At 65.0% G+C, this 57671-nt stretch carries 43 protein-coding genes; 11 read left to right on the forward strand and 32 right to left on the reverse strand.

Annotated features, from left to right (window positions below; translation table 11 throughout):
- Nucleotides 1-105: 105 nt before the first annotated feature.
- Together JWN03_RS40570 and JWN03_RS40575 are read left to right on the forward strand one after the other, a co-directional pair.
- Nucleotides 106-276 (forward strand): hypothetical protein, encoded by a 171-nt coding sequence (locus JWN03_RS40570; protein WP_297627155.1) that lies wholly within the window; start codon nucleotides 106-108, stop codon nucleotides 274-276.
- Nucleotides 277-280: 4 nt separating this feature from the next.
- The gene (locus JWN03_RS40575; protein ID WP_297627157.1) at nucleotides 281-1762 is read left to right on the forward strand and encodes an alpha,alpha-trehalose-phosphate synthase (UDP-forming); all 1482 of its coding nucleotides are present in this window, start codon (nucleotides 281-283) and stop codon (nucleotides 1760-1762) included.
- A gap of 533 nt (nucleotides 1763-2295) precedes the next feature.
- On the opposite strand, the gene JWN03_RS40580 is transcribed toward JWN03_RS40575, so the two are convergent.
- The 5 genes from JWN03_RS40580 to JWN03_RS40600 are packed head-to-tail and all read right to left on the reverse strand — an operon-like array spanning nucleotide 2296 to nucleotide 6438.
- Nucleotides 2296-3108, reverse strand: coding sequence for a class I SAM-dependent methyltransferase (locus JWN03_RS40580; protein ID WP_297627160.1), 813 nt, complete (start codon nucleotides 3106-3108; stop codon nucleotides 2296-2298).
- Nucleotides 3105-3575 carry a nitroreductase/quinone reductase family protein gene (locus JWN03_RS40585; RefSeq protein WP_297627162.1) on the reverse strand — a complete coding sequence of 157 codons (471 nt, stop codon included), beginning with the start codon at nucleotides 3573-3575 and terminating at the stop codon, nucleotides 3105-3107. The genes JWN03_RS40580 and JWN03_RS40585 overlap by 4 nt, the downstream gene beginning before the upstream one ends.
- A complete protein-coding gene (locus tag JWN03_RS40590; RefSeq protein ID WP_297627164.1) occupies nucleotides 3566-4303 on the reverse strand; it encodes an SDR family NAD(P)-dependent oxidoreductase in 738 nt (245 codons plus the stop codon). The genes JWN03_RS40585 and JWN03_RS40590 overlap by 10 nt, the downstream gene beginning before the upstream one ends.
- A 25-nt stretch (nucleotides 4304-4328) precedes the next feature.
- The gene (locus JWN03_RS40595; RefSeq protein WP_297627165.1) at nucleotides 4329-5273 is read right to left on the reverse strand and encodes a 3-oxoacyl-ACP synthase III family protein; all 945 of its coding nucleotides are present in this window, start codon (nucleotides 5271-5273) and stop codon (nucleotides 4329-4331) included.
- A 19-nt stretch (nucleotides 5274-5292) separates the two neighbouring features.
- Nucleotides 5293-6438 carry a cytochrome P450 gene (locus JWN03_RS40600; protein WP_297627167.1) on the reverse strand — a complete coding sequence of 382 codons (1146 nt, stop codon included), beginning with the start codon at nucleotides 6436-6438 and terminating at the stop codon, nucleotides 5293-5295.
- Nucleotides 6439-6817: 379 nt separating this feature from the next.
- Between JWN03_RS40600 and JWN03_RS40605 the strand changes: the two genes are divergently transcribed.
- Nucleotides 6818-8695: an AMP-binding protein gene (locus JWN03_RS40605; RefSeq protein WP_297627169.1), complete on the forward strand. Its 1878-nt coding sequence runs from the start codon at nucleotides 6818-6820 to the stop codon at nucleotides 8693-8695.
- Between the two features lie 105 nt (nucleotides 8696-8800).
- Here JWN03_RS40605 and JWN03_RS40610 read toward each other — a convergent pair whose 3' ends face one another.
- The 21 genes from JWN03_RS40610 to JWN03_RS40710 all read right to left on the reverse strand — a co-directional run bounded on the left by JWN03_RS40610 (nucleotide 8801) and on the right by JWN03_RS40710 (nucleotide 41281).
- Nucleotides 8801-9925, reverse strand: coding sequence for an acyl-CoA dehydrogenase family protein (locus JWN03_RS40610; protein ID WP_297627171.1), 1125 nt, complete (start codon nucleotides 9923-9925; stop codon nucleotides 8801-8803).
- A 26-nt stretch (nucleotides 9926-9951) separates the two neighbouring features.
- Nucleotides 9952-11142 carry an acyl-CoA dehydrogenase family protein gene (locus tag JWN03_RS40615; RefSeq protein WP_297627173.1) on the reverse strand — a complete coding sequence of 397 codons (1191 nt, stop codon included), beginning with the start codon at nucleotides 11140-11142 and terminating at the stop codon, nucleotides 9952-9954.
- Between the two features lie 51 nt (nucleotides 11143-11193).
- On the reverse strand, nucleotides 11194-12009 hold the full coding sequence (locus JWN03_RS40620; protein ID WP_297627175.1) for an acyl-CoA thioesterase domain-containing protein: 816 nt from the start codon (nucleotides 12007-12009) through the stop codon (nucleotides 11194-11196).
- A gap of 47 nt (nucleotides 12010-12056) precedes the next feature.
- A complete protein-coding gene (locus tag JWN03_RS40625; protein WP_297627178.1) occupies nucleotides 12057-13514 on the reverse strand; it encodes a polyketide synthase in 1458 nt (485 codons plus the stop codon).
- A 22-nt stretch (nucleotides 13515-13536) separates the two neighbouring features.
- Nucleotides 13537-19764: a type I polyketide synthase gene (locus JWN03_RS40630; RefSeq protein ID WP_297627181.1), complete on the reverse strand. Its 6228-nt coding sequence runs from the start codon at nucleotides 19762-19764 to the stop codon at nucleotides 13537-13539.
- A 49-nt stretch (nucleotides 19765-19813) separates the two neighbouring features.
- Entirely contained in the window at nucleotides 19814-26188 is a 6375-nt protein-coding gene (locus JWN03_RS40635; protein WP_297627184.1) for a type I polyketide synthase, read from the reverse strand.
- Nucleotides 26189-26221: 33 nt separating this feature from the next.
- Entirely contained in the window at nucleotides 26222-27451 is a 1230-nt protein-coding gene (ccrA, locus tag JWN03_RS40640) for a crotonyl-CoA carboxylase/reductase (protein WP_297627187.1), read from the reverse strand.
- A 1-nt stretch (nucleotide 27452) separates the two neighbouring features.
- Nucleotides 27453-27935 (reverse strand): nitroreductase/quinone reductase family protein, encoded by a 483-nt coding sequence (locus tag JWN03_RS40645; RefSeq protein WP_297627191.1) that lies wholly within the window; start codon nucleotides 27933-27935, stop codon nucleotides 27453-27455.
- On the reverse strand, nucleotides 27932-28852 hold the full coding sequence (locus JWN03_RS40650; protein ID WP_297627194.1) for an acyltransferase domain-containing protein: 921 nt from the start codon (nucleotides 28850-28852) through the stop codon (nucleotides 27932-27934). Before JWN03_RS40650 ends, JWN03_RS40645 begins: the two co-directional genes overlap by 4 nt.
- A 785-nt stretch (nucleotides 28853-29637) precedes the next feature.
- Nucleotides 29638-30126, reverse strand: a complete 489-nt coding sequence (locus tag JWN03_RS40655) for a h domain protein (protein ID WP_297627197.1) — start codon at nucleotides 30124-30126, stop codon at nucleotides 29638-29640.
- Entirely contained in the window at nucleotides 30123-30989 is an 867-nt protein-coding gene (locus JWN03_RS40660; RefSeq protein WP_297627200.1) for a hypothetical protein, read from the reverse strand. The genes JWN03_RS40655 and JWN03_RS40660 overlap by 4 nt, the downstream gene beginning before the upstream one ends.
- Nucleotides 30986-32395: an MCE family protein gene (locus JWN03_RS40665; RefSeq protein ID WP_297627203.1), complete on the reverse strand. Its 1410-nt coding sequence runs from the start codon at nucleotides 32393-32395 to the stop codon at nucleotides 30986-30988. The genes JWN03_RS40660 and JWN03_RS40665 overlap by 4 nt, the downstream gene beginning before the upstream one ends.
- Nucleotides 32392-33633 (reverse strand): MCE family protein, encoded by a 1242-nt coding sequence (locus tag JWN03_RS40670; protein WP_297627205.1) that lies wholly within the window; start codon nucleotides 33631-33633, stop codon nucleotides 32392-32394. Before JWN03_RS40670 ends, JWN03_RS40665 begins: the two co-directional genes overlap by 4 nt.
- The gene (locus tag JWN03_RS40675; protein WP_297627208.1) at nucleotides 33630-34883 is read right to left on the reverse strand and encodes an MCE family protein; all 1254 of its coding nucleotides are present in this window, start codon (nucleotides 34881-34883) and stop codon (nucleotides 33630-33632) included. The genes JWN03_RS40670 and JWN03_RS40675 overlap by 4 nt, the downstream gene beginning before the upstream one ends.
- Nucleotides 34880-35941 (reverse strand): MCE family protein, encoded by a 1062-nt coding sequence (locus tag JWN03_RS40680; protein ID WP_297627211.1) that lies wholly within the window; start codon nucleotides 35939-35941, stop codon nucleotides 34880-34882. The genes JWN03_RS40675 and JWN03_RS40680 overlap by 4 nt, the downstream gene beginning before the upstream one ends.
- A complete protein-coding gene (locus JWN03_RS40685) occupies nucleotides 35938-36969 on the reverse strand; it encodes an MCE family protein (protein ID WP_297627214.1) in 1032 nt (343 codons plus the stop codon). Before JWN03_RS40685 ends, JWN03_RS40680 begins: the two co-directional genes overlap by 4 nt.
- The gene (locus JWN03_RS40690) at nucleotides 36966-38120 is read right to left on the reverse strand and encodes an MCE family protein (RefSeq protein WP_297627327.1); all 1155 of its coding nucleotides are present in this window, start codon (nucleotides 38118-38120) and stop codon (nucleotides 36966-36968) included. The genes JWN03_RS40685 and JWN03_RS40690 overlap by 4 nt, the downstream gene beginning before the upstream one ends.
- Nucleotides 38121-38221: 101 nt before the next feature.
- Nucleotides 38222-39073 carry an MlaE family ABC transporter permease gene (locus JWN03_RS40695; protein ID WP_297627216.1) on the reverse strand — a complete coding sequence of 284 codons (852 nt, stop codon included), beginning with the start codon at nucleotides 39071-39073 and terminating at the stop codon, nucleotides 38222-38224.
- A 4-nt stretch (nucleotides 39074-39077) separates the two neighbouring features.
- Nucleotides 39078-39842 carry an MlaE family ABC transporter permease gene (locus JWN03_RS40700; protein WP_297627219.1) on the reverse strand — a complete coding sequence of 255 codons (765 nt, stop codon included), beginning with the start codon at nucleotides 39840-39842 and terminating at the stop codon, nucleotides 39078-39080.
- A 302-nt stretch (nucleotides 39843-40144) separates the two neighbouring features.
- Nucleotides 40145-41047 carry a 3-oxoacyl-ACP reductase gene (locus tag JWN03_RS40705; RefSeq protein WP_297627222.1) on the reverse strand — a complete coding sequence of 301 codons (903 nt, stop codon included), beginning with the start codon at nucleotides 41045-41047 and terminating at the stop codon, nucleotides 40145-40147.
- A gap of 45 nt (nucleotides 41048-41092) precedes the next feature.
- The gene (locus JWN03_RS40710; protein WP_297627225.1) at nucleotides 41093-41281 is read right to left on the reverse strand and encodes a ferredoxin; all 189 of its coding nucleotides are present in this window, start codon (nucleotides 41279-41281) and stop codon (nucleotides 41093-41095) included.
- A gap of 274 nt (nucleotides 41282-41555) precedes the next feature.
- Here JWN03_RS40710 and JWN03_RS40715 point away from each other — a divergent pair, with 274 nt between their 5' ends.
- Both JWN03_RS40715 and JWN03_RS40720 read left to right on the forward strand, forming a co-directional pair.
- Nucleotides 41556-42743 (forward strand): acyl-CoA dehydrogenase family protein, encoded by a 1188-nt coding sequence (locus JWN03_RS40715; protein ID WP_297627227.1) that lies wholly within the window; start codon nucleotides 41556-41558, stop codon nucleotides 42741-42743.
- A 25-nt stretch (nucleotides 42744-42768) separates the two neighbouring features.
- Entirely contained in the window at nucleotides 42769-43890 is a 1122-nt protein-coding gene (locus JWN03_RS40720; protein WP_297627230.1) for an acyl-CoA dehydrogenase family protein, read from the forward strand.
- A 484-nt stretch (nucleotides 43891-44374) separates the two neighbouring features.
- Here the strand turns inward: JWN03_RS40720 and JWN03_RS40725 are convergent, their stop codons facing one another.
- Both JWN03_RS40725 and JWN03_RS40730 read right to left on the reverse strand, forming a co-directional pair.
- Entirely contained in the window at nucleotides 44375-45070 is a 696-nt protein-coding gene (locus JWN03_RS40725) for a maleylpyruvate isomerase family mycothiol-dependent enzyme (RefSeq protein ID WP_297627234.1), read from the reverse strand.
- 70 nt (nucleotides 45071-45140) lie between these two features.
- The gene (locus JWN03_RS40730) at nucleotides 45141-46337 is read right to left on the reverse strand and encodes a glycosyltransferase (protein WP_297627236.1); all 1197 of its coding nucleotides are present in this window, start codon (nucleotides 46335-46337) and stop codon (nucleotides 45141-45143) included.
- Between the two features lie 139 nt (nucleotides 46338-46476).
- Here JWN03_RS40730 and JWN03_RS40735 point away from each other — a divergent pair, with 139 nt between their 5' ends.
- Entirely contained in the window at nucleotides 46477-46896 is a 420-nt protein-coding gene (locus tag JWN03_RS40735) for a VOC family protein (RefSeq protein ID WP_297627239.1), read from the forward strand.
- Between the two features lie 184 nt (nucleotides 46897-47080).
- Here the strand turns inward: JWN03_RS40735 and JWN03_RS40740 are convergent, their stop codons facing one another.
- From JWN03_RS40740 to JWN03_RS40750, 3 genes are all read right to left on the reverse strand, one after another.
- Entirely contained in the window at nucleotides 47081-48076 is a 996-nt protein-coding gene (locus JWN03_RS40740; protein ID WP_297627242.1) for a sigma-70 family RNA polymerase sigma factor, read from the reverse strand.
- A 244-nt stretch (nucleotides 48077-48320) separates the two neighbouring features.
- Nucleotides 48321-49967, reverse strand: a complete 1647-nt coding sequence (locus JWN03_RS40745; protein WP_297627245.1) for an acyl-CoA synthetase — start codon at nucleotides 49965-49967, stop codon at nucleotides 48321-48323.
- Between the two features lie 174 nt (nucleotides 49968-50141).
- Nucleotides 50142-51179, reverse strand: a complete 1038-nt coding sequence (locus JWN03_RS40750; protein ID WP_297627248.1) for an LLM class F420-dependent oxidoreductase — start codon at nucleotides 51177-51179, stop codon at nucleotides 50142-50144.
- Between the two features lie 62 nt (nucleotides 51180-51241).
- Here JWN03_RS40750 and JWN03_RS40755 point away from each other — a divergent pair, with 62 nt between their 5' ends.
- The 4 genes from JWN03_RS40755 to JWN03_RS40770 are packed head-to-tail and all read left to right on the forward strand — an operon-like array spanning nucleotide 51242 to nucleotide 54872.
- Nucleotides 51242-52207 carry a Zn-ribbon domain-containing OB-fold protein gene (locus tag JWN03_RS40755; protein ID WP_297627251.1) on the forward strand — a complete coding sequence of 322 codons (966 nt, stop codon included), beginning with the start codon at nucleotides 51242-51244 and terminating at the stop codon, nucleotides 52205-52207.
- 12 nt (nucleotides 52208-52219) lie between these two features.
- Entirely contained in the window at nucleotides 52220-53302 is a 1083-nt protein-coding gene (locus JWN03_RS40760; RefSeq protein ID WP_297627253.1) for a thiolase domain-containing protein, read from the forward strand.
- Complete coding sequence (locus JWN03_RS40765; RefSeq protein ID WP_297627257.1) at nucleotides 53299-54465, forward strand: thiolase domain-containing protein; 1167 nt, start codon at nucleotides 53299-53301, stop codon at nucleotides 54463-54465. The genes JWN03_RS40760 and JWN03_RS40765 overlap by 4 nt, the downstream gene beginning before the upstream one ends.
- Nucleotides 54462-54872 carry a nuclear transport factor 2 family protein gene (locus JWN03_RS40770; protein ID WP_297627260.1) on the forward strand — a complete coding sequence of 137 codons (411 nt, stop codon included), beginning with the start codon at nucleotides 54462-54464 and terminating at the stop codon, nucleotides 54870-54872. The genes JWN03_RS40765 and JWN03_RS40770 overlap by 4 nt, the downstream gene beginning before the upstream one ends.
- Nucleotides 54873-55070: 198 nt before the next feature.
- On the opposite strand, the gene JWN03_RS40775 is transcribed toward JWN03_RS40770, so the two are convergent.
- Complete coding sequence (locus JWN03_RS40775) at nucleotides 55071-56279, reverse strand: cytochrome P450 (protein ID WP_297627329.1); 1209 nt, start codon at nucleotides 56277-56279, stop codon at nucleotides 55071-55073.
- A 224-nt stretch (nucleotides 56280-56503) separates the two neighbouring features.
- Here JWN03_RS40775 and JWN03_RS40780 point away from each other — a divergent pair, with 224 nt between their 5' ends.
- Nucleotides 56504-57670, forward strand: coding sequence for a steroid 3-ketoacyl-CoA thiolase (locus JWN03_RS40780; RefSeq protein ID WP_297627263.1), 1167 nt, complete (start codon nucleotides 56504-56506; stop codon nucleotides 57668-57670).
- Nucleotide 57671 lies beyond the last annotated feature (1 nt).

A 57671-nucleotide genomic window follows, 5' to 3' on the forward strand; every position in this document is an offset into this window, starting at 1 on the left:
ATTGCGTTTCGAGCTCGCTGTCCACCGAGGGACCAGTTCCTGTGAAGCATCCAGATAGGATGGGTTCCTCGTAAGCTGAGCAGACATCCCCGAGAGGACATGATGATGGCCGCGAACAGCAGCGCCAAAGACATCGCGGACGACGATCTGGAACCACTCGCCGACGAAACCGCACGCCAGGCCCAGCGCGTAGTGGCCGCATACGCCACCGACGCAGACGAATGCCGCATGCTCCTGTCGATGCTCGGCATCGCTCCCGCCACGCGAGGCGAATGAGCCTGTGAACCCGGATAGCGCCGGTTCAGGTTTCGTCGTCGTCGCCAACCGGCTTCCGGTCGACCTCGAGAAACTTCCCGACGGCACCACACGCTGGAAACGCAGTCCCGGCGGCCTGGTAACCGCTCTGGAACCGGTGCTGCGCAATAACAAGGGCGCCTGGGTGGGCTGGGCGGGCGTCCCCGATGTCGAGATGGACCCGATCGTCGAAGACGGGCTGGAATTGCATCCGGTACCGCTCTCGGCCGATGAGGTCGCCGACTACTACGAGGGTTTCTCCAATGGCACCCTGTGGCCGCTGTATCACGATGTGATCGTGCGCCCGGTCTACGACCGCAAGTGGTGGCAGGCATACGTGCAGGTGAACCGCCGTTTCGCCGAACACACCGCGAAGGTCGCCGCCGAGGGCGCCACCGTCTGGGTACAGGACTACCAGCTGCAGCTGGTGCCGAAGATGCTGCGCATGCTGCGCCCGGATCTGACCATCGGCTTCTTCCTGCACATTCCGTTCCCGCCGGTCGAGCTGTTCATGCAAATGCCTTGGCGCACAGAGATCGTCGAAGGCCTGCTGGGCGCCGACCTGATCGGCTTCCACCTTCCCGGGGGCGCGCAGAACTTCCTCTACCTGGCGAGAAGGCTTGCCGGGCAACCGACTTCACGCGGCAGCGTGGGTGTGCGCTCGAAACTCGGTGTGGTGCAGGTAGGTTTCCGCACCGTGCGGGTGGGCGCGTTCCCCATTTCCATCACCTCCACCGAACTGGACGAGATGTCGCGCCGCCGCAGCGTCCGCGAGCGGGCCTCGAAAATCCGTGCGGAACTGGGCAATCCGAAGACCATCCTGCTGGGTGTGGACCGTCTGGACTACACCAAGGGCATCGATATCCGACTGGCCGCGCTCGAGGAACTGCTGTCCGAGGGCCGGATAGACCCCGCCGACACGGTGGTGGTGCAGCTGGCCACCCCGAGCCGCGAGCGGGTGGAGTCCTACATCCAGATGCGCGGCGATATCGAACGCCAGGTCGGCCGCATCAACGGCGAGTACGCCCGCGTCGGCTATCCGGTGGTGCACTACCTGCACCGGCCGATCCCCCGCGAGGAACTGCTCTCGTTCTTCGTGGCCGCCGACGTCATGCTGGTGACCCCGCTGCGCGACGGCATGAACCTGGTGGCCAAGGAGTACGTGGCCTGCCAGGGCGGCCTCAGCGGCGCGCTGGTGCTGAGCGAATTCACCGGTGCGGCAGCGGAATTGCGACAGGCATACCTGTGCAACCCGCACGACCTGGACAGCGTCAAGGACGCCATCATCTCCGCCATCGAAGACGACCGCGACACCCGCCGCCGCCGCATGCGCTCCCTGCGCAGGCAGGTCCTCACCCACGACGTCGACCGCTGGGCCCGCGCCTTCCTCGACGCCCTGGCCCAGGACCGGGTGGCCGGCAGCGCCCTGCTGTCCGACGACGATGTGGACCCGGATATAAACCACTGACCACCCCTAAACTGTGGCCCAGCCCTTCATCGTGAAGAGTTGGGCCACAGTCATTTTCAGCAGAAGCCGTTTCAGCCAGCCCAATCTCCCACGGACCCTGCACATGCCCTGGCCAGAACCCAGCGGCCGAGTGTCGTGCCGTGGTAGCCATGAGTCGAGCGAGGGCTATCGCCCGATGAGCCTCACGGGACTCACCTCAGGTGATCCGGACCTACCTGGTCCCGGTGGTCTGATCGCGGGAACCCTTGTGTGCCAGTATTGTTCGCTCGACGGGAAACAGATCGGTCGTATCGAATACAGCGACCGGGCGATCGTGGTGCGGCCGCACGACAACAACTCCGGGAACGCCTATCGCGGAACTGCTCGGCTCCACGCAAAGCGCTGGGACCGGGATCGTCGCACACTACGATGGCGCGTTCGCATCGTCCTACCCTTCGCCCATGAATTGAGCCGCGGACCCGTTCGGGGGCACGTCACCAAAACAACCCTGTGGCCCGACCTTTCACCGTGAAGAACTGGGCCACATTCGAGTCCTACTCGAATGCCAGTCGTGCGATGAGATGCCTGTGGTTCCTGATCAGCGGCAGCCTGCGTTGCGCTCCGAGTGCCAGGGGACCACACCAGCCGCGTCCTGGAATCATCGGAAGCTCCTGGTAGCCGGAGACTCCTGGAACTCGTTGCGGCAGTGCCCGAGCCTCCGCAACCGTCAGGCCGAAGGGCATATGGGGTATCACATAGTCCGAGTTGCGTGCCAGCATCGTGCCCTTGGCCGTGCGCTCGGTGACCGCCGGCGGCAAGATGTCGAAGACCACGCCGGCACCCGGAAACCTTTGTGCCATATCACCGATCAGCGCGTACACGTCGTCCGGTTGCAGGTACATGAACAGGCCCTCGGCGGTGACGAGCACGTCCTCGGTCCCGACGAGGTCGAACCAGGAACGGTCCAGTGCCGACATGGCGACCGTGCGGACCCGTGGTTCGGCCGGTAGCAGTTGCTCGCGGAGGGTGATCATCTCCGGCAGGTCCACCGATAACCAGTTCAGCTCCGGTACGCCGAGCCGCCAGTAGGTGGTCTGCAGACCTTCGCCGAGTGCCACCACGGTGCCGCCGGGCGAGTTCCTTTGGAAGCGCTGGATTTCCGCGTCGATGGTGTGGGCTCGCAGGGCCTGCGACTGGCTGGGACTGCCGAAGTTCTGGTAGTCGAAGTCGATCGACCGGCACAGCTGTTCGGCGAGCGTATCGCTGAATTCCGAATCGGTCCGCGCGGATTCGGCCGCCCGGCTCCACAGGGTCCACAGCGCGGTAACCGGAACACCTTCCAGTCCGTCAATATTCGTCTTGTTCACAGTTCACGCAGCCGTACCATAGGAATGCGGCGCTCTGTCCTGGATTGATAGTCGCGATAGAACTCACGGTCAGCAGTCAATGCCGCCCAAAGCTGTTGATACTCCGGGCCATCGACTATTTCCGGGCGTGCCCGATACTCTGCCGACCGCAGCTTCACCCGCACCTCGGCATTCACCCCGGCATCGGTGAGGTTCCAGTACCAGGCCGGATGCTGCGGCGCTCCCACGAAGGAGGCCACGACAATGCGATGTCCCGCCTCGTCGACCCAGAACGGCAGGGCCACCTTGTGCACCTTTCCGCTCTTTCGGCCGACGGTCTGCAGGAGCAGATGCTCCATCCCCGAGCTGACCCACACCTCCTCCGCATCGGTGTACTCCATGCCAATCACATGCTTGCGTCCGAGTGCAATGAGTTTCTGCTGCTCGGGCTCGGTGAACGGATTGTTACGTTGATCGGTCAGGCCCACATCAAACCTCCATTGACCTCGAGAATCGCCCCGTTGACGTAGGAAGCGTCATCGGAGGCGAGGAATACGGCCGCACGCGCAGCCTCGCTGACCTGCCCAGCCCGGCCCAGCGCGAACCGTTTGCGGTAGGCGGCCCAGACCCGGTCGTTCTCGGCCAGCCGCGCGCCCATACCCGCGTCGAGAATTCCCGGCGACAGGGCATTGACCCGAATCCGATACTGGCCCAGTTCGATAGCGCTGGTCTTGGTGAACATTTCGATGGCAGCCTTGGTTGCGCTGTACCCGGCCGCGCCGACCGCTATCCGGCTCGACATGGACGAGGACATATTGATGATCGCGCCACCCCGCTCCCGCATGTGCGGCACAGCCGCGCGGGTGCACAGAAAAGTGCCGGTCAGATTGGTGGTGACCATGGTGTTCCAGTCGTCCGGAGCGAGATGCTCGACCCGCCCGTCCCGGTTCACCCCGGCATTGGCGACCACTACATCCAGTCCGTGCAGTGATTCCACTGCCACCGCCATCAACTGCTCGACCGATTTCGGATCGCCGACATCGGCCGGATGGAACAGGCAGCGATCGGGATACTCCTCTTTCAGGAGCTGAAAATCCCCGGCCATGCGCGCCGAGCACATGACCGACGCACCTTCCGCCAGAAACTCTTTCGCGATTGCGAAGCCGAGCCCCCGGGTGCCACCGGTGACGACGGCGGTCTTTCCTTCGAGCCGCATTACGAGCCTTCCGAATTTGTTCCGGTCAATACCACGTCAGGACCGCCGCCGCGGCGCTCATTCCGCCGCCGACCCCGGCCAAGAGAATCCGCTCGCCGCGCTGGAGCGGGCGTTCGAGGTGCGAGCTGTGCAGAGTGATGGGAATGGATGCCGCACCGGTGTTCCCGTATCGGGGTGCCGTGAGCGGAACCCGCGTGGGGTCCATACCTAGTTCCCGGATACAGGTTTCGAGCAGCCGGGTATTCGCTTGGTGCAGGATGATCCGGTCCATATCGGCGAGCGCGAAGCCGGATTCGCCCAGTGCCTCGGCGATAAGCTTGGGAAGGGTCGTAAGCACGTAGTCACGAACCGCCCGGCCGTCCATCCGGAATAGCTGACCGCCTGCGGGAACCTCTACGAGAGAACGCAATCCGCCATCGGTGACGAGACGGCTCGCGTGCAGCCCGTACCCGTGCGGCACCGGGCCGACCAGCGTCGCGCCCGCACCATCGCCGAACAGGCTCACGGTCTTGCGGTCGGCACGATTCATGATCCGCGAATAGATATCGGCCCCGACGACGAGCGCCACGCCGTCGCGCTCATCACCGCGTTCGAGTAGTCCGGCGGCGACCACCAAAGCGAAGAGGTATCCGACGCAGACCGAGTTGAGATCGAAGGCCGGTATTCCGTTCAGGCCCAATTTGTGTTGCAATGCAGCGGCTGTCGCGGGCTGCGGCTGATCTCCGGTCGACGTGGCCACGATGATGCCGCCGATCCGCGGCCAATTCTCCCGGTCCGGCCCCAGCAGGTCGATGACGGCCGCGTAGGCGAGGTCGGAGGTCAACTCCGCGCTGTTCGCGTAGCGACGGGTGTTGATTCCCGTGCGCTCGCGCACCCAGTTCGTCGTGGTTCCCGTCCACTCCGCAATGCGGTCGTTGTCCACCACGTCCAGCGGCAGGTACGCGCCGGTCCGTACAATTCCCACGGCCATCAGGTGTGCCCCCGCCGCGTCATGCCGATTCCTTCTCCCACAGGTTGATCGGCAGTTCGGCCAACTGCCACACGGCGGACCCACTGTTCCACCGGATCTCCTCGGCGGCGACCGCGAGCCGCGCGTGCGGATACTCACGCAGCAGCGTCTCGACGCCCACTTCCAGTTCCATGCGGGCGATCTGGGAGCCCAGGCAGTAGCGGGTGCCGTAGCCGAAGGCCATATGCGGTTTCGCCATGCGCTCGCTGTCGATGCGCTCCGGGTCGGCGAAGACACTCGGGTCCAGATTGGCGGCGCCGATGGCGGGGACTACGAAGTCGCCGGGCTGCATATCCACCCCACCGACCCGCACCGCTTCGCGTACCCGCCACGGCAGTCCCTCACCACCGGCCAGGGAGATGGTGCGCAGCAATTCGTCGACGACTCCTGGAATTCGATCCGGATGCTCCCGCAGCATGTCCCACAGTCCAGGGCTGAGCAGTAGTCGCAGGACGATCTTGCTCAGCATGTGCGCCGAGGATTCGTATCCGCCCACGATAAGGGCGAAGACGACGGTCACCAGCTCCCACTTCTCCAGATCGTCGCCATGCTGCATCAGATCGGACACGAAATCCCCTGTGGGCGCGGCCTTCCGTTCAGCGATCAGTCGCAGGACGTACTTGCCCAGATCCTGCAGCGCGGCCTCGGCGCCACGCGCCCCGGCGTCCGACTCGGAAGCATCCGTGAGCAGCCCGCTCACCCAGTCCCCCACAGCGGGTTGATCGGCTTCGGAAATGCCGACCAGCTCACCGAGCACATTGAGCGAAAATGGTTTGGCGACAACGGATACGTAGTCACTCTCCGCCGATCGGTCGAGCTCGGCCAGTCGGCGGGCCATGATCGCCTGGGTGGCGGTGCGCAGCGTGGCCATCCGAGCACCGGTCAGTTCCCGGCCGATGACCCGGCGCAGTTTGGTGTGAATGCTGTCGTCCAGGCTGCCGATTCCACCCTGCAGGAGCAGTCCGGCGGTGAGTCGCGGCGCCGATTCCTTCGACATGCCGGTGCGGCTGAATGCCTTCTTCGAATAGACGGTTCGCACATCTTCGTACCCGGTGACCAGCCAGGCCGCATCGCCGTAAGGGTACTGCACCCGCGCGACGCCGCCGGATCCCCGAACCTCGTCCATGACCGGATCCAGACCCAAGGATCTCGTTGTCTCCGAGGGGTATTGGTGCATAGGACACTGCAACTTCTCCATCAAGCCCTCCCACTCACGGAGTGCGTGAATACGCCACTCCACCAATCCGTTTCATGACCGAAGCGCTTCATTGCGCAAAATCGTTGCGGCTCAACAGATTTCGCCGCTTCCGAACCCCACCACGCATACTCAATTCGAATTGACTGTAACGTGTTCTATATCGAGTTTCAGAGACTCTCAGCAGAAATCTGTTGTGACCAACGCCATATGGACCTCCTGTCGATATTTGACTAGAACTCGTTCTACTTATGCCGTCAGCGCGTATCACCGAATGCGATGTGCGCCGGCCGATCCACTGGGGAGTGCGATGGATCCCGTCTCTAGCCCGTTCGCCGTCATCGAAGGCCGGCCGATGTACCGGCTGCGGCGCTACTTCCCGGAGCATCCGGCGGACGGCCCCGCCGCCCTGCTGGTGCCACCGCTGATGATGACCGCGGAGGTCTTCGATCTCGATGTCGAGGACGGGGCGGTCGCAATGCTGCACCGGGCGGGAATCGATCCCTGGGTGCTCGACTTCGGTTCTCCTGCAACGGAAGAGAATGGCTGGGAGCGCACGCTGGACGATCACGTATTGGCCGTGTCCGCCGTCATCGACACCGTTGGCAAGAGCACCGGCCGCGAGGTGAATCTGGTCGGCTACTGCCAGGGCGGGATGTTCGGCTATCTGGCCGCGACCCACCGTAGTGGCGAAGGGGTTGCGAGCATTGTTGCGATCGGCAGCATGGTGGACTGGACAGCCGCCGGGCTCCCGTTCGGCCCGCGGGTCGCCAACCACCTCGCGGAGACTGTGCGCGAGGGCGCCCAGATCACCGACACCATTCTGAAGACCTGGTGGGATCTGGTCGATCCGGTAAATACGGTGCGCAATCGTGTGCGGACCCTGCGCAATCGATCCGCACCGGCACTCTCCCCCGCCGAGGTACGCCGCCGCCAGTTCATGGCAGGCGAGGGCCGCATCGGGTATCCGGGTCCGGCCGCATCGGATCTGTTGCGGCAGTTCGCAATAGGGAACCGTCTCCTGAACGGTGGCTTTGTCGTCGGAGACCGGGTACACAGCATGGGCGAGCTGACCTGTCCGATACTCGGGATAGTCGGACGCCGGGATCAGCTCGCGCCCGGTGCGTCGGTTCGCGGCATCAGGAGTGCGGCACGCAGCGCGCCCGTGTACGAGGTCAGCGTCGACACCGGGCACTACAAGATGGTCGCCGGAAGCACCGCCGTCCGGACGACCTGGCCTGTCATCGCCGGCTGGCTGCACTGGCACGGCAGCGACGGACCACGTCCGGAGCAGATCGTCGACATGCCCGAGGCGACGGCACGATCGCCGCGGCCGCAGACCCGCACCAAGCGGATGCTGTTCGCCCCGCCTCGTCCCGCGCGGCCGGGAAAGATCCTGCCGGACACCAGAATTTCGCCGGGACTGGCCTGGAGTGCGCGCACATCCTCGCGCGACTGCCTGCTCTACGCGGGCCGGATGCGCACCGAGGCCGGAGTGAACGCCCGCATCGACGCGGTGGTGCGGACTCTCATCGCCGTAGGCGTCGAGCCGGCCGAACGGGTGGGTGTGGTTATGGGGATGCGGCCCGGCGCCCTGATCGCCGTCGCCGCACTGTCGCGACTCGGCGCGGTGGCGGTGCTGCTGCCCGGGGACGAGAATCTTTCCGCCGCTGTGAATCTCACCGGCACCGGCACAGTTGTCGCAGGTCCGGCGGATATCGACCGGGTCGGCGAGCACGATTACCGACTGCTGACGCTCGGTGACGACGAAGTGCGCAACACCCCGAAACTGCTGGCCGACAACGAAGTAGATCTGGATGCCGTAGATACGAGTGCTGTACGGCTCCCCGACTGGTACCGCCCGAATCCCGGCACCGCCGACGAGGTCGCGTTCCTCGCAGTCACCTTCGCGACGTCTACGCCGACAGTCGAACGGATCACGAATCGGCAGTGGGCCGTCCGCGCCTACGCCGCGGTGCCCACTACCGGTATCGACTACCGAGACACATTGTATTGCGCTGGTGCGCTGAGTGATCCACATGTCCTGACCGAGATAGGAGCAGCACTGGTGAGCGGAGCGAGAATCGCATTGGCCAGTGAGGCTAGTCCTGAACAGATCGAGAGCGAAGCCCGCCGCTACGGCGCGAGCCTCATTGCCCGGGCCGGTAATTCGGCTGTGCGACAATGACTTCGACAGTATGCAGGATCCCGCATTAGCGACAATGGTACTCACCTGATTCGCGAGGATGAGACCGGTGTGAGCACGAGTGCCGAGATCACGCTGGCCGGCGGACTACAGGGCGGCAGCCATCGCCGCACCGATTGCACGCAGGTGATCGGTCGCACCACCGAGCGCGAACTCGTTGTGCTTGGCGGCGGTGAAGTACTGGTTCACGATGTGGTCCCGGTCTATGCCGACACCACCGTGCACGTGCACGACGGTGTGCGCGACCCGGTGTCCCGCCTCTGCGGCCCAGTACTTCGCGGTGTGCACCGCTTCGTTGGCCGGCAGCCGCTCGGCCAGCCGCCACGCCGCCTGCGTCACCGCTAGCCGGACACCCTGCACATCGATGTAGCTGTCTGCCAGTCGCTGTGCGACCGCTTGGAAGCTACCTATCTTGCGGGAGAACTGTTCGCGCTCACGGGCATAACTCGACACCAGCTCCAGGCCCTGCTCGAGGGTGCCCAGCTGCTGCGCGGCCAGTCCCAGCCAGGCGCGAGTCAGCAGCCAGTTCAAGATCTCGGCGCCCTCTTGCACGGTGCCCAGCAATTCGGCTGGAGCGGAATCGAATTCCACCACGTATTCGGGACTGTGGTCGGTGGTGATCTGCTCCGTGACGACCACACCATAGGCGGACGGGTTCACCAGAAACAGCGCTGGCGTTCCAGATACATCGGCAGGTACCAGAATGAGGGCTGCCTGGCGTGCGAAAGGCACAGTGGTCTTGGCGCCGTTCAGCTTCCAGCCATTACTGTTGGTCGCGGTGGTGACCGGCTTGTCCGGCTCCCAGTTCTGCGCTTCGCTCAGGGCCGCGGTCAGGACGATCTCGCCGGACGCGGCCTGTGCGGCGACCTCCTGCTGTTCGCCAGAACCGAATTCGGCGAGCGCACCCGCGCCCAGCACGATCGACCACAGGTACGGCACGGCCGCAACGGCCCTGCCCAGCTCACGCAGAATAGCAGCCTGCTCCAGCATGCCGAAGTCGCTGCCGCCCACAGCTTCCGGCAGCGCGGCTGCCAGCACACCGGTTTCGGCGAGTGAATTCCACAGCTGCCGGTCGAAGCGCACGATGCGCTCGCCGTTGGTGCCGGTGTTCTTGTCGAGTTCGCGTAGACGATCGGGCGTGACCAGCTTGCCGCACACTTCGCTGGCCAGGCTGGCGAGGTCTTGCTGCGCTTCGGTTGGAGTGAAGTCCATGATGAGTACCCAGCTTTCGGATTGTGTCAGCGCGCAGCAGGCGGCAGTTTCAGTGCGAACATGGCGATGATGTCGCGCTGCACCTCGTTGGTGCCGCCACCGAAAGTCATGATGAGACTGGCCCGATGCAACCGCTCGAGGACACCGGAGAGCTGTACACCTGCCGAGTCCTGACACAGGTGCGCCTGCGGTCCCAGCACCTCCATCAGCAGCCGGTATGCCTCGGTGGCCAACTCTGAGCCGTAGACCTTGCAGGCGGAAGCGTCCCACGGGCGCGGCGCGCTATTGCCCGCGTCGACACGCGCGGCGATCTCGTAGTTCAGCAACTTCAGGTATTCGATCTTGGCATGCACACGGGCCAGGTTCAGCTGGACCCATTCGCTGTCGATGACACGAATACCACTGGCGTTCTTGGTGTTCCGTGCCCATTCGACGGTGTACTGGAGAGCCATGACCAGATGTCCGGCCCCACTCAGCGCGACGCGCTCGAAATTGAGCTGGTTGACGATCAGACCCCAGCCACCGTTCTCCGGGCCCACCATATCGGTGTGCTTGACCCGCACGTCCTGGTAGTAGGTGGCGGAAGTGTCCGGCCCGGCCATGGTGTGCACCGGAGTCGACGAGAAGCCCTCAGCAGCGGTCGGCACGATGAACATCGATATGCCACTGTGCTTTTCGGCATTCGGATCGGTGCGCGCGGCCAGCCACACGTAGTCGGCGTAGCTGATGAGGGAGGTCCACATCTTCTGCCCGTTGATGGTCCACTCGTCGCCGTCGCGCATCGCCGCGGTACGCAGCGAAGCCAGGTCGGTGCCCGCGCCCGGCTCGGAATAGCCGATGGAAAAGTGCAATTCACCGGCGGCGATCTTGGGCAGGAAGAACTCCTTCTGCTCCTCGGTGCCGTAGTGCATGATGGTCGGCGCCACCGTATTGATGGTCAGGAACGGCACCGGAGCGGTGGCCATGGCGGCCTCGTCGGTGAAGATCAGCTGATCCATGACCGAGCCACCCCGGCCGCCGTACTCCTTCGGCCAGCACAGCGCGAGCCAGCCGTCCCGGCCCATTTCCGCGATCACCTCGCGGTAGACATCGCCCTCGCCGTACTCGCCGGTCGGCGCGGCGAGCGCCTCGCGCCGCTCGGGGGTCATCAAGCGCGCGAAATAGTCACGCAGCTCGGCGCGTAGTTCCTCTTGTTGCGGCGTGTACGCAATCCGCATGACGGTACCTCTCGTCTCTGATCTGGGGTTGAAGTCGATCGCGTCAGGGCTTCACTGCGGCTGTGCCGCCGAGGATGACAGCTCGGCAGCGAAGACGGCCGGATCCACCCGCCTGCGCACATTCGAGACGCCGGTTGCGACACTCACGCCGAGCGGCCCGGTCCGGTCGTACATGGTGGCCGCGGCAATGGCGACGCCATCGGCCGAGACCTGTTCCAGGGCCTGCAATCCCACCTCGGGCCCCTCGGGCAGCCGCGACAACGTCACGGTCACATCGCAGTTGATGTAGCCGATTCCTTCGGTTCCCCAGTTGCACACCATGCTGGTGGTGTCGGCGACATAGGCGGCCAACTGGAACGGCGAATTGGGCTCACCTTCGACCAGGGGTAATACGTCGTGCCACACGCATTTCCGCTCATCGTTCTGACCTGAGCCGAAATCACCGGTCCAATTCTGGCTTCCCGACTTGAACAGCAGTGGGTTCCACTCGGCCGTCCGCTCCGGTGCCGGCAACTGCCGGACCGGCTGCCACACCTGTCCCGGCGATCGCTCCGCGACGGCCAGGTACATCAATGTCGCGCGTGCCCGCACCTGATCGTGCTGCACGATCGAGACATCGACCACACGGACGCGCGTGCCATCACGGACCACCTCGCTGCGGAGCTGGATCGGTTCGGCGAGTACCGGCCTGAAGAGATCTACGGTGAATCGACCGGGAATGAATGCCGCTCCAGGACTGCGTGTTTCAGCCTCACGTGCCAGGAGTCCGCACAACGCGGTCCCGCTCACCTGCGACGGCGCCCACGGGCTGGCCGCCAGGTCGGTCGCGACATAGCAGCCATCGACCATATTGAAGAATGCAACCACTGCGCATAACCCCCATTGCCTTGAGATCTGTTGAATTAGACGATGTTTCAGGATGGCGAGGGAGGATCGCCGAGGAATGCCGGTACGCAGACGACTCGATTCCACGCGGGCGGTGGAATTTCGCCACCCGGCGGGATCGCGGCCGTGGGCGCCGGCGCGGGCCCGACGATCGCATGCGCGTTGGTGCCGATGACGCCGAACGAACTCACCCCGGCGAGCTGGCCCGAATCTTCCAGCTTCCAGTCGGCAGTGTGCCCGGAGATCCGAACGGCGGTGTCTTCCAGATCGATTCGTGGATTCAAGGTTTGGAAGTGCGCCAACGGCGGCACCGTGCGTTCGCGAATGCACAACAGGGCCTTGATTAGCCCGACCACACCCGAGGCGGCCTCGAGATGACCGAGGTTGGCCTTCACCGACCCCACATGCAGTGGCTTGCCACCGTTTCGGGCGCCCAGCGCGGCGACGATTGCACTCACCTCGATGGGATCACCGAGAGAGGTGCCGGTGCCGTGCGCTTCCAGCAGTCCGATCTGTTCGGGTTTGCACCCAGCATCGGTCAGGGCTGCCTCGATCACCCGGCGTTGGGCGTCGGCGTTCGGTGCGGTGAAACCCGAGGAGCGGCCGTCCTGATTGACGGCGGTGCCGTGAATGACACCGAGCACTCGGTCGTTATCGCGTTCGGCGTCGGCCAGTCGCTTCAGGACGATCATGGCGCAGCCTTCTCCCCGGACATAGCCATTGGCGCGCGCGTCGAAGGTTTTGCACAGCCCGTCGGGGGCGAGGGCTCCGGTCTGGACGATCACCTCGGTGGAGCCGGGTGCCAATATCAGATTCACCCCGCCCGCCACCGCGACCTCGGATTCACCGCGCCGCAGCGCACCGACCGCGTGATGGATCGCCACCAGCGATGAGGAGCACGCGCTGTCGAGTGCGACCGCGGCACCCGTCAATCCGAAGTGATACGCGATGCGGCCTGCCGCGAAACCGTGGCCGATACCCAGCGCCCAGTGTGGGTCGATCTGCTGCGGCCCCCATTCGGCATAGCCGCGGCTGCCGTTGACACCCACGAAGGTGCTCACCGACTGCGAGAGCTCCGCGCCCGGTGGAATGCCGGCGTGTGCCAGCGCTTCCCAGGTCACCTCCAGGAGCATGCGGTGGTGCGGGTCGATGGCCTGCGCCGCCCGCGGGCTGATACCGAAGAAATCGGGATCGAAATAGAGGGCGTCGTCGATGAAGCTGCCATGCGTCGGCAGGAAATCCCATTCGTCCTCAAAGGGCCAGCGTCGATGACGGGGCATATCGGCGATCAGGCTGCGGCCCGCGACCAGCGCCGCCCAATAGCCGTCCAGATCATTGATGCCATCGGCGAGCCGCAGGCCCACGCCGACGACCGCGATGGGCCCGCTGTCATGCTGCTGCGCCAATTGCGCACGCAGCTGCTTGATGGTCTGGGTGGCGCGCCGCAGGGCCGCGCCTCCGGCGTCGCTCGAGCTCGATTCGTCCATGGGAGTATCTCCTGATGTCAGGTCAGCCGGTGGTCACGTCGACCGCGGATATCGAGTCGGTGAGTCGTTCGCCGATCGCGCCCGCCAAGGTCTCGGCAGTTCCGTAGGTCCACAGCAGCGTGGTTGAAAACCGCAGTGCGAAAGCCGATTCCAGCCGATTTCGCATTTCCAGGCTCATGAGCGAATCGAGCCCGAGCGCCTTGAAGGGCGTTCTGGAATCGAGGTCGGCCGGTGGCATACGCAATACGCGCGCGGCCACTTCCGTGATCTTGTCCTGCACCAGGACCTGCCGATCGGCAGCGGTCGCGTCCGCCAGCGCGATATGGAATTCGCCGCCGCCCCGGCCCGGCTGCCCGGTCGCGGCGCTCTGCCGCAACATTTGCCAGCTTGCCTGTGCGGCGGTGTCGGGATAGGCGTCGAACCACTGGCGTTGATCGAACGACAGGTACCCCACCACGCTGCGCTCCTCGGTGAGGAAAGTGGCCAATGCGGTCCACGCCTCATCGGTGGAGAAGCTCGTTATGCCGTGTTCGATCAGCCGCGCACCCCGATTGTCCTGTGCCGCCGCAAGCCCGACCTCGGCGAAGAATCCCCACTGGATGCTCAACCCGGGCCGTCCCGCGTAGCGACGGGCCACCGCCAGCGCGTCGAGGTAGGCGTTCGCCGCCGCGTACGCGGACTGTCCGGGATTGCCGATCAGCGCGGCGGCCGAGGAGAACAGCACGAAGAGATCCAATGGATCATCGGCAGTGAGCGCGTCCAGATGCCGGGCGCCGTCGATCTTCGGCCGCAGCACCCGCTCCACCTGGTCCGCGTCGAGGCCGAGGATGGTGGCATCGTCGAGGACGCCGGCGGCATGGAATATCCCACGCAGCGGCGGCATCTCCGACCGGATCGAATCCAGCACGCCGGCAAGTGATTCCGCATCCGCGACGTCGGCCTGATAGCTGCGCACCGCCGTGGAATCCGCCGAGTCCGGCGCGCTGCGGCCCACCAATGCCACCGCACCCGCACCGTGGGCGAGTAGATGGTCAGCCAGACTGCGGCCCAGCGCACCATGCCCACCGGTTATGACATAGGTGCCGTTTGCTCGGAAATGCCCCTCCGGCAGGGGATCCGGCACGATATCAACCACCGTCCGCGGACCGGCCAGCACGATCTTGCCGATATGCTCGCCCCGAGTCATATCCCGCAGCACGGAAGCGACAGCGGCGAAGTCATGCACGGTTGTCGGCCCGGGAGTAAGTCGGCCCGCGTTGATCTGCTGCCACGCCTCGCGCAGGGCCAGGGCGAAACGCTCGGGACGACGCGCCATCAATCCGGTGAGATCGACTGCCGTGAAGCTGATCCCCTTCGTAAACGGCTGCAGCCCGACCCTGCGATCGGCATAGATATCCTTCTTGCCGACCTCGATGAAGCGACCGTCCTCGGCGAGCACGTCGATACCGAGATCGATCGCGGTGCCGCTGAGCGAGTTGAGCACGACGTCGACACCATGCGTACCGGTCACCGCCCGCACCTCGTCCGCCCAGCTCAGCGTCCGAGAATCGAAGACGTGCTCGATATCGTGCTCGCGGCGCAGGTAAGCCCGCCGTTCCGCGGTGCCCGCAGTAGCGATGATCCGCGCCCCGATGCTGCGCGCGACACCGATTGCTGCCAGTCCCAGGCCGCCGGCGCCGGAATGGATCAGCACCGTCTCCCCCGGTGTCAGCCGTGCCAGTGTGACGAGCGCATACCAGGCCGTAGTGGTCACCATGGGCAATCCCGCGGCGGTATCGGTAGTCATGGCATGTGGTATCGGTTGGGTGTGATCGGCGCGCACCGTCAGGTGCGATGCCAGCGCGCCGAAGCCACAGCCCACCACACGATCGCCCACGGCGCGGTCGATCACATCGGGGCCGACCGCGCAAATCACGCCCGCACATTCGAGACCGAACAGGTCGTGTCCCGCCGTGTCGTCGGGATACGTCCCCGCCGCTTTCATGGCATCGATGAAATTCAGTGCCGCCGCTTCGATTTCGATCAAAACCTCGCCCGATTCGGGTCGGCGCACATCCAGCGGCCGGTATCGCAGGCCCTCCCAGAAACGACCGGGTGTTGCGCCGAGCCGGAACGGCTGTGCCGGCGTGCGCCACGGGCGCGCTGCCGCAACTGTTTCCGGCTGCTCGCCCTGTTCGATCCGTCCGACGTGGCGCTGTCCGAGGCGCAGTACGACCTGGTCCTCACCGGTCCGCGCGAGGAGTTCGGCGGCACAGTCGTCGAACCGCCGATCCCGCTCGTCGGTACCGGTGCAATGCGCTGCCCCGAGATCGATGATCTCGGCGGATAATTCGGGGTGTTCGCGGCGCAAGACCCGAACGAATCCCCAGAACAGTGCGCCGCCCGGGTCAGGCCGCTCGGACGAGTCGACCGCTTGGGCTTCCGTGGTCACCACGACCAGACGCGGTGTCACCGAGGTCGATCGAACGCACGCACGCACGAGTTCGCCGAGGCTGAGGAGGCCCCGACGCTGTGCGTCCAGGCCCTCTCGGGCCGAGGGCGCGACATAAACAACGGTGCCGACCTGATCGGCACCGTCCGTGGTGTCCACGACTACGACCGAGGTACCACTGCGCTGCAGGGCCTCGGCCAGGCCGGCGACCGGATCGACGGAGCCTGCCAAGGCGAATGAGCCTGCGGAGCTGTTCGTTTCATCGCGTGCGGCCGAACGCCAGTTGAGCACGAATTCGCGGCCGTACGGTCGGCCGTCGGTGTGTTCGTCGTCGATCGAGATGAGCTCGAGACCCATGATGCGGGCCAGTGGCGCGCGCTGGTCATCGAAGAGATGAATATCGGCCGAGGTGTCCGAGCGCCGGACCGCGTATGCCCAGGCGGCATCGACGTATCCTGCCGGATCGGCATCCAGGAGCAGTTCATCGATTCCGGCGGGCAGGATGGTGCGTTCGCCGTCGAACAGGGCCAGCGCTGTTTGCATGGCACAGTCCACGAGCGTGGCATGCAATTCACCCGGATGCGTATTCGCGCGGCAGCGTTCACTGAGGACGATCCGGGCCAGTGCGAACGACTCCGTGCCATCGCGCCAGTACCGAAGTTCACGTAGGCCTTGGAAGTCCGGGCCGTAGTTCACTCCACGGCGTGTGCAGGCCGCGTAGAAATCGGCCGCGGACCCGAGGGTGTCCACCGACGGCTCGCCGGGACCGAAGGGGAAGGGCATCGGCGCGGTCGCGTGCTCGATCGTGTGCAGGGCACGTCCACGCGCATGCACCGTCCAGCTGTTCGTATCGCCGTTCAGTGCTGCGATCTCGAAGCTGAGACCGGCCGAGAAGTCCTGGCGCAGTGTGACTTCGAGCCGAACCGGCGCGTCACCGAGAGTGAGCATTTCGACGAACCGCAACCCGGAGAGCCCCGCCGGGAGAGTTCCGAGGTGGGTACGAGTCACCGCGATGGCCAGCGTCGCCATCATCGCCCCCGGAGGCACCACCACGGCACCGACCTTGTGACCGGACAACCACGGCATGGTGTCCAGATCGATCTGGAGGGTCGCCTGCCAGGCTCCGGATTCGATGACACTGGGGTACACCGGAACTCGCAGCGTGCCCGCTCCCGAGTCGATCGAGGCGCCGGGCCCGGTGTCCGGTAGCCAATGCGATTGTGGCCGCAGTGGATACGGCGGCAGCACTATCGCCGACGCGGCGGCTGCCCCGAAGGGCCGCAGTCCGGCGATGAATGCGCGGGCGCGACTGCGGTTCATCTCGCCGATGGGATCGCAGTCGCGGTAGAACGACGGCAGCACCACCGGCGGGTCGGTGCGCTCGGCAGCCAGCTGTTCCACGGCCGGCAACAGCACCGGATGTGAGCTGATCTCGATGACGTGCGTAACACCGGCATCGAAGAGCTCGGTCATCGCATCAGCGAAAAATACTGGACTGCACAGGTTTTCCACCCAGTAGTCGCCGATGAGGTCGGATGCCACCACAGTGTTCACCCGAACCGTCGACATCATCTCCACGATGCCCGGCAACGGCTCGACACCAGCGAGCTCGGCCTGTAGCGGGATGCGCACCAGTGCCATCTGTGGACTGTGCGAGGCGTAGTCCACATTCACCATGCGGCAGAAGATGCCGTCGGCCGCCAGAATCTCACTCAGCGCCTCGACGGCGTCGACCTCGCCGGAGAGCACACATGACGTCGGCCCATTGTGTACCGCGAGCGCTACCAGATCCTCGAATCCGGCTATGGCATCGGGAATGTCGGCGATGGGCAGCTCGACGGCCAGCATGCGGCCGGTCCCCGCGACCGAGCGCAGCAGGGCACTGCGCCGGGCCACGACTAGCGCGGCATCGTCGATGCTGAGCAGCCCGGCCACGGTGGCCGCCGCGATTTCGCCCTGGCTGTGGCCGATAACGACATCGGGAACGATCCCTGCACGCCGCCAGCTCGCCACGATGCCCAGCGACAGTGCCCAGAGCACCGGCTGCACCTGATCGACATGTTCGAGCCAACCCGGCCCGGCGGCACCGGAGAGCACCGCGACCGGATCCCAGACGACATATGGCCGCAGCGCTGCGGCGCACGCGTCGACCGCCTCGGTGAACGCCGGATCCTGCCCGTAGAGCGCGCCGCTGAGACCATGCCATTGACTGCCCTGGCCGGGGAAGACGAACGCGGTGCGGCCGATTTCACGAGCCCGGCCGGACAGCATCGACGGCAGTTCGGCCGCCGGATCATCGGCGTGGTGGCGCAGAGTCGCCGCCAGTTCGTGCGGTGTGTTCCCCAGTGCCGCGCTGCGTAGCGGCAGTGCGGGTGCACGCAGACCCAGCGCCGAGGTGATTACGTCCAACCGTGCGGGTTCGGCGTCCACCAGATCCGCGATATCGCGGCAGCGCTGCCGCAGCGCCTCAGCGGTATGCGCCGACACCGGCACGAAACCCAGCGCCTCGGGTGCCGCCGCGGTCGGCCCCGCAGCGGTATCCGCGCCGCGCAGCACCACATGCGCGTTGGTGCCGCCCCACCCGAACGAGTTCACGCCGATATGGACATCAGCCCCTGCGGGAAGCGCGGTGTGCTCCCGCACGATTCGCAGGTTCAGCTCATCGAAGGCGATATCCGGATTCGGCACTTCGGAGTGCAGACTGGGCGGCACCATGCCGTGTTCGAGGCACAGCACGGCTTTGACCAATCCCGCGATGCCCGCCGCCGCCTCGAGATGACCGATATTGGTCTTGATCGAACCGATCAACAGCGGTCCACCGGCAGCGCTACGCGCGGTTCCGAGGATCTCTCCCAGCGCTCTCGCCTCGGTGGGATCACCTCGGCGCGTACCGGTTCCGTGCGCTTCGACATAGGCGAGCTTGTCGATATCCAGTGCGGGTACCAGGTACGCGCGCTGCAGGAGATCACGCTGGCCGTCGGTGCTGGGCGTCACCAGGCTCTCACCACCGCCATCGTTGTTCACGACGGTCTCCACGATGATTGCCCGCACCCGGTCGCCGTCACGCACCGCGGCTGCCAGCGGTTTGAGGTAGATGGCGACCACGCCCTCACCTCGGACGAAGCCGTTCGCACCAGCACCGAACGCCGCGCACCGCCCGTCCTCGGACAGGCCGCCGAAATGCGTGAGCCCGATCGAAACATCCGGTGCGAGAATCAGACTGACCCCACCGACCAGTGCCGAATCGATATCCCCCGACCGGATCGCACGGACCGCCAGGTCGAGTCCGACCAGCGCTGAAGAGCAACCGGTCTCGACGGTCAGGCTGGGCCCGGTCAAGCCCAGGGTGTAGGACACCCGCGAGGCGATGACGTCCAGTGCGGTACCGACCGAACTGTGCTGGCTCGCACCCAGACCCCGCTGCTTGCGCAGGGTCTCGTAATCGTGCCAGGACGCCCCAATATAGACCCCGGCTCGCGTGCCGCGCAGCGTATCCCATGGCACACGACCGTCTTCCAGTGCGCGCCAGGCCATTTCGAGCATGATTCGCTGCTGCGGATCGATATCGGCGGCCTCGCGCGGTGACACACCGAAGAACGCCGCATCGAATCCGTCGACACCCTCGAGGAAACCGCCGACCGCCTGAACCCGCTTGTCACGGTCCAGCGGTGCGGCGGCATCCCACCGTTGCGGGGGCACCGGGCGAATGGCATCGCCGCCGGCATTCAACAGCTCCCAGAGCGCGTCGATGTCCCCGGCGCCGGGAAAGCGACCCGACATACCGACGATCGCGACGGGCTCGCCCGAAGGTGTGGTCATCCGATTCTCCTGCTCGACGTGTGCGAACCGTTCGTCGCCAGTGGGGAACTCACGAAAGGACCGCCGCCGCTGCGATCTCGGTCCCGCGCAGTCGTCCCATGGAGTCGGCCAGGCGGGCTACGAGCTCCTCAGGCACCGGCGCACCATCGTGAATCGCGGACAGGCGCTCGAACAGCATCTCGACTTCGGCGATGATCGGGCCTGCCAGCTCGGCGGCCTGCGGAGTGATCTGGTCCAGTACGTGCCGGGCCAGCAGCCTGACCGTCGGGTACTGGTAGATCACCGAATTGCCCAGCTTGACACCGGTCATCGCCCGCAGGCGGGCTCCGAGTTCGATCGAGCTGAGCGAGTCGAGGCCCATCTCGGCGAACTGCCGGTCCGGTTGCACCACATCGGGTGTGGCGTAGCCGAGAACCATCGAGACCGGTGCCTTGAGCAGTTCGATCGCCGCCTCGTGCCGCTCGGCGGGGCTGAGCCCCGCCAGCCGCGCGGCCAGCTCCGTCGGGTCATCCACCTGCTGGGCGGCCTGCGGCTTGGCGTGCGGCAGCGCACGGAAGAACGGAGGCAGTTCGGCCGTCGGCTGGGCCGCGCGCACCAGCGACAGATCCATCCCGATCGGCAGTACATATGGGTGCCCGGTGCGCAATGCGGCATCGAACAGGCCCAGAGCCTCGGCGGTCGGAATGGGTGTAAGGCCGATACGGCCGAGTCGAGCACGGTCTTTGTCCTCGAGTCCACCGGTATTGGAGGTGTCCTCGGCCCACCACCCCCAGGCCATGGCGGTAGCGGGCAGACCGCGGTGGTACCGATGCCGAGCCAGACTGTCGAGGAAAACGTTGGCCGCACCGTAGTTGGCCTGGCCGGGCCAGGCGAATACGCCTGCCGTAGAGGAGAACAGCACGAACATCGACAGATCCAGATGCTGAGTGAGCTCGTGCAGATACCACGCGCCATTGGCCTTGGCGGGCAGCACGGCGTCCAGATGTTCGGTGGTGAGGACCGTGAAGGTCGCGTCGGCGAGCGTGGCCGCGAGATGGACGACCGCACCGACCGGATGCGCCGCCGGCACGCCAGCGATCACCCCGGCCAGCGCGTCGCGATCACCCGCGTCACAGGCCACCACTGTCACTTCGGCACCAGCATCGCCCAATTCCGCGACCAGTTCGGCGATTCCGGCCGCCGCGGCGCCGCTGCGGCTGGTGAGCAGCAGATGCTCGGCGCCGTAGGCGGAGACGAGATGCCGGGCGATGATCCCGCCGATCTTGCCGGTACCGCCGGTGATCAATACGGTGCTGTTCGGATCGAACGCGGACGGCCAGGTGAGCACCACCCGCCCGACATGCCGGGCTTCGCCGAGGTAACGCAGGGCAGCGGCCGCATGCCGTACATCGAAGCGGGTGAGCGGCAGCGCAGCGAGAGCACCGCTCGCGAAAAGCGCCGACAGCTCGGTAAGCAAGCCGCCCAGCACATTCGGATCGAGCGCGCCGAGCGCGAACGAGGCGTAGGACACACCGTGCTCGTCGCGGACGGCGTCCGGCTCACGCACCACATCCCTGGCGATCTCGACGAATCGGCCCGTAGCGGAAAGCAGACCGAGCGAGTCTCGGGTGAAGGCGTCGGGCAACTGGTTCAGCACGATATCGATGCCGCGCTCGCTCACAAACCGCGTCGCGAACTCCGCCGACCTCGAATCCGCGATGCGATCCTCGGCGAAACCCATGCGGCGCAGTGCATCCCACTTTGGCTTGCTCGCGGTCGCGAACACATCCAAGCCGAGCTGCCGCGCCAGATTCACTGCGGCCGTGCCGACTCCACTCGTCGCGGCGTGGACGAGCAGCGTCTGACCCGGCTGTGCCGCCGCGACATCGCGAAGGGCGTGCAGGGCGGTCAGATACGCCACCGGCGCTGCCGCGGCCTGCGCGAACGACCAGGCCGAAGGAACCGCCGCGAGCAGACGGTGGTCAGCGGTCGCGGTCGCGGCGATCTCGTCGAACAACCCGAATACCCGGTCACCTGTGGCGAATTCGGTCACGTCCGGGCCGACCGCGAGCACGACACCGGCGGCCTCGTGTACCCGCCGTGCCGGTGTCCCGGTTCCGGCGGCGACATCGGTCGACGCGTCCGGGAACGAGACGCCCGCAGCACGCTGTTCGACCAGCACGGTGCCGGGCGCGAGTTCGGTACGAGCGGATTCACGCGCGGCCTCGGTCAGCGCCGCGTCCGCGCGATCGCCCGATGCCGGAAGGTCGAGCCGCCAGGCCCCGGACAGCCGTGCACCGACGGTGGCCGCCGCATCGAGGCCGGAACGCAGTCGCGGGCCGAAGAATTCGCCGCGCCGCAGCGCCAGTTCGGACTCGCCGAGCCGCAGTCCGGTCGCGAGCTGATCGAGGCTGATTCCGGCCTCGTCGAGATCGAGTTGCACGATCCGGTCCTGATACTCCGACTGCGCGCTGCGCACCAGTGCCCACACGGTGGCACCCGCCAGATCCGAGACGTCCTCGCCGGCCTCGACCGCCTGCACGCCACTAGCGAGGATGACAAGCTTGGTCTCGGCGAATCGCGCTGCGGTCAACCAGGTCTGGATCTGCTGCAGCATCTCCGTGAGCTCGTCGCGCACTGTTTCGGTCGGATGGGCGCCCGGCTCGCCTCCGGCTGCGGAGGCGACCCGGGACAACACCACAACCTTGGGGACATCGGATCCGGAATCCACTGCCGCGTAGAGGGATTCAAGATCCGAATAGGTGGTGAGCCCGACATCACCGCTCAACCCGAGCGGCTGACTGCCGACAACGGCCCACTCGCCCCGGCGCGCGGAGTAGCGCGCCGGCCACGCGGGAACGCTCATCCAGTCGACGCTGAAAAGCGAATCCTGCCGGCCCGACCATTCACGGGTGGCAAGCTCGTCCCTCGATACGGTGCCCACCTGCACGGCGCCGACAGCGACGATCCGGCCGGTGCTGTCGCCGAGCACCCAGCGAAAACGATCTGTGCCCGCAGGTGTCAGCCGAACCCGCAGGGCCGTCGCGCCCACCACGCGCAGTTCGACGTGTTCCCACACGAACGGGAGCCGGATCGAACCCGCCTCCGACGGCACCGGCACGGCGGCCGCGGATACGGGCTGCAGGGCGGCGTCCAGCAGCGCCGGATGCAATCCGTACTTATCCGCGTCGTCCACGGTGTCGGGCAAGGCGACCTCGGCGAAGATCTCGTCGCCGCGCTGCCAAACCCTCTTCATGCCTCGGAAGACCAGGCCGTGCTGGTAGCCCAGAGCCGCGAGGGTCTCGTACACGGGGCCGGGCTCCATCGCCCGTACCGCACCGACGGGAGGCCAAAGGCTAAGCCCGTGGCTGTCGGGGTCCGAGGTCCTGGGCATCGAAGTGAGCAGCCCATCCGCGTGCAGGCTCCACCGGCTCTCACCGAGTGCGCCGCCTTTGTCTTCAGGGCGCGAGTAGATGGCCACCGTGCGCCGACCGGCCCCAAGGAATTCGCCGACCACGACCTGTAGGTCGATGGCGCCCGCTGTGGGCAGCATGACCGGGGTATACATGGTCAGCCTCTCGACCTGCGGAACGCCGAGGGTGTCGCCGGCGTGCAAGACCAGCTCCAGCAGCGTCGCACCGGGCAGCACCACGGTGCCGTCCAGGGTGTAATCGGCGATCCAGGCATGGGTTGCCTGCGAAATGTGGGTAATGAACTGGAAGCGGTCCGCGCTGGGCAGTTCGACCACCGCGCCGAGCAGAGGGTGCCCGGCCACAGCCAGCCCGAGACCGCTGGGCCGATCGCCACCCGCACCGGACGCGCCGTCCAGCCAGTATCGCTGGCGCTGGAAGGCGTAGGTGGGCAATGGGACCGGCCGCGCGGAGCCGACAGGGTAGATCGTCGACCACTGCGGCGACACACCCTGTACATGGGCTTCGGACACGGAGGTCAGCAAGCGCCGAATACCGGCGTCATCACGTTTGAGTGAGCCGACGATGAGGCAGGAATCGACTGCGGCACCCAGGGATTCGTGCATCGCGGCAGTCAGCAGCGGATTCGCGCTCATCTCGAGGAAGGCGTTATATCCGGACTGGAATGCGGTCCGGCAGCCCTCCTCGAAGTTCACCGCTTCGCGCAGATTGCGGAACCAGTAGTGCGGGCCCAGATTCTCGGTGGCCAACGCACCACCGGTGACCGTGGAGAAGAAGGTGATGCCGGTGGCCCGCGCGGTAATCGGGGCCACCGCGGCGTCGAGCCGCTCGCGCAAGACATCGACATGCGCGGTGTGCCCGGCGCAGCTGGCCGGAATCTGCCGCGCCCGCACGGCTTCTCGTTCACACACCGCGAGGATTCGAGCCACGCCTTCCGGCCCACCCGCGACGACGGTGCTCGACGGAGAATTGACGGCAGCGATGTGTAGATCGTCGATCCCGGCCATCAGTTCGCGCACACGCGCAACCGAGGCATTGATCGACGCCATGCCACCTGTACCGTCCAGTTCGCGCAGCAGCTTACTGCGCAGCGCCACAATCCTCGCGGCATCGGAAAGCGACAGCGCGCCGGCAACATACGCGGCGGCCACCTCACCCTGCGAGTGCGCGAGCACCGCGGCGGGCTCGATGCCGAACGAACGCCACAGTGCCGCAAGCGAAACCATCGTCGCGAAGAGTGCGGGCTGCACCACGTCGACGCGCTCGAACGATGGTGCGCCCTGGGTCTCGTTCAGCACATCGGTCAGTGACCAGTCGACGAACTCCGACAGCACCGCCTCGCACTCGGCGATCTTCGCGGCGAATACCGGCGACTCGGCCATCAACTGCGCTGCCATACCCGCGTACTGCGCACCCTGACCGGGGAAGACGAAAACCACCCGGCGCACGGTGGCCTGGCCACGGATCGGTCCGGCCGGCCGGCCGGCCGCCACAGCAGCCAGGCCGGCAAGCAGGTCGACGCGGTTGCGGCCAAGCACCACCGCGCGATGGTCGAACGTGGCGCGAGTCGTGGTCAGTGCGTGGCCCACCTCGCGTGAGCTGAATTCCGGATGGGCCCTGACATGGTCCGCCAGTCGCGCGGCCTGCTCGGCCAGCGCCTCGGGCGTCTTGCCGGAGATCGGCCACACGGCGAGTGGCACACGCTGACCGGGATCGACAAGCGTGGCCGATTGCGCCGGTGGCGCCTGCTCGAGGATGACGTGGGCATTGGTACCGCTGATCCCGAACGAGGACACCGCGGCCCGGCGCGGCCGGTCGCGGTCCGGCCACGGGGCGGTCGCGGTGATCAGATCGACCGTCTCAGCGGACCAGTCCACATCCCGGGTCGGCTCGGTGACATTCATGGTGGGCGGCACGAAGCCGTATCGCATGGCCTGAACCATCTTGATCACGCTCGCGATGCCTGCGGCAGCCTGGGCGTGGCCGAAGTTCCCCTTGATGGAACCGAGCATTAGCGGCTCCGTGGCGGAACGGCCGCGGCCGTAGGTGTTGAACAGCGCCTCCAATTCGATGGCATCGCTCACCGGCGCGCCGGTTCCGTGCCCTTCCACGACATCGATATCGGCAACCGTGAGATCGGCGTCGGCCAGAGCGGCGCGGATCAGCTTCTGCTGCGCCGAAGCGCTCGGCACGGTAAAGCCCGCCGAGGCGCCGTCTTGGTTGACGGCGGCGCCGCGCAGAACGGCGAGCACCTCGTGGCCGTTGCGGCGAGCATCGGACAATCGCTCCAGCACCAGCAATCCGACACCCTCGGACATACAGAGCCCGTCAGCATCAGCCGAATATGGCTTGCTACGACCGGCGTCGGAGATGGCATCGTGCCGGCCGAGTGTGCGGAACCCGGTGCGCGTGGACACGATCGAGACACCACCGACGAGGGCGAGTGAACTTTCACCGGCGGCGAGGGCCTGGGCGGCGAGATGCGTGGCGACGAGCGAGGACGAGCCGGCGGTGTCGATGCTCATGGTTGGGCCTTGCAGACCCAGTACGTAGGACACCCGGCCGGCCAGCGCACTCTGGTTCACACCCATGGCCACATCTCCTGGATCGAGATCCGACCGGCCCGGGATCAGGTATGTGTAGTCCCCTCCCGTGGCACCGATGTAGACACCCGTGTCGCTCTCGCGCAACACTGTCGGGTCGATTCCCGCGGATTCCAGTGCCTGCCAGCTTGTTTCGAGCACCATCCGCTGCTGCGGGTCCATGGCCTCGGCTTCGTGCGGGCTGATTCCGAAGAATTCCGGATCGAATTCGCCCACCCCGTCGATGAACCCACCCATCGGCGCGGTATCCGCCGGTTCCACCCTCGACCGATCGGCCGGGAACCCGCCGGAGGTGTGTCGACCTTCGATCAGAAAGCGCCACAATGACTCTGGTGAATCGATGCCGCCAGGGAAGCGACACGCCATACCGACGACCACGATCAGGTCATCGGAGAGAACACGATCTGCCACGACTGCCCCCCAAATGGTTAGAGATAGATTTCGTCAACAGTCGGACTGCGCGTTGACCAGCACCGCCATATTTCCGGGAGGCTGCTGGTTATCGCACATCAACTGATGGACTCTTCCAATTTCCGCAAAGGCACCGACATACGACAAGCACGGATCCACATCACCGATCGAAACCAGCTCGGTAATGGCCCGGCACTGCTGCAGGTTCGCGAAATGCGACCCTTGAAGTCGTTTTTGCCGCATCCACAGGTACCGGAGATCGACATCCGCGTTATACCCGGTCGTACCGCCGCAAATGACGACCATGCCCGCGTTGTCGCACATATAGATCGACGTCGGTATCGTGTCCTCACCGGCGTGCTCGATCACTATCTTCGGAGCGCGTTTCGCACCGAGCGCTTCCCAGTACCTGGTGCCGAATCGCCGCACCTCGGTGAGCCATTTCGCCATGTCGGGCTCATTACCGATATCCGGCAGCCGGCCCCAATGGGAGAATTCCCGACGGTTGACAACACCGACGGCGCCCAAGCTTTCACAGTGCTTTTCACGCTCCGCGCTGGACACGACCGCTACGGGCCGACCACCGTATGTCCTTGCGATCTGTATCGCCATGGAACCGAGCCCACCAGCACCGCCCCAGATCAACACCGGATCACCAGGCTGTACCACGTTCGGATACCAACCCAGCAGCTGGCGGTACGCGGTGGCCCCGGTCAAAATATATGCGGCGGCTTCGGCCCAGGAAAGTCTGTCCGGCTTAGGGTGGCATTGATAATCTTGAACGACCGTGAATTGAGCAAAAGAACCATAGTTCTCTTCGTAACCCCAGACACTTTGACTCGATGACGTCATCGGGTCGGCGCCCATCCTGATATCGTTGGCCGATTCGTTCCAGATACATGAAGACAAAACGACTGAATCACCGACATCAACGTTATCCACCCGGTCGCCCACTGCCCAGACGATCCCCGAGCCTTCGGATCCACCGATGTGAAAGTCCTCGCTGGAACCTCGCTTTCGGCGTGCCGCGATCACGTCCAGCGGCGTACCTCGCGCCGCCCAGACATTGTTGAAATTGATGCCGGCCGCCATCACATAAATGAGCACTTCGTTCGGACTGATTTGTGGAACATCGACAATTTCGTCTTGAAATGCGTCGATCGGGTCGCCGTACCGGTCGGGGCGAATGACCGATGCCAGCATCTTCCTCGGGATAAACCCGACCGGCGGGAGCTCACCGAGCTCGTACAGCGACTTTTTCAACTCACGAGTCCTCTGCGACAGCGGGCAGCCGAATCAGCGGAATCCGGCGCGCGCATCTGGATTGATAGTCACGATAGAACTCGCGATCCGCGGTCAACTCATCCCAGAGCTGTTGATACTCGACGCCTTCCAGAATCTGCGGCTCGGCCCAATACTGTCCGCTGCGCAAGCGCACCAGCACCTTTGGGTTCACATCGGCGGCGGTGAGGTTCAGGTACCACGCCGGGTGTTGCGGTGCCCCGACCAGGGAAGCGACGATGACCCGGCACCCGGCGCTGTCATACCAGAACGGTAATGCCGCCTTGCGGGTCTGCCCACTCCTGCGACCGATCGTGTGCAGGAGAAGAAACTCCATATCCGAGCTGATCCACACCTCGGCGGCGTCGGTGACTTCCATTCCGGCAACATGCCGCCGGCCGATTTCCACCAGTTCATCACGGCTGGGTTCGATGAATAGGGCATTTCGTTGACTGGCCGACGTCATCTCAATGCCTCCGAAGCTTCGTCCAGTCCGGCGGGCGTGATAACCAATGCCATCGTCAAACGCTCGACAACGAGACTCTCCGGCAAGCCCGGTCCGAGCCCGACCAGAATATCGGTGCCGATACGCTCGACTTCCGTCATCAGCGGTTTGATACCCACACCTCGGACATGGTTGTGCAGGAAGTAATCTCTTGTCGCTTCGGCTGTCGTCACCGTGCCCGCACTATGCGATGAGAACATCGTTATCTTCGGATCCCGAAATGTCATTTCAGAAATACGAGGTTCCATGAAGTCCGACACATACTGCACGAGCGGGCTGTGATAAGCGCCTGCATACTGATACAGCATTTGCATCTTGCGAGGATGCTCGGCCACCAGTTTCTCCAAAGCGTCAACGTATCCCGACAGCACTATTACGTGCATATTGCCGCCGTATGCCGCTTCATAGTCTGCGGCGAGGTACACCCCCGGGCACCGCTCTCCGTAAAAGCTCTCCGGATCATCGTCGATCGGCAATGCCGCCACGGCCATCCCCTGCGCCCGCGGATCAGGCGATGCCGGGACAAGGCGGTGATAGTGCAACAACCCGAACAGCTCCTGGCGCTCGACAGCACCTGTCAGACAAGCACTGATCAGTCCGCCGAGGCTCAGTCCGCCGACGGCGTCCGGGTAGATCCCCCGTCCTGCCAGAACATCATGAATTCCAAGGACAAGCGCCGCCTGACGCAATGCGCTGAAACTATGCACGACTTCACGTTCTTCGTGCTGACTTCCCGCCAGAAGTTCCGATACGGAAAATCCCGTCCACTCGGAAGCCTGTTCATACGAGCTCCGAATTTCGGGGTACCGATCATGAAATTCTTGGCAGGACGCGGCAGTAAGTGGGATCTGCCCACCAAGTAAATAGGATGTAGTCACTATATTAACTCCGAGGAAGAGAAGCAGATTGACGGAGCCGGTGCGAGGACAAAGCCTCAGAATTTTTTATGAGTCAACGCCCCTCCTGGTCGCGGTACTTGCCGGCTAGCGAAGGGTAGCGAAAGTTCCCCCTGCCAACCGTTGAGAATTCGGTCGCCGAGCAGTTCCCACTCATACGCATGAGCTTCCGAATGGAAGCAGCCCAAAAGAACGCAGAAGGAATACCTTCTGCAGTCCTGCCGTGAAAGAAGCCCCCAGCCTCATTGCGCATCTATTACGTGCCAACGCCCCGTCCATTTAGGGACGCACCACAAAGCTAGAACGAGTTCCAGTTGCTGTCAAGGAAGATCTATTGAAAGTGCCTGTAACTCAACGTACTCCGAGACCTGCCGTATCGTCAGTGCGCTTCAAGCTGATCATCACCGCCGATGAGAGCCGTCGGCGGCATCCGCGGTCCAGTCGCGGCATCGGCGCCACGTCTACCCCCATTAACTGACGCGACACCAGCATCTCGATCCACGAACACACTGGCGCGCTTGATGATCGGTCGACATCGTTCGTCGTTCCGCACCGAAAGCTCTGCGCGGCAGGAACATCCACGATCCAGGAGCGTGTGTGTGGCATGAGCAAGCTCCGGATGTGTTGCATACGAACGGATCACCGGTGCCGGGCGGGGAGTCCTAGGTGGGCAGCGCTGCGGTAGAGATCGACCTCGACGGTGGCACGCACAAAAAAAACACGCGCGGCGAGTGCCGCGCGTGTTTTCGGTACCGAAGAGGATCTGGTCAGATCGGCTTGATGTCGGAGACGAGCCAGTGATCGTCCTGCTTGGTGAGTTCCACCTGCAGGCGATCGCTCATGAGCGTGTCCTGGGGCGAATCGGTGCTCGAGAACCGCTGATTGGCCACGACAAGGACCGTGGCATGGTCGCGGGATGTCGAGATCACACCGGTCGCCTGAACGGTGGTCTGGACCGAGAGCTTCTTCTCCTTGGCCGTGGGAATGGCCTGGTCCTTGATCACCTTCATGTAGGAATCCCGGTAGCCGCTGGTCAGCTTTTCGGCTGCCTTCGGCAGGGCTTTCTCGGCGGTATTGAAGTCGTAGGAGAACAGCCCCTCGACAGTGTCCGACGCGACGGTGACGGAGGAGGTCCGGTTCTGCTCAGCTTGGCGATCGGACCAGAATCGGTATCCGGTCAGCGATGCGACGACCGTGGCCGCGACGAAAAGTACTGCAGCGCCGGCTACCAGTAGGTGACGCTTGTCGAATTTCACGGCACGAACTCCAGACCTGAAGCAGTCACGGTATTGGCGGTCCGGGTCACGTGCACGCGGACGCGGTAGTCCCTCTGCATCGGCCCATTGGTGGAGACATTGGAGACCGTCTGCTGTGCCAGCAGGAGCACGCTGGCCGAATCGGCGTCGTCGCTCTCGATCGCGGCCGAGATGATGGTGCCCGTGGATTGCACCTTCATCTGCTCGAAGACCTTCTTGTACGCGTCGCGATTCTGCGAGTACTCGTCCTTGAGACCACCACCCGCGACCGAGAGCAGCCGATCGATGTCCTGATCCGCGGTCGAGTCCTTGACAGTGGACATGTCGATATATGCCTGCTTGGCGACCTGAATGTATTCGGCACGACGTTGGCTCAGCTCGTCCGCCCGGTGCCCGTGGTAGAAGTACACGCCGGTCGAGCCGAGCAGTACCAGCATCGACACCAGCGCGACCACCGCGGCGACGGTGCCCATCCGACCGAGCGAGCCGACGATCCTGCGGACCCTCGACTTCGACTCCGTCTCGGAATCAGCCACGGCGTCGGCGTCGACCGCGACCGCGGACGCTTCTTTGTCTTCTGCCACAGGCTCATTCGAGGGTTCAGACGGGACATCGGAATCTTCTGCGGCCGGAGTTGCACCAGCGCTACCGGCCGCGACGGGCTCGGCATCGGTGGCCGCGGCGGACGCTGCGCCCGCAACCGAACCCGGCTCGGCGACCTCGATCGCAGCCGGTTCCGGACGCACGGCGCCGGTACCCGATTCCTGTACCTCGATGCTCGCGCTGTCACCCTCGACGGGCGGTCCCGCCCGCCGGACGACACGCCGCCGAGCACGGCTTCGGTTTGCTGGTGTTTCGCTCATCGCGGTGGCTCCTGAAGCAATTCCTGCCAACTTGACGGCACCTTACTGGAGCCATCTGCATTGATGCCTCCCTGACGGTACACGCGCCCATCAGGTCCGAGGAATGTGCCGCTGCTCGGATCCTCATGCGCGATAAAGGGGGCCTGCTGGTTACCCAACAGCTTATCGATTGGCTGACCGTTCTTGTCTACCGGATGCGGCATACCGGACGGCGGATTGTCGCCCTCGGGCACGTAACCCTCCGGATCGTGACACAGGTCCGGGCTCGGCGCCCGCTTGCCCGGTACGTCTGCACACGGGGTGTTGCGGATACCGCGCACGGCTTCCTTGGCGTTCTGTGCCACCTTGCAGTACAGGTTGTCGGGGGTATCGGCCTGGCTGAGATCGGCCGGTGACCGTCGCTGGTCGGCGGGCAGGAAGCCGGTGGTGCAGCCCGGCGGATCATTCAACCCGAGCATGAAGTCGACCATGGCCCCGTATTGGACGGGCCCGCGAATCGAAGTCAGTAGCGCGGACAGCAGCGGCGGGTAAATGACAAGAATCTGTTCGAGCCCAGCGTGATACGTGACCCCGACCTGCCCGACACTGATCATATTGGCGAGCAGGATCGGCAGTGTCGGTTTCAGGTCCTGGAAGGTCTGGTTCACCCGCTGGATCGCGGACGGCCCGTGCTCCAGGAGCGACCGCAGCGCCGGATCATGTTGGCGCAGTTGGTCGGTGACCGTGGCGAGATCCTTGGTCCAGCTTCGAATATCGTCCGCGGACTGGTTCTGGGTATCGAGCAGCGGACCGATCTTGTTCAGCAGATCCTTGGTCGGCTCGGTGGTGTCCTTGGCCTCCTGCACCAGCAGGGAGGCCGAGTCGAGGAGCCGCTGCAAATCCGGTCCGGCGCCATTGAACGCCACGAAGGCTGAGTTGATGACCTCGGCCAGCTTGGTGTCGGCGACGGTCGACAACAGCCGGTCGGCCTGATCGAGCATGTCGCCGACGTCCTGCGGCAGTTTGGTACGGCCCACCGGGATCACCGAACCATCGCGCAGATTCCCGCCTTTCGGTGAATCGGCCGGCACCAGGTCGACGTACTGCTCGCCGATCGCCGAAACGCTCTTCACGTACGCTTCGACATCGCCGGGGATCTTGAAATCGCTCTCGATGGACAGCTTGGCGTCGACTCCGGCGGGGGTGAGGTTGACCGCCTCCACCTTGCCGACATTGGTGCCGCGGTAGGTCACGTTCGAGAACTGATAGAGACCACCGGTCGCCGGCAATTGGACGGTCACGCCGTATCGTCCGATGCCGAACATGGCGGGCAGCTTCACATACTGGCCGCCCATGACGGCCAGGCCGATCACGGTCAACACCGAGAAAATGGCCAGCTGAATCTTGACGAATTTCGTAAGTTTCATCGACCCCCACCGCCCTGCTGCACGTTGGGCACTGTGAGTCCGGGAATCGCGGGCAGACCCGGAATCGGCGGCAACCCGGGAACACTCGGCACCGGTCCCGGCGTCGCGGGCGCGGGCGCCGGATTCAGCGGATCGGACAACGGATCACCCTTGCCCACCGCAGTCTGGGGTATCCCGTACCCGAGTGTGGCCTGAGCGCCACCGAGGGAACCGCCCAGTGGCGTACCGGTCAGGAAGTTCGAATCGAGCCGGGAACCGGTGAGGTCCACCGTCATCCACAGATTCATGTAGTCACCCTTGATGACCTTGTCGATGTTTTTGATCGGGAACGGGAAGGTCAGCAGCCATTGCAGCGAGTCGGCCAGCTTTCCACCGGTATCGGCCAGAGACTTCAGGGCCGGCTCGAGATTGGCGAGGTCGGCCTTCAGGTTGTCGCCGCCCTGATCGAGGATCTGCTGCACCACATTGCTCAGATCACCCAGAGAGGTAATGGCTTTGGTGATGTTCTCGCGACGGTCGGCGAGCACGGTCAGGGCCGGGTGGATGGTCGTGATGGCGGACGTGAGGTCGTCCTTCTGCCGCGCCAGCACTCCGGCGAACCGGTCGAGCCCACCCATGGCCGCGATGATGTCGCCCGTTTGCTGATCGAGCGTGGTGGTCAGAGTGTTCAACTGCGGCAACAGATCCCGAATGGAATCCGTGCGGCCTTTGAAGGTGGTGTCCAGCTCCCGGGTGATGGTCTCCAACTGGGATATACCGCCACCATTGAGCACCACCGACAACGAGGAAAGCGTCTGTTCGGTGGTCGGATAGGCGCCCGCCCGCGCCAGCGGGATCAGGTCCCCGTCCTTTAGATTGCCCTGCGCCGGCTCGTCTTTCGGTGCAGCCAGTTCCAGATGATTACTGCCCAGCAGACTTGTCTGTCCGATACGCGCGATGGCGTTGGCAGGCAGCACGACTCCCTTGTCGAGGCCGACGGTGACCAGCGCATGCCAGCCCTCGACCTGGATACCGGTGACGGTGCCGACGGTCACGTCGTTCACCTTGACCGGTGAATTGCGGGTGAGCATCGTGACATTCGGCATCTCGATGCGGACCTTCAGGGAGCCGTTCCCCGTGCCGATCGCACCGGGCATCGAAACAGAGTTGAGTCCGTCCCATTCGCATCCGCTCACACCGAGCAGCGCGACCAGGCCGACTGCCACACCTGCGACTCGAATTCGTCTGCGGCTCATCATCGTCCACCTCCAGGGATGAACAGGTCGGTCAGGGACTTGGGAGACGGCGCGGACAGCGGCTCGCCCGGCCCCGGGACCTGGTTCGCCAGATCGGGCGTGCTGTAGGTGAGCTGCTGGGGGAAAGCGTTCTGCTGGGTCAAGGGATTCACCAGCAGCGCCGGGTAGTTCATCGTCAACGAGTTGAGAACCGGTCCCAGATACTGCTTGCACGCGGCGGCGCTCTTGTCGGAATCATTGGCGCCTACCGCCTCGACCGCACCACACAGAAAGGCGATCGGGTTGGCGAAGTTCGGGGCGGACAGAGCTCCGGTCAGCGTGCCCTGGGCGGGCTTGTAGAGCTGATAGAAGTTCGCCAGTGCGGTCGGGCCGGAGTGCATGATCTTCTCCAGCTCCGGTTTCTTATCGGCCAGCACCTGTGTCGCGTCGGCCAATCGCTGCACGCTTTCGGTCAGGGCGCCGCTTCGTTCGTCCAGAAACCGCTTCACGTCCCCGACCGCGGTATCGAGATTGTCCAGCCCGCTGCCCAGATCAGTGGACACGTTCGCGAGCACGGACGATACCGACGCCAGCCGACCACCGAACTGCACGATCTGATCGTTGGACTTGGACAGCACATCGACGAACTGCTGCAGATTGCGAATGGTGCCGAACAGATCCGTCCGGCCGTCGGAGAGCGTGTTCAAGGTGCTGGACAGCTCTTTGAGGGTGTCACGGAAGGCCTGTGCGTTGCCGCCGCCGAGGTTGTCGGCGGCGGTGTTGATGGCGCGGCCGAAAGAGCCCTGCTTATCCTCACCGATCGGGCCGAGCGCCTTGGACAGCTTGGTCAACTCCGCTTTGATGTCGTCCCACTCCACGGGAACCGCAGTGTGCTCCAACGGAATCGAGGCGTTGTCGCCCATCTTCGGCCCACCGGTGTAGGCGGGCGCGAGCTGGATGAAGCGCGCCGAAACCAGCGAGGGAGAGATAATCACGGCCTTGGCGTCGGTCGGCAGATCGATGCCGCGATCGACGGTGAGCTTCACCGTCGCCCGGTCCTTGCCCGGATCGATCGAGTCGATCTTGCCGACCTTCACGCCCAGCACCCGCACCTCGTCACCGGCGTACAAGCCGTTGGTCGACGGGAAGTAGGCGGTGATGTGCTTCTTACCGATATCGGAGACCAGGCCGTAGACCAGCCATGCGGCGACCACGACCACGAGCGCGGCGGCGACCAGGCGCGCCGTGCGCGGCACCCTGCGTATTGCGTTCATCGCGGCGGCTCCTGGGTGGCGGGCTGGAGTGACGGCAGCGGATCGAGATAGGCCTTCAGCGCGTCGGGCAGATGCTGCGGCCAGACCATCGCGTCGGTCAACACCTGGAGCATCGGCGAATCGACATTGGACAGGTAGGCCTGGAAGTACGGCCCGCTGCCGACCTGCTCACCGAGCGCGGCTTCGAACGGTCCGAGTTCGGTGAGCGCCTTGCCGATATTGTCTTTGTTGTTCTGGAGCAACGTCAGCACCGAATTCAGTTTGTCCAGAGTCGGTTTCAACTGCGCCTCGTTGTCATTGACGAAACCGGAGAGCTGTTGGGCCAGTCCGTTCACGTACACGATCAGTTGACTCAGCGCGGCACGGCGGGCGTCGAGCTCACCGAGCAGGCTATTGCCGTCGACGAGCAGCGAATTGATCTGCGTCGCACGATCACCCAGCACCTTGGTGACATTCTGGGCATGCGAGAGCAACTCGGTGAGCGCCTTGTCACGGGTGTTCAGGCTGCGCGAGAGCTGGGTGATGCCGTCCAGCGCCGACCGCAGCGGCCCGGGTGTATCGGTGAACGCATCCGACAGCGCGTCCAGGGTCTTGTTGACCTGGTCGGTGTCGAGCCCCTTGACCGTGGTGGCCAAATCGCCGAGGGCATCGGTGAGCGAGTACGGCGAGGTGGTGCGATCCAGCGGAATTGTGTCGTTCCCGCGCATCGCGCCGTCCCCGGACGGCGTCACTTCGAGAGACTTGCGACCCAGCATGGTGTTGGTCTTGATGGCCGCAGAAGTCTTGCCGCCCAGCACGATGGACTCATCCAGCGTGAAATGCACCTTCACCTTGGCGCCGTCGAGCTTCACGGCCTCGACCCGGCCGGAGCGGACACCGGCCACCTGCACGGGATCCCCGGGCAGCAGTCCGCCCGCGTCGGCGAAGTAGGCGTTCAGCTCGGCGCCGGACCGCACTAGGGGCAGCCGGTCGAACTGCAGCGATGCCAGGGCGATGGTCACCGCGAGTACGATGCCGACGATGCCGGCATTGATCAGAGGAGAGCGCTGTCCGTTCATTGGGCGGCACACCTTCCCGTGTGCTGCGCACCGACGAAGTTGAGCTGCTGCGTCTTGCCGTCCGGTCCGTCGATGAGGAAGTTCGCACCACAGACGAACATGTTCAGGAATGAGCCGTAGGACCCGATCCGGATCAGCTTCTTATAGGTATCGGGCAGCAGATTCAGCACGTACTGCACATCATCCTTCTTGTCGTCCAAGTTGCCCGACAGACGACCGAGCTGTTCGACGTTCGCCTTCAGATCCGGGCGCACCTGCTGCAGCAGGGTCGTGAGATCACCAGTGGCCCCGGCCAATCGGGGCAGCGCATCACCGATCGGATCCTTGTCCGCCGCGAGACCGCTGACCAGACGCTGCAATTCGGTCAGTGTGGTCGAGAAGTCCTGGTCGTGTTGATCGATGGTGGCCAGCACCGTCTTCAGATTCTCGATCACGCTGCCGATCAGGGCATCCCGGTCCGCGAGGGTCTTGGCGAAGGAGCCACCGCTGTTCAGCAGCGAGACCAGGGTTCCGCCCTGCCCCTGGAATACCTGCAGCAACGCGCCCGTCAGGTCGTTCACCTGCTCCGGGTTCAGGCCTCGCAGCAAGGGCTTGAATCCGCCCAGCAGCATGTCCAGGTCGAGCGCGGGTTTGGTCTGTTCGACGTGGATTGTCGCGCCCTTTTTCAGAGCCTGCGCGCTACCCGGTCCATCCAGCAGCTCCAGGTAACGGTCGCCGACGAGGTTTTCGTAGCGAATCGCGGCCTGGGTGCTGGAGTAGACCTGGTACTCGTGGTCGATATCGAAGTCGACGTGGGCGAGGTGATCCTTGCCCACGGACACCCGCGATACCGAACCCACCGGTACACCGGCTATGCGTACCTTGGAGCCCGGCAGGATTCCGGACGAACTGGTGAACACCGCGTGATATCCGGTCGAGCGGGCGAAGCGCATCTGGCTGAAGATCACTCCCAGCCCGGCGAGAACCACCACCATGACCAGTGTGAAGATCGCCAGTTTTACGCTGCTCGCGTGCAGTTTGATCCTCATGGGTTGGGCACCCCCGGCAGTCCTGCAAACAACATCTGGAAAACCTTCGGGCCGTTGAGATGAGTCGACATCGAAGGTGTCCACACCTCGCCCTCGGAGGTATCGGTAACGAGGTAATTGGAGTGACTACCCGGCACTCGGTCGAGAACGTTCTCGCAGTGCGGGCCTCCCGTGGCATTCACCTTCGGCAGATCCTTCGGGTACTCGTACGGCGTGCCACCACCCTGGAGGCTGGCATTCAGTGCCACCCACGGTGCGTCACCACCGAAGATGCGGTTACCGACCGGAAGCGCATCGGCTGATCCGACGACCAGGCAGTACAGCGCCGGGTTGTATTCGTTGAGCAGTTCAGTGGTGGGGCGCAGCAGATCCAGTGCTGTGACCAAAGGCGTCGCGTTGTCCTTCAACACGCCCCCGGTGTCGTTGGCCAGTCCGATGAGATTCAGCAGCACCCGATCGACGTTCGACTTCTCATCGACGATGGTGCCACCTGTGACAGTCATATTCCCGGTGGTGCGCAGCAGATCCGGCACTGTGTCGGCATACAGGTTCGTCACTCCGACCGAGGTCTGCAGATCACGTTTCAGGTCGGGCAGGCTCGGGTTGATGTCCTTCAGATACTGATCGCTGTTGACCAGCAACTGCCCGATCTTGTCGCCCCTGCCCTCCAACGCCTGGCCGAGCGCGGTCAGTGTCGCGTTCAGCTTCTCGGGCTCGACCTTGTCGAGCACGTCGGTGAGATGCTGGAAGAGCGTATTGAATTCGACCGTCACCGAGCCGGCCTGCACGACTGAACCAGGCTTCAAGGAATCGGCTGAGGGGTTCTGCGGCTCGGTGAAGTTGATGTACTTCGCACCGAACACGGTCGTGGAGTTGATGTCCACGGCGGCATTGGCCGGAACCATCTTCAATTTGTCCGGGTCGATGGCCAATTCGATGCGAGCGCCATCGGCGGCGTCGGTAATACCTTGGACATGGCCGATTTCGACGCCGCGGATCTTGACCTTGGCGTCCTTGTCCATAACCAGACCCGCACGCGGGGCTGCGACGGTCACCTTGACGGTGTTCGTGAATCCGCCCGCGAAGCTCACCATGCAGAGGGTGATCACTGCGACGATGCCGAGCACGAGCCCGGCTCCGGCCAGTCGGATGAACCACCCCTGTTCGAGGTACCGCTTGGAGCTTCGTTTCTCGACGGACGGTGAGCCGATCGGGCTCGTCGTTCCTCCATGTGGTTGCACGATGTCCCGCCCTACCCGGAGAGATGGAAATTGCCGGAGGTGCCGTAGATGGCCAGCGAGATCAGCAGTGTCACCATGACTACCGAGATCAGCGAGGCCCGCACCGCATTACCTACCGCCACGCCCACACCGACCGGCCCGCCCGCGGCGTGATAGCCGTAATAGGTGTGGATCAGCATGACCGCTATGGCCATGAAGATCGCCTGCGCGAAGGACCAGAGGATATCGCTGGGGATGAGGAAAGTATCGAAGTAGTGGTCGTACACACCAGCCGACTGCCCGTAGATCACCACGGTCGCAAAGCGACTCGCGAGGAACGAGCAAATGACAGCCAGCGAGTACAGCGGGATGATCGCGATGATGCCCGCCAGCATTCGGGTGCCCACCAGGAAGGGGATGGGCCGTATGGCCATCACCTCCAGGGCGTCGATCTCTTCAGAGACGCGCATGGCTCCCAATTGTGCGGTGGTGCCCGCTCCCAGCGTCGCCGCCAGGCCGATGCCCGAAATAACCGGCGCCGCAACACGAACGTTGATGAACGCAGCGAAGAAGCCGGTCAGGGCCTCGACACCGATATTGCCGAGTGAGCTGTAACCCTGCACGGCGATAGTGCCACCGGCGGCCAGGGTGAGGAACCCGACGATCACGACGGTGCCGCCGATGACGGCCAAAGCGCCGGTGCCCATGGCGATCTCGGCAATCAGGCGGATTGTCTCGGTACGGTAGTGAATCAGAGCCTTCGGGACCGAGGCGATGGATCGTCCGTAGAACACCGCATGGTGGCCGACCGAATCGAGTCCCTCGGTAAAGCGCCGAAAGCGTTTGGTCACCTTCGGAAAACGAGATTGAATCACGAACGCCATCTGATCACCGCGCCGTGAACTTGATGCCAACGGCGGTTACGACCACGTTGATAACGAACAGCGCCATGAAGGCGAAGACGACGGTCTGGTTCACTGCTTCGCCCACACTCTTGGGTCCGCCCTTGACGTTTAGCCCCAGGTAGCACGCGACCAGACCGGCCACCAGGCCGAACAACGTGGCCTTCACTTCGGAGATGACCAGCTCCGGCAGATGCGTCAGCAGCGTGATGCCGTTGACGAAGGCGCCGGGATTGACGCCCTGCAGGTACACCGAGAATACGAACCCGCCGAGAATACCGATCGTTGAGACCAGGCCGTTGAGCAGAAACGCCACCATCATGGAAGCAAGCACACGGGGTACTACCAGGCGTTGAATCGGATCGATACCGAGCACCTTCATCGCATCGATCTCTTCGCGGATGGTGCGTGCACCGAGATCGGCGCAGACGGCGGTGGCTCCAGCTCCAGCGACGATGAGGACTGTGACCATGGGGCCGACCTGGGTGACCGAGCCGAACGCCGCAGCGGCTCCGGACAGATCGGCCGCGCCGATCTCTCGAAGCAGAATATTGAGGGTGAAGATCACCAGCACGGTGAACGGAATTGCCACCAACAGAGTCGGGACTAGGGACACCCGAGCAATGAACCAGGACTGATCGATGAATTCCCGTCGCTGAAACGGGCGCCGCACCGAGGCCCGGGCGACAGCGCCGGCGAGTTCGAAGAACCCCCCGACCGCCCGTAGCGGTACAGCGAGGACGTCATTCATTCCCGCGATTCCTCCTGACCCTGCCTAGCTATAGCTTCCGAGATCTGAATGTGATCTCGGTCCCGCCCGAAGATTAGAACACGTTCCAGTGCCCTCCGGGAAGGCTTCGACGGTTTTGAACAGGTCATCTTTCTGAACTGCTGTCCAGTTTCGAGAACGTGTTCACCCCGTGAGGACTACCACAGCTGTGCCGCCTTTGTGAGGCGCCACACATAGATGATCCCCATTCCTACCAATGATTGATCGCGTGATCAACCTGGGCGCGGGGGTGAAACCCCCCGCGACCGGCACATGAGGTTGAACTAGCCGAGATCCATCAGCGCCGACGCCGAAAATGTGGCGCCCGAAGGACGTTCGGCGAAATACCCGCCGAGGGAGGCTGCCAGACCCTCGCGGGTCCACTCGCCCTCGGCGTCGAAACGCTGTTCCACCACGGGTGCGGCCATGAGCGCCACCATGGGGCCGTACACGACGAACAGCTGTCCACTGACGGCCGCGGCGGCCGGGGAGGCCAGGAAGGCCACCAGGCGTGCCACGTGATCAGGGGAGAGCGGATCCGGACCCTCTTCGGGGGCTGCCGAGAAGACCTTTTCGGTCATCGAGGTCCGGGCGCGCGGCGCGATCGCATTGGCGGTGACACCGAAGGCCGACAGCGCACGCGATGCCGACAGCGTCAGTGCGGTGATACCCGCCTTGGCGGCGCCGTAATTGGCCTGGCCCGCGGGGCCGAGCAGTCCGGCCTCGGACGAGGTGTTGACGATGCGGCCGTAGACCGGCGCGCCCGCTTCCTTCGACTTGGCCCGCCAGTACGCGCCCGCATTGCGGGTGAGCAGGAAGTGCCCGCGCAGATGCACCGCGATGACGGCGTCGAAATCCTCGTCGGACATGTTGAACAGCATCTTGTCCCGGGTGATACCGGCATTGTTGACGATGATGTCCAGTCCGCCGAAGGTTTCCTCGGCGGTCTGCAGCAGGGCGTCGGCGGTGGACCGCTCGGCAATGCTGCCCGCGACGAATTCGGCCTTGGCGCCGAGCGCGCGAATGTCGGCGAGGGTTGCGCTGACCGCGTCGTTCTCGGCAAGGTCGTTCACAATGACCGAAGCACCGGCCCGGGCCAGCTCGAGGGCTTCGGCCCGGCCCAGCCCGGCACCAGCGCCGGTGACGATGGCCACTCGGCCGGCAAGACTCACATCAGTTTCGCTCACCGGGCCGACTCTAGAACGTGTTACACCCGGCGAGCAAGACTGGGTTCAGACCAGCTTCAAGGCCGCCTTGGGGCACTGCGCCACTGCCGTCTTCACATCTTCCTCATCGCCCGGGGCCACCTCGGCGCCAATGATGTGCAGGACGTCGTCATCATCGAGTTCGAACACGTCGGGAGCGATTCCGACACAGATTCCGTTCGCCTCGCACTGGTCGAGATCAACAGTGACCTTCATAGCCAACTCCTTTGCCACAACAGTGGGCCGAGCCTAACAACACCAGCCCCACAGGGATAGCAAGCGCGGCCTTACAGGGTCAGATACTGGAACATGTTTCAGTCCATATGCAATGATCGGACCAGCCCAAAGGTTCGTGGCCCGTCTCGTTCTGGACTGAGTGGAGCGGGGGAGCGAAGCGGAGGAGCGAAGCGGAGGAGCGGAGGGAGGGAAGAACGAGACCTCCAGGGCCGCGAACCCGCCGCGCCGCAGGCGCGGCAGAAAGGAAACAGCTATGCGGATCGCATACACGCCGCAACAGGAACAGCTGCGTGCTGAGCTGCGTGAGTATTTCGCCCGTCTGATCACTCCGGAACGCCGGGCGGCGCTGTCGGCCCAGACCGGCGAGTACGGCGAGGGCAATGTCTACCGCGAGGTCGTCGAGGAGATGGGCCGCGACGGCTGGCTGGCCCTCGGCTGGCCGAAGGAGTACGGCGGCCAGGACCGGCCCACCATGGATCAGCTGATCTTCACCGACGAGGCCGCCATCGCCGGCGCCCCGGTGCCGTTCCTGACCATCAACTCCGTCGCGCCGACCATCATGCATTACGGCACCGAGGAGCAGAAGCAGTTCTTCCTGCCGAAGATCGCCGCGGGCAAGCTGCACTTCGCCATCGGCTACTCCGAGCCGAGTGCGGGCACCGACCTCGCGTCGCTGCGCACCGGTGCGGTCCGGGACGGCGACGAGTGGATCATCAACGGCCAGAAGATGTGGACCTCCCTCATCGCCTACGCCGATTACATCTGGCTCGCCGCCCGTACGGATCCGAATGCCAAGAAGCACAAGGGCATTTCGATGTTCATCCTGCCGACCACGGCGGAGGGTTTCTCCTGGACGCCGGTGCACACCATGGCCGGTCCGGACACCAGCGCCACCTATTACCAGGATGTGCGGGTCAAGCACTCGGACATGGTCGGGCCGGAAAACGGCGGCTGGTCGCTGATCACCAATCAGCTCAACCACGAGCGCGTCGCGCTGACCTCCGCCGCACCGCTGACGTTCGCGGTCGATCAGGTCACCGAGTGGGCGCGGAACACCAAGAACTCCAATGGTTCCCGCGTCATCGACCAGGAATGGGTGCAGATCCTCCTGGCCCGCGCGCACGCCAAGGTCGAATACCTGAAGCTGATGAACTGGGAGCTCGCCTCCGGGGCCGACGCGGGTGCCGCGCCGCGCCCGTGGAACGCCTCCACCTGCAAGGTGTACGGCACCGAACTCTCCACCGAGGTGTACCGCGCCCTCATGGAGGTGCTCGGGCCGCAGGGTTACCTGCGCCAGGACTCCGCCGGAGCGCAGCTGCGTGGCCGCATGGAGCGCATGCACCGCGCCTGCCTGATCCTCACCTTCGGCGGCGGCACCAATGAGGTGCAGCGCGACATCATCGCCATGACCGCCCTCAAGCAGCCGGCCTCAGCGCGCTGACCATCCTGAAATCGAGGTAACCATCATGGATTTCACTCTTACCGAAGCGCAGCAAGATCTGGCCCGGCTCACCGCCGAGGTGACCGGCAAGCTCGTCACCGCCGATCGGCTGCGTGAGCTGGACAAGAACACGGACGCGTCCGGGAACACCACGCTGCGCTTCGACGAATCGCTGTGGAGCTCGCTCGCCGAGACCGGCGTGCTGGCCGCGGCGCTGCCGGAAACGGTGGACGGCAGCGGCTTCGGCGTGCTGGAGCAGACGTCGATCCTGCGGGAACTCGGCAAGTCCGTCGCACCCGTGCCCTACCTGTGGTCCATCGTGCTCGGCGCAGGCGCGCTGGCGCAGTTCGGCTCCGAGGACCAGCGCAAACTGGCCGCGCAGGCCGGGACCGGCGAGACCGTCCTCACCGCCGCGCTGAGCGAAGAGCGCAATTGGGAACCGGCCAAGCCCGTCACCACCGCCGCCGACAATGGCGGCTGGCAGCTCACCGGGCTCAAGACCACCGTGCCGTTCGCCCGGCAGGCGGCACGAATCCTGGTGTCCGCCAGCGTCGACGGCTCCCCCGCCGTCTTCCTGGTCGACCCGTCGCACACCTCGGTGCGCATCGAGGACCAGATCGTCACCGACCGCACCCCCGAGGCCGAGATCGAATTCGCCGGTACCCCCGCCGAATTGGTCGGCACCCTGGAGCAGGGCGCCGAAGTCCTGAACTGGCTGCTCGAGCGGGCCTGGCTCGGCCTGGCCGCCACCCAGCTCGGCACCCTCGAAAAGGGCCTCGAGCTGGTCGCCGACTACGCCCGCGAGCGCGAGCAGTTCAGCAAGAAGATCGGCAGCTTCCAGGCCGTGGCCCAGCGCCTCGCCGACGCCTACATCGACGTGCAGGGTGTGCGCCTGGCCGTCCAGCAGGCCGCCTGGCTGCTGTCGGAGGGTCTGCCCGCCACCGCGGAAGTCCACACCGCCAAGTTCTGGGCCGCCGACGCCGGTCACCGCGTCGCCCACACCGTCGTGCACGTGCACGGTGGCGTCGGCATCGACCGCGATCACATCGTCAACCAGTACTTCACCGCCGCCAAGCACAATGAATTCGCCCTCGGCGGCGCACACGACCACCTGCGCGCACTCGGTGGCCTGCTCGCCGCCAACTGACCCGGCGAGCGCACCACAGCTACGAATAACCAAGGGCGGCAGCACCATTCGGTGCCGCCGCCCTTGTTGCGGGTGCGGCCGCCACGCCGATCACGTCATCGGCCCTGCCCGGTTCGATTCGATGCACCACCGGCCGAGCGCAGATCGGAGCTCCCAATTCCCCTGCGACAGTGGCCGATTTGCACTCGGCGGCAATGGTCACCGCCCGTCAGCGGCCGGAAATGAATTCCGCGCGCGGACATTCGGCAGCGGGAAAAAGCTGCCCGCATTTCCTTCCGCGCGCGGAATTTCTCCGCGGCCGGTAAGAATATGTGGCAAATCCGCCCCGTCATCGAGGACCCCGCCCCGTCATCCCGGCGTGCTTGTGGCCGGGATCCACGACGGCTCAGCTGGTTCCGGTTCATCCCGGCCACAAGCGTGCCGGGATGACGAGGGTTTTCACCTCGGCCCGACGGGCCGGCTCAGACCCTCATCACAGGGCGGCTCAGGGCACCAGGGGGCCGGCCAGCACGCGCTCACCGGCGGTCCGGTCGCCGCCCCAGGTGAGGGACGGATCGCCGGCGGGCTTGCGCTGCCAGAGGGCGAGCAGCAGATCCGATGCGGCTCCGGCGATTTCGGCGACCGGCTCGCCGGGGCCGTAGACCCAGCTCTCGGCGATATCGGTGGCGCGGACGTGCAATGCCACCTCCGGTTCGGTGGCCAGGCCGCGCTTGATCATGCGCGGGGCGAAGAGTTCGAAGACCTCGGTGATGCCATCGACGGCCAGGTCGGTGTCGAACGGGTCGGCGGCGCCGAACGTGTGCTGGCCGTCCCACAGGTGCATGAGGGTCTCGTGCGCGCGGCGGCGGCGCCAGAAGGCGACGGTGCGCGGCATGGTGCTGGAGAAGGTCCACGCTTCCTGATCCGGCTCGCCGGACAACACCGCGACCATCGCGTCGGCGGTCTCTTCGTACCACTCACGCAGCGCGGCAGCCTCTTTCGGAGCAGCCTCGACCTGCCGGTCACCGCGCAGCTCGCTCACCGCGGTCACCACCCACAGATTCCCGTTGCCGACGTGGTCGGCGAGGTCGTAGAAGGTCCATTCGGCGCAGGACGGTACCGGCGCCCCGAGATCGGTGTCCACGGTGATGAGATCGCCGAAGGCGGTCAGCTTCGCGCAGAGCAGAGCCAGGTAATCCATGCCTGTCACGGTAAACCGGACAGACCCGGAGCACACGCCGAGGCACGAACACCTGCGTGTTCCCGGAAAATCAGGATTCCATTTCGCGAACCGGGAAGATGCGCTCGAACACCGGGTCCGGGTGATCGGGTGAGGGCTCCAATTCATTCATGAGCAGATCGCTCATGGCATCGCGGCGCAGCACCCGGCCCAGCTCGGCGGCGGCGCGATAGTAGGCGGGCGTGCGCAGCACGCGCCGGACCGCGGCGGTGATCTGCTGCGGGGACGCGGTGCGCGACAGCGTGATTCCGGCATGGTGCGCCCGCACCCGGGCGGCATTGTCGGCGTGGTCCCGCCCGTGTGGCAGCAGCACCACGGGCAGATCGGCGGCGAAGGCCTTGACCAGGGTGCCGTGCCCGCCGTGCGTGACCACCAGGCTGGCGTGCCGCATGAGCTCCTGATGCGGCGCGGCGGCCAGCACCTCCACATTCACCGGTGCGGTGATATCGGCGGGATCGACGGCGGGCCCGGTTGTCACAATGGCACGCACCGGGAGCTGGCCGAGCGCATCGGTGATCCGCTGCAGGCATTCGGTCTGGCGCTGTGCGGTGGTGGACAGCGATACCAGCACCAGCGGATCGCCGCCCTCGGGCAGCGCCCATTCCGCATTCCTGGTCCAGAACGGATCGTCCAGGATGGGGCCGACACAGCGCACTCCGTCCGGCCGCTGGGCCGGGAAATCGAAAGCCTCGCTGGACAGTACGAGCTGCCGGTGCGCCAGCTGCACCTGATCCTGATAGTGCGCCAGCCGTTCCAGACCGAAATCCGCGCGCAGGGCATTGAGTTGCGGCAGCAGTTCCTGATCCCAGCGCCGCTGCACCATGGAACCCACGACCCGGTCCCGCCAGCGGCCGACCGGGCCGTCCGCACGGCCGAATCCGGTGCCGGGCGGCGGACCGCCCTCGACCGGCAGCGGGTAGATGCCCGGAATCAGCACCATGAACGGCAGCTCGCGCGCCTGCGCGGCCACCATGGCGCCGAAGGCGAAGTAGGAGGCGAGCACCAGATCCGGTCGCTCCCCGTCGATTTCGGCGACGGTATCACGGGCATATCCCGCCCCGGCCCGCGAGCGCAGCCGCGCCCCCGTCGCTGTCACCTCCGCGGCCAGGGACTCCTCGGCGAGCACGGTGACCCGGTGCCCACGGTCGACGAGCCTGCGCACCACGCCCAGCTCCGGCGGCACGGTCCCGCCGCTGCCGGTGAGGGCGACCAGGTAGCTGTACTTCATCGGGCACCTCCTCCCCCGCCACTCTGTCACGGTCAGCGGTCGCGCGTCCACGCACCGATGAGTTTCCCGGGGCAGGTCCGTCCTCACCTATGACACCCACGGACACGCAAAGAGTTTGCGGATGAGAGGACGAAACGCCATGGCCAGCAAGATGATCTTCATCAACCTTCCCGTCGCCGAGCTGGAGCGCTCGAAGAGTTTCTACGAGGCGCTGGGCTGGAAGGTGAATCAGGTGTTCACCGACAACAACGCGGCCTGCATCGTCGTCGACGACAACATCTGCCTCATGCTGCTGACCAAGGATTTCTTCACCTCCTTCACCGACCGCACCATCGGCGACAGCAGGACCACCGTGAGCAGCCTCTACTCCGTGTCTCTTGCCAGCGCCACGGAAGTGGACACGCTCGTCGACGCCGCGCTCGCGGCCGGCGGCACCGAGGAGGTCAATGCCAACAAGCGCGCGCAGGAGGCCGCGGTCGGCATGCACGGCCGCACCTTCATCGATCCGGACGGCCACCAGTGGGAGCCCTTCCACATGGAGTACCCCGGCGCCAACTGAATTCGAAAACCACCCGCACCGCTGATGATTCAGCGGGCTATCGGCATGTGAACACAAGGATGCGAACGGCCCGCCGGGACGTATCCCAGCGGGCTGTTCACGCATGTCGCCGCGCTGCGCCGGACCACCCCGGCGGTAGATCTTGCGGTGGACGAAGCCACCTACGCGACGACGGAGTCCAGTTCTACCGCAGTTCCAGCGGAAGTCCGAAAAGCGGGAACAGGCGGTCGGTATCCAGGAAGAAATTGAGGCCCGCGACCTGGTCACCGTCGAGCTCGAGCACGGTGATCGACCACGGGGTCCACAGGCCGGGTTCGCCGCTCGGCTTGTAGTGCCCGAAGGCAGGCAGGCCGTTCGCGCCCGCGAGGGGCACCATGCGGGAATCGCGGCACGCCTGACCGGTGCCGAGCATGAACTCGGCGACATTCTCCGGACCGGAGATCCACAGCGAGAACGGCGGCATGGACAGCGCCACATCGGCTTTCAACAGCTGGGTGAGCGCGTTCATATCGTAGGACTCGAAGGCGGCGACAAAATCGTCGATGAGTTTGCGCTGCTGCTCATTGCTTTCGTCGTAGGCATCGGAGACGGTCGCCACCTCCTGCGCCTTGGTCATGGTGGCGCGGGCGCGCTGCAGCGCGCTGTTCACCGAAGCCGGTGAGACATTGAGCATTTCGGCGGTCTCATTGGCCGAGAAGCGCAAAACCTCGCGCATGATCAGAATGGCGCGCTGGGTGGCGGGCAGGTGCTGCACCGCGGAGACGAAGGCCAGCCGCAGCGTGTCCTTGGCACTGGCCGCCTCGGCCGGGTCGGCGCCGAAGGCGAGTGCGTTCGGAATCGGTTCCACCCATACGTAATCCGGCTCCGGCGCGGGCAGCGGCGAATCCGGGGTGGAAGGCCCCGACAGATCCATCGGCCTGGCTCGCCGCTGCGGACCGTCGAGCATGTCCAGGCAGACATTGGTGGCGATCTTGTACAGCCACGACCGGACGCTGGAGCGACCCTCGAACGAGTCGTACGACTTCCACGCCCGCGTGAACGTCTCCTGCACCGCGTCCTCGGCCTCGAACGAGGAACCCAGCATTCGGTACGCGTAGGCGCACAGCTCGCGCCGATGCCCCTCGAAAGACCGCAACACGTCATCCGTGATGGTGGTGGACCTGCTGCCTGTCTCGCTCATACAAAACACTCTCGCACAGCCCACCGACAAGAAATAGGCTCCTCCGCCTCCCCGAAACTTTTGCCGAGCACTGAGCGGGCCACCAGTTTCGTCGCGGACCGGCGGTTGCCGACGGGGCTGAGTTCTGGACGTCCCCGACGAGTTACCGGACCATACGGAAATCAGTTGTCACGTTGGCAATTACCCCGAACGACCGTGCCCACCTGTCGCAGCAGGCGGGCACGTGCACTGGGGCGTTCAGGCGTTACTTGGTGGTCGGAGCGTGGGAGTGGTTGTCGGCCTCGCGGGCCTCGGTCTGCGCCTGCGCCCACTTGTAGTCGGGCTTGCCGGCGGGCGACCGCTTGATCTCGTCCACGTACCAGATGCTGCGGGGCATCTTGTAGGAGGAGATCTCCTGAACCAGGGTGGGGCGCAACTCGTCCAGGGTCGGGCGGTTCTCGCTGCGGCACTGCACCACGGCGACCACCCGCTGTCCCCAGCGCTCGTCCGGCACGCCGACCACGAGCGCATCGAAGATCTGCGGGTGCGCCTTGAGCGCGCCCTCGACCTCTTCGGGGTAGATCTTCTCGCCGCCGGAGTTGATGCTGACGCTGCCGCGGCCGAGCATGGTGACGCTGCCGTCCTCCTCCACGCGGGCGAAGTCGCCCGGGATGGAGTAGCGAATCCCGTTGAACTCCTTGAACGTCGCCGCGGTCTTGACCGGGTCGTTGTAGTAGCCGAGCGGGATGTGGCCGGTGCGGGCGATCAGGCCGGTCTTGCCGGAGCCCGCCTCGATCTCATTGCCCTCGTCGTCGATCACCTTGGTGGAGGCGTCGATCTTCACGCGCGGGCCGCCGGTGTGGGTGGCGCCCTTGGACGCGATGGACAGGCCGCCGAAACCGGTCTCCGAGGAGCCGATGGAGTCGGTGATCATGGTGGTGGTGAGCAGCTCGATGAACTCGTCCTTGAGCGTGGGCGAGAACAGCGCGGCGCTGGAGGCCATCGCCCAGAGTTGCGCATGCTGGTACGGCTCACCGGTTTCCGGGTTGCCGGTCTTGAGCGCGTCCAGCATCGGCCGCGCCATGGCGTCGCCGGTGATGAAGATCAGGTTGATGTTGTGCTTGTCGATGGCCTGCCAGACGCCGTGCCCGCTGAACTCGGGCAGCATGATCGCCTTGCCGCCGTCGAAGAGGCTGTGGAACACCGCGGTCTGCGAGCCGCCGTGGATCAGCGGCGGGATCGGGTAGCGCACCAGCTGACCATTGCCGGCGCCGACCTTGGCCTGCTGCCATTCGTCCTCGATGCGGACTCCGGTGACGAAGTTGATGCCGCCGCCGAGCACGCGCCACCAGTCCTCGTGCCGCCACATGACGCCCTTGGGCAGGCCGGTGGTGCCGCCGGTGTAGAGCATGAAGATGTCGTCGGCCGAACGCTCTTCGAAGTCGCGCACATCGGAGCTGCCCGCGAGGGCCGCCTCGTACTCGGTGGCGCCGGGAGGCTTCGGAAGATCGGTGCCGTCCTCGATCGTCAGCACGGTCTTGATGGTCGGCACCTTGGGCAGCACATTGGCGATGCGGTCGCTGTAGCGCCGCTCGGCAATGATCGCGACCAGGTCCGAGTTCTCGAAGATGTACTGCAACTCGTTCTCGACGTACCGGTAGTTCACGTTGATCACCACCGCGCGAATCTTGAAGATCGCGACCATGGCCTCGACGGCCTCGATGGTGTTGCGCGCGTAGATGCCTACCTTGTCACCGGGCTGCACGCCCTGTTCCTGCAGGTAATGGGCCAACCGGTTGGCCCGCTTCTCGAACTCCGCGTAGGTGAAGGAACGGGTGTCGTCCACCAGAGCTACGCGCTCCGGCATCAGATCGATGGCGTGCTCGACAAGGTCCGCTATGTTGTAGCTCACAGGTCGAAAATAGAACGTGTTCTCGCTTATCGCAAGGTGCGAGTTCCCGCTCACCGGACAATGCGGTGTGGCCCCCGCCACACACTACGCCCGGAATGCCCGGAACGCTCACCTGGACAGCGACGGAACGGACCCGCCCGGCCATGCCGAGCGGGTCCGATTCTGAAACAGGTTCTACGACTGAATGAGGGGCTTCAGCCGCTCGAACTGCCGCACATCGCGCACGCCGACCAGCAGCATGGTCACGCCGGCCTTCTCCCACACCGTCAACTGCTCCCGCACATGCGCCTCGTCGCCGATGATCGTGGTGTCCAGGATCAGCTCGTCGGGCACCGCGGCAGCGGCCTCGTCCTTGCGGCCGGACCGGAACAGCCGGGTGATCTCGTCGACCTGCTCGCCGTAGCCCATGCGGCGGTACACCTCGGCATGGAAGTTCATGTCCTCCGCGCCCATACCGCCGATGTAGAGGGCCATGAAGGGCCGCAGGCGATCGAGCTCGGCCCGGGTGTCATCGGTCAGGATCACCTGCGCGGTCGCGGCGATTTCGAAGTCCGCCCGCGAACGCCGGGCACCGGCCCGCGCGAAGCCCTCGTCGAGCCACTGGTTGTACATATCCGCGAGCCGCGGGGTGTAGTAGATGGCCAGCCAGCCGTCGGCGATCTCGGCGGTGAGCGCCACGTTCTTCGGGCCCTCCGCGCCCAGCCAGATCGGCAGATCCGACCGCAGCGGATGGGTGATCGACTTGAGTGGCTTGCCGAATCCCGTAGCGGTGGGCCCGTTGAACGGCAGCGGGAAGTGCGGTCCGTCGTTCTGGACCTTGCCTTCGCGGGCCAGCACCTGCCGGATCACCGACACGTATTCGCGGGTGCGCTGCAATGGCTTGGCAAACGACTGCCCGTACCAGCCCTCGACCACCTGCGGCCCGGACACGCCGAGGCCGAGAATGTGCCGCCCGCCGCTGAGGTGATCCAGCGTCAGCGCCGCCATGGCGGTGGCGGTCGGTGTGCGTGCCGACATCTGTACCACCGAGGTGCCCAGCCGGACCCGGCTGGTGCTCGACCCCAGCCAGGCCAGCGGTGTGTAGGCATCGGAACCCCATGATTCGGCGGTGAAGACCGCGTCGAATCCGGCTTCTTCGGCGGCGGCAACCAACTCTGCGTGGTTCGTGGGCGGCTGCGCGCCCCAGTATCCGAGTTGCAACCCAAAGCGCATGTTCGGTTCCCTTCCCAAGTGGGCTCTTGCACCCTTCTTTAGAACCTGTTCTACTCGATCTCGTGACTCTGGGGAACACCGAAGTACTCGCCGCACCGCTGCGGATGCAGTTCGACTACACCCGCTCCACCGGACCGACCATCGGACGCTTCCTCACCGGACTGCGTTCCGGGCGGGTCGTCGGAGTGCGGGGTTCCGATGGGCGCGTCATCGTGCCGCCCGCGGAATTCGATCCGATCACCGCGGAACCGCTGACCGAATTCGTCGACGTGGCCGATGTGGGCACCGTGCAGTCGTGGAGCTGGGTGGCCGAACCGCTGTCCGGTCAGCCCTTCGACCGCCCGTTCGCCTACGCGCTCATCAAGCTCGACGGCGCGGACACCGCACTGCTGCACGCCGTGGATGTGGCCTCGCCGGCCGATATCTCCACCGGCCTGCGGGTGCGTGTCCGCTGGGCCGCCGAGCGCAACGGCGACATCCACGACATCGCCTGCTTCGAGCCGGGCGAAACATCCGCCGCCCCTGCCGATTCCGAGGATTCGGGCGCACCGGTGACCGGCATCGTGACGCCCATCGACCTGTCCTTCAAGCACACCGCCTCACCGCAGGAGACCCAATTCCTGAAGGCGATCCTGGAGGGCAAGCTGCTGGGTGCGCGCGCCGAATCCGATGGGAAGGTGTACTTCCCGCCGCGTGGCGCCGATCCGCGCGACGGTTCGCCGACCGAGGATTACGTCGAGGTCGCCGATAACGGCATCGTCACCACCTTCTGCATCGTGAACGTGCCGTTCCTGGGTCAGCGTCTCAAGCCCCCGTACGTCGCCGCGTACGTGCTGCTGGACGGCACCGATATTCCGTTCCTGCACCTGGTGCTGGGTGTGGAGGCGAGCGAGGTGCGCATGGGCATGAAGGTGAAGGCCGTATGGAAGCCGCGTGAGGAGTGGGGTCTGGGCCTGGCCAATATCGACCACTTCGAGCCCACCGGCGAGCCCGACGCCACGTACGAGTCCTTCTCGCACCACCTGTAAAGGCTGACAACGTTGAGCGACAACAACGCAACTGATATCGCGGTGGTGGGTTTCGCCCACGCGCCGCACGTGCCGGAGACCTTCGGCACCACCAACGGCGTCGAAATGCTCGCGCCGTGCTTCCACGAGCTGTACGACAAGCTCGGCATCAAGCAGACCGATATCGACTTCTGGTGCTCGGGCTCCTCCGATTACCTTGCCGGACGCGCTTTCTCGTTCATCTCGGCGATCGACGCCATCGGCGCGGTGCCGCCGATCAACGAATCGCACGTGGAGATGGACGCGGCCTGGGCGCTGTACGAGGCGTGGGTCAAACTGCGCTCCGGACAGGCCGAGACCGCGCTGGTCTACGGCTTCGGCAAGGCGTCGGCCGGTGTGCTGCGCCAGGTGCTGACCCTGCAGACCGATCCATACCTGGTCGCGCCGCTGGGCCCGGACTCGGTGTCCATGGCGGGCCTGCAGGCTCGTGCCGGTCTGGACGCCGGTCGCTGGACCGAGCGGGATATGGCCGAGGTCGCCGCGCGCAGCGCCGCCAATGCCGCCGCCCGTGGTGGCAGCGCCACCGCGCGCACTGAGTCGGATATCGAAAAGCTGCTGGCCGCAGAGTATGTGGCCGATCCGTTCCGTGCCCATGACATCGCGCCCATCACCGATGGCGCGGCGGCGATCGTGCTGGCCGTCGGCGACCGGGCGCGCGAACTGTGCGAGCGTCCGGCCTGGCTCACCGGCATCGCCCACTACATCGACACCCCGATCCTGGGTGCGCGCGATCTCACCGTCTCGCAGTCCGCCGAGCGGGCCGCCAAGGCCGCGATCGGCAGCAACACAGGCGATTTCGATCTCGCCGAACTGCATGCGCAGTTCAGCCATGAAGAGCTGATTCTCGCGCAGGCGCTGGGCCTGAACGGTTCCACCCGGATCAACTCGTCGGGCGGCCCGCTGTCCGGCAATCCCATGTTCGCGGCCGGGCTGGAGCGCATCGGCTTCGCCGCCACCGAAATCATCAACGGCACCGCGAATCGTGCACTGGCGCATGCCAGTAGCGGTCCCGCGCTGCAGCAGAACCTGGTCGCCACCCTGGAGGCACGCTCATGACTAACCCTGCCGCCGTACTCGGCACCGGTCAGACTCATCACGTGACCAAACGGTCCGATGTATCGATGGCGGGCATGTGCCGCGAGGCCATCGACCGCGCGCTCATCGACTCCGGTCTGACCATGGCCGATATCGACGCCGTGGTGATCGGCAAGGCGCCCGACTTCTTCGAGGGCTCCATGATGCCGGAGCTGTTCCTCGCGGATGCGTTGGGCGCCACCGGAAAGCCGCTGCTGCGCGTGCATACGGCCGGTTCGGTGGGCGGCTCCACCGCCGTGGTCGCCGCCAGCCATGTGCAGGCCGGCGTGCACGGCAAGGTGCTCGCCATCTCGTGGGAGAAGCAGTCCGAGTCGAACGCCATGTGGGCGCTGTCGAATCCGGTGCCGTTCACCATGCCGGTCGGCGCGGGCGCGGGCGGCTATTTCGCCCCGCACGTGCGCGCCTACATCCGCCGCGCCAACGCACCCCTGCACATCGGGGCCATGGTCGCGGTGAAGGATCGCCGCAATGGCGCGCGCAACCCTTATGCGCATCTCAAGCAGGCCGATATCACCATGGAATCGGTGATGGCGTCCCAAATGCTGTGGGACCCCATTCGTTTCGACGAGACCTGCCCGTCCTCGGACGGCGCGTGCGCCATCGTGATCGGTGACGAAGCCTCGGCGAAGGCCGTGGAGGCGACCGGTAAGAAGGTCGCCTGGATCCACGGCACCGCCATGCGCACCGAACCGCTCGCCTACGCCGGGCGTGATCAGGTGAATCCCAAGGCCGGACAGGCGGCTGCCGCCGCACTGTGGAAGCAGGCCGGGATCACCAATCCGCTGGAGGAGATCGACGCGGCCGAAATCTACGTCCCCTTCTCGTGGTTCGAGCCCATGTGGCTGGAGAACCTCGGTTTCATGCCGGAGGGCGAGGGCTGGAAGCTCACCGATGCGGGCGAAACCGCCATCGGCGGAAAGCTTCCCGTCAATCCTTCGGGTGGTGTGCTGTCCTCCAATCCGATCGGCGCCTCGGGCATGATCCGTTTCGCCGAGGCCGCCAAGCAGGTCATGGGCCGGGCCGGCGACTACCAGGTGGAGAATGCGCGCAAGGCCTTCGGCCACGCGTACGGCGGTGGCTCGCAGTACTTCTCGATGTGGGTCGTAGGGAGTGAGCAGCCGTGAACGACGATCATCCGGCACGCGTAGCCGGGCGCGCCTCACAGGCCGCGGTACGGGCCAAGGACAAAGACGCGTGGGTGGCACTGTTCGCCGCCGACGGCGTCGTGGAGGATCCCGTCGGGCCGTCCTTCTTCGATCCGGAAGGTAAGGGTCACCACGGCGCGGAAGCCATTGCGGCGTTCTGGGACAAGGCGATAGCGCAGACCGACTCCATCGAATTCCTCTTCGACGACTCGTTCGCCTGTGGCAGTGAGGTGGTCTATCCGGGCCGCATTCGCACCACCATGGGTGGCCAGATCATCGATGCCGAGGGCGTGTTCACCTACAAGGTCAACGAGAGCGGTGAGATTCTCGCGCTGCGTGCCTTCTGGGAAGTCGAACGCGCCATGGGGACAATGAAACCCGCTTAGCCACCGAACAAAAAGGGAGCGGGAGACTGGATTCCAGTCTCCCGCTCTTCTTGTCGCCAGGGGCGACAACTGATTTCGTAAGGTCGGGGTAACTCACCGGGTACCCCCAAAATCGGTGTGGCTCCCCACCGCCTCCACGCGTCCCCAACGGTCAACGGCTCTCAGCCGTGCGCCGAAGTTCCGGAGAGGCGGCACAGATCAGTGCTGCACGGGGCAGCCGCCACCCTTGGTGCCGTAGTCGACCTGGAATTCCTTCACACCGTTCAACCAACCCGAGCGCAGCCGCTTCGGGTCACCGAGGCGGGTGATGTCGGGCAGGTAGTCGGCAATGGCATTGAAGATGATCTCGACTTCGAGCCGGGCCAGATTCGCGCCGACGCAGTAGTGCGCGCCGGTGCCGCCGAAGGACAGGTGCGGGTTCGGATCGCGCAGAATATCGAAGGTCTGCGGCTCCTCGAACACGTCCTCGTCGAAGTTGGCCGATCGGTAGGACAGCACCACACGCTGCCCCTTCTTGATCTGTACGCCACCGACTTCGACATCCTCGAGCGCGGTGCGCTGGAAGCTACTGACCGGAGTCGCCCAGCGGATGATCTCGTCTACGGCGGTACGGGGCCGCTGCGCCTTGAAAAGCTCCCACTGGTCCGGGTTTTCCAGGAACGCGATCATGCCGTGCGTGGTGGCATTGCGGGTGGTCTCGTTGCCGGCCACGGCCAGCACCATGACGAAGAAGCCGAATTCCTCGGGCAGCAGCGATTCACCGTCGACGTCGGCGTTGATCAACTCGGTGACGATATCGTCTGCCGGGCAGGCACGGCGGGCCTCGGCCATCTGGTACGCGTAGCCGAGGATCTCGGTGGAGGCGACGACCGGGTCGGCATCGCTGTCCGGGTCGTCGTAGCTGGTCATATCGTTGGACCACTTGAAGAGCTTCATGCGGTCGTCCTGCGGCACGCCGATCAATTCCGCGATCGCCTGCAGCGGCAGCTCAGCGGCCACCTGCTCGACGAAATCGCCGGATCCGGTCTGCGCTGCCGCCTGCACGATGGCTTCGGCCCGGGCGGTCAGTTCGGCACGCAGGCCGTTGATGACGCGCGGGGTGAACCCCTTGGCGATGACCTTGCGCAGCTTGGTGTGCTCGGGAGCGTCCTTGTTCAACATGACGAAGCGCTGCAGTTCGATCTGCTCGCGAGTGATGTCGTCATTGAAACGCGGGATGGCGGTGTTCTCCCAGACGGAGAACACGTCGTCACGCCGCGAGACGGTCTTCACGTCGGCGTGCTTGGTGATCACCCAGAAGCCGTCGTCCTGGAAGCCACCTGTCTCGGGAGACTTGGCATTCCACCAGACCGGCGTGGTAGCGCGCAGTTCTGCGAGCTCGGCCTCCGGCACCCGCTGCTGCCACATCTCCGGGTCCGTGACGTCGAAGCCTTCCGGCACGTTCGGCCGGGCTTGGGCGTCTTCGATGTTCACTGCAACCACCAGCTGTCTCCTTTGACTAACTGAAACACGTTCTACCTATATTCAAGCACAGGGGGTAAGACAAAAGGTAGGTGTATGTAAGGAACCAAAATTGTCTTACATTAACTGTAGAGAACTTGTTCCAGTTCTGATCCGGAAGGAATGACATAGTGGGTACCCCCGTCATCGTCGAAGCCGCACGCACCCCCATCGGCAAGCGCAACGGCTGGCTGGCCGGCCTGCACGCCGCGGAGCTCCTGGGCGAAGCACAGAAGGGACTGCTCGCGCGGACCCCGCTGGATCCGATTCTGGTCGAGCAGGTCATCGGCGGCTGTGTGATGCAGGTCGGCGAGCAGTCCAACAACGTCACCCGCACCGCGTGGCTGCACGCCGGGCTGCCGTGGCAGACCGGTGCGGTCACCATCGACAACCAGTGCGGTTCGGCGCAGGAGGCCGCAGGTCTGGTCGCGGGCCTCATTTCGACCGGCGCCATCGAGGCCGGACTGGCCTGCGGCCTGGAGTCCATGAGCCATGTTCCGTTGGGCGCCAACGTCGGAACGCACGCCGGGCCGCGCCGCCCGGCGTCCTGGGATATCGATATGCCCAACCAGTTCGAGGCGGCCGAGCGAATTGCCAAGCGGCGCGGCATTACTCGTGACGATGTCGACGAGTGGGGCGAGCGCTCGCAGCGGCTGGCCGCACAGGCGTGGGAGCAGGGCCGGTTCGACCGCGAGGTGCTGACCATCAAGAGCGCCCCGCAGGTCGACAAGGAAGGCAATCTCACCGGCGAGGTCGCGGACATCAGCCGCGATCAGGGCCTGCGCGCGACCACCCGCGAGGGCCTGCTGAAGCTGAAGCCGGTGCTGGAGGGCGGAATTCACACCGCCGGCACCTCCTCGCAGATTTCCGACGGCGCCTCGGCCGTGCTGCTCATGGACGAAAAGGCCGCGCAGCGTGAGGGTTTGCGCCCGCGCGCCCGCATCGTGGCGCAGTGCCTGGTCGGCGGTGAGCCCGAATTCCACCTGGACGGCCCGGTTCAGGCCTGCCAGCGGCTGCTGGAGCGCAGCGGGATGAGCATCGGCGATATCGACTTGTTCGAGATCAATGAAGCTTTCGCGTCCGTGGTGCTGTCGTGGGCGTCGGTGCACAAGCCCGATCTGGATCGCGTGAACGTCAACGGCGGCGCGATTGCCATCGGACATCCGGTGGGCAGCACCGGAACCCGGCTCATCACAACGGCTTTGCACGAGCTCGAAAGGTCCGGCAAGCAGACCGCGATGATCCTCATGTGCTGCGGTGGTGCACTCGCAACGGGCACCATCATCGAGCGAATCTAGG

The sequence above is a fragment of the Nocardia sp. genome (assembly GCF_025465275.1).
Lineage (GTDB): Bacteria > Actinomycetota > Actinomycetes > Mycobacteriales > Mycobacteriaceae > Nocardia.

Coding starts and splice junctions, on each gene's coding strand:
- JWN03_RS40710 (WP_297627225.1), bottom strand. CDS start 41,281: ATGAAGGTCACTGTTGATCTCGACCAGTGCGAGGCGAACGGAATCTGT.
- JWN03_RS40645 (WP_297627191.1), bottom strand. CDS start 27,935: ATGACGTCGGCCAGTCAACGAAATGCCCTATTCATCGAACCCAGCCGT.
- JWN03_RS40615 (WP_297627173.1), bottom strand. CDS start 11,142: ATGCGGATTGCGTACACGCCGCAACAAGAGGAACTACGCGCCGAGCTG.
- JWN03_RS40750 (WP_297627248.1), bottom strand. CDS start 51,179: ATGCGCTTTGGGTTGCAACTCGGATACTGGGGCGCGCAGCCGCCCACG.
- JWN03_RS40720 (WP_297627230.1), top strand. CDS start 42,769: ATGGATTTCACTCTTACCGAAGCGCAGCAAGATCTGGCCCGGCTCACC.
- JWN03_RS40665 (WP_297627203.1), bottom strand. CDS start 32,395: ATGAAACTTACGAAATTCGTCAAGATTCAGCTGGCCATTTTCTCGGTG.
- JWN03_RS40630 (WP_297627181.1), bottom strand. CDS start 19,764: ATGACCACACCTTCGGGCGAGCCCGTCGCGATCGTCGGTATGTCGGGT.
- JWN03_RS40570 (WP_297627155.1), top strand. CDS start 106: ATGGCCGCGAACAGCAGCGCCAAAGACATCGCGGACGACGATCTGGAA.
- JWN03_RS40695 (WP_297627216.1), bottom strand. CDS start 39,073: ATGGCGTTCGTGATTCAATCTCGTTTTCCGAAGGTGACCAAACGCTTT.
- JWN03_RS40725 (WP_297627234.1), bottom strand. CDS start 45,070: ATGGATTACCTGGCTCTGCTCTGCGCGAAGCTGACCGCCTTCGGCGAT.
- JWN03_RS40735 (WP_297627239.1), top strand. CDS start 46,477: ATGGCCAGCAAGATGATCTTCATCAACCTTCCCGTCGCCGAGCTGGAG.
- JWN03_RS40590 (WP_297627164.1), bottom strand. CDS start 4,303: ATGCGGCTCGAAGGAAAGACCGCCGTCGTCACCGGTGGCACCCGGGGG.
- JWN03_RS40600 (WP_297627167.1), bottom strand. CDS start 6,438: ATGGACGAGGTTCGGGGATCCGGCGGCGTCGCGCGGGTGCAGTACCCT.
- JWN03_RS40595 (WP_297627165.1), bottom strand. CDS start 5,273: ATGGCCGTGGGAATTGTACGGACCGGCGCGTACCTGCCGCTGGACGTG.
- JWN03_RS40730 (WP_297627236.1), bottom strand. CDS start 46,337: ATGAAGTACAGCTACCTGGTCGCCCTCACCGGCAGCGGCGGGACCGTG.
- JWN03_RS40670 (WP_297627205.1), bottom strand. CDS start 33,633: ATGATGAGCCGCAGACGAATTCGAGTCGCAGGTGTGGCAGTCGGCCTG.
- JWN03_RS40765 (WP_297627257.1), top strand. CDS start 53,299: ATGACTAACCCTGCCGCCGTACTCGGCACCGGTCAGACTCATCACGTG.
- JWN03_RS40610 (WP_297627171.1), bottom strand. CDS start 9,925: ATGGACTTCACTCCAACCGAAGCGCAGCAAGACCTCGCCAGCCTGGCC.
- JWN03_RS40605 (WP_297627169.1), top strand. CDS start 6,818: ATGGATCCCGTCTCTAGCCCGTTCGCCGTCATCGAAGGCCGGCCGATG.
- JWN03_RS40685 (WP_297627214.1), bottom strand. CDS start 36,969: ATGAGGATCAAACTGCACGCGAGCAGCGTAAAACTGGCGATCTTCACA.
- JWN03_RS40660 (WP_297627200.1), bottom strand. CDS start 30,989: ATGAGCGAAACACCAGCAAACCGAAGCCGTGCTCGGCGGCGTGTCGTC.
- JWN03_RS40775 (WP_297627329.1), bottom strand. CDS start 56,279: ATGTGGCAGCAGCGGGTGCCGGAGGCCGAGCTCGCAGAACTGCGCGCT.
- JWN03_RS40625 (WP_297627178.1), bottom strand. CDS start 13,514: ATGGACGAATCGAGCTCGAGCGACGCCGGAGGCGCGGCCCTGCGGCGC.
- JWN03_RS40715 (WP_297627227.1), top strand. CDS start 41,556: ATGCGGATCGCATACACGCCGCAACAGGAACAGCTGCGTGCTGAGCTG.
- JWN03_RS40675 (WP_297627208.1), bottom strand. CDS start 34,883: ATGAACGCAATACGCAGGGTGCCGCGCACGGCGCGCCTGGTCGCCGCC.
- JWN03_RS40700 (WP_297627219.1), bottom strand. CDS start 39,842: ATGAATGACGTCCTCGCTGTACCGCTACGGGCGGTCGGGGGGTTCTTC.
- JWN03_RS40740 (WP_297627242.1), bottom strand. CDS start 48,076: ATGAGCGAGACAGGCAGCAGGTCCACCACCATCACGGATGACGTGTTG.
- JWN03_RS40680 (WP_297627211.1), bottom strand. CDS start 35,941: ATGAACGGACAGCGCTCTCCTCTGATCAATGCCGGCATCGTCGGCATC.